48 protein-coding genes (1 of these 48 running past the window's edge) are annotated in these 57,671 nt (G+C 71.4%); 28 read left to right on the forward strand and 20 right to left on the reverse strand.

Annotated features, from left to right (window positions below):
- Window positions 1-191: 191 nt before the first annotated feature.
- Genes Q8791_RS12890 through Q8791_RS12900 form a run of 3 tightly spaced genes read right to left on the reverse strand, consistent with a single transcriptional unit; the run spans window position 192 to window position 2,930 of the window.
- Window positions 192-1,010 carry an amino acid ABC transporter ATP-binding protein gene (locus Q8791_RS12890; RefSeq protein WP_330091908.1) on the reverse strand — a complete coding sequence of 273 codons (819 nt, stop codon included), beginning with the start codon at window positions 1,008-1,010 and terminating at the stop codon, window positions 192-194.
- Window positions 1,010-1,972, reverse strand: coding sequence for an amino acid ABC transporter permease (locus Q8791_RS12895; RefSeq protein ID WP_330091909.1), 963 nt, complete (start codon window positions 1,970-1,972; stop codon window positions 1,010-1,012). Before Q8791_RS12895 ends, Q8791_RS12890 begins: the two co-directional genes overlap by 1 nt.
- A 43-nt stretch (window positions 1,973-2,015) precedes the next feature.
- Entirely contained in the window at window positions 2,016-2,930 is a 915-nt protein-coding gene (locus Q8791_RS12900; protein WP_330091910.1) for a transporter substrate-binding domain-containing protein, read from the reverse strand.
- A gap of 387 nt (window positions 2,931-3,317) precedes the next feature.
- Here Q8791_RS12900 and Q8791_RS12905 point away from each other — a divergent pair, with 387 nt between their 5' ends.
- Both Q8791_RS12905 and Q8791_RS12910 read left to right on the forward strand, forming a co-directional pair.
- A complete protein-coding gene (locus Q8791_RS12905) occupies window positions 3,318-4,511 on the forward strand; it encodes an NAD(P)-dependent malic enzyme (protein WP_330091911.1) in 1,194 nt (397 codons plus the stop codon).
- A gap of 309 nt (window positions 4,512-4,820) precedes the next feature.
- Window positions 4,821-6,374: a serine hydrolase domain-containing protein gene (locus tag Q8791_RS12910; RefSeq protein WP_330091912.1), complete on the forward strand. Its 1,554-nt coding sequence runs from the start codon at window positions 4,821-4,823 to the stop codon at window positions 6,372-6,374.
- A 125-nt stretch (window positions 6,375-6,499) separates the two neighbouring features.
- Here Q8791_RS12910 and Q8791_RS12915 read toward each other — a convergent pair whose 3' ends face one another.
- The 4 genes from Q8791_RS12915 to Q8791_RS12930 form a co-directional block, all read right to left on the reverse strand.
- On the reverse strand, window positions 6,500-7,630 hold the full coding sequence (locus tag Q8791_RS12915) for a helix-turn-helix transcriptional regulator (protein WP_330091913.1): 1,131 nt from the start codon (window positions 7,628-7,630) through the stop codon (window positions 6,500-6,502).
- Window positions 7,631-8,482, reverse strand: a complete 852-nt coding sequence (locus Q8791_RS12920; RefSeq protein ID WP_330091914.1) for a DUF4097 family beta strand repeat-containing protein — start codon at window positions 8,480-8,482, stop codon at window positions 7,631-7,633.
- A gap of 295 nt (window positions 8,483-8,777) precedes the next feature.
- A complete protein-coding gene (locus Q8791_RS12925; protein WP_330091915.1) occupies window positions 8,778-8,957 on the reverse strand; it encodes a DUF6104 family protein in 180 nt (59 codons plus the stop codon).
- Window positions 8,958-8,971: 14 nt separating this feature from the next.
- Window positions 8,972-12,598, reverse strand: coding sequence for a multifunctional oxoglutarate decarboxylase/oxoglutarate dehydrogenase thiamine pyrophosphate-binding subunit/dihydrolipoyllysine-residue succinyltransferase subunit (locus Q8791_RS12930; RefSeq protein ID WP_330091916.1), 3,627 nt, complete (start codon window positions 12,596-12,598; stop codon window positions 8,972-8,974).
- Window positions 12,599-13,280: 682 nt separating this feature from the next.
- Here Q8791_RS12930 and Q8791_RS12935 point away from each other — a divergent pair.
- Window positions 13,281-13,655: a BlaI/MecI/CopY family transcriptional regulator gene (locus tag Q8791_RS12935; protein ID WP_330091917.1), complete on the forward strand. Its 375-nt coding sequence runs from the start codon at window positions 13,281-13,283 to the stop codon at window positions 13,653-13,655.
- A gap of 39 nt (window positions 13,656-13,694) precedes the next feature.
- On the opposite strand, the gene Q8791_RS12940 is transcribed toward Q8791_RS12935, so the two are convergent.
- Window positions 13,695-14,780, reverse strand: coding sequence for a suppressor of fused domain protein (locus tag Q8791_RS12940; RefSeq protein WP_330091918.1), 1,086 nt, complete (start codon window positions 14,778-14,780; stop codon window positions 13,695-13,697).
- Between the two features lie 199 nt (window positions 14,781-14,979).
- Here Q8791_RS12940 and rlmN point away from each other — a divergent pair, with 199 nt between their 5' ends.
- The 4 genes from rlmN to Q8791_RS12960 all read left to right on the forward strand — a co-directional run bounded on the left by rlmN (window position 14,980) and on the right by Q8791_RS12960 (window position 17,967).
- Window positions 14,980-16,077, forward strand: coding sequence for a 23S rRNA (adenine(2503)-C(2))-methyltransferase RlmN (rlmN, locus tag Q8791_RS12945; RefSeq protein ID WP_330091919.1), 1,098 nt, complete (start codon window positions 14,980-14,982; stop codon window positions 16,075-16,077).
- Window positions 16,078-16,108: 31 nt separating this feature from the next.
- Window positions 16,109-16,579, forward strand: a complete 471-nt coding sequence (locus Q8791_RS12950) for a hypothetical protein (protein WP_330091920.1) — start codon at window positions 16,109-16,111, stop codon at window positions 16,577-16,579.
- An 89-nt stretch (window positions 16,580-16,668) separates the two neighbouring features.
- Entirely contained in the window at window positions 16,669-17,481 is an 813-nt protein-coding gene (locus Q8791_RS12955; protein ID WP_330091921.1) for a carbon-nitrogen hydrolase family protein, read from the forward strand.
- Between the two features lie 240 nt (window positions 17,482-17,721).
- Window positions 17,722-17,967 carry a hypothetical protein gene (locus Q8791_RS12960; RefSeq protein WP_330091922.1) on the forward strand — a complete coding sequence of 82 codons (246 nt, stop codon included), beginning with the start codon at window positions 17,722-17,724 and terminating at the stop codon, window positions 17,965-17,967.
- A 241-nt stretch (window positions 17,968-18,208) separates the two neighbouring features.
- On the opposite strand, the gene Q8791_RS12965 is transcribed toward Q8791_RS12960, so the two are convergent.
- Window positions 18,209-19,717 carry a CoA-acylating methylmalonate-semialdehyde dehydrogenase gene (locus Q8791_RS12965; protein ID WP_330091923.1) on the reverse strand — a complete coding sequence of 503 codons (1,509 nt, stop codon included), beginning with the start codon at window positions 19,715-19,717 and terminating at the stop codon, window positions 18,209-18,211.
- 137 nt (window positions 19,718-19,854) lie between these two features.
- Window positions 19,855-21,141 carry an aspartate aminotransferase family protein gene (locus Q8791_RS12970; protein WP_330091924.1) on the reverse strand — a complete coding sequence of 429 codons (1,287 nt, stop codon included), beginning with the start codon at window positions 21,139-21,141 and terminating at the stop codon, window positions 19,855-19,857.
- A 196-nt stretch (window positions 21,142-21,337) separates the two neighbouring features.
- Between Q8791_RS12970 and Q8791_RS12975 the strand changes: the two genes are divergently transcribed.
- Together Q8791_RS12975 and Q8791_RS12980 are read left to right on the forward strand one after the other, a co-directional pair.
- Window positions 21,338-22,945, forward strand: a complete 1,608-nt coding sequence (locus Q8791_RS12975) for a PucR family transcriptional regulator (protein ID WP_330091925.1) — start codon at window positions 21,338-21,340, stop codon at window positions 22,943-22,945.
- A 164-nt stretch (window positions 22,946-23,109) separates the two neighbouring features.
- Window positions 23,110-23,598: an Lrp/AsnC family transcriptional regulator gene (locus Q8791_RS12980; protein WP_330092053.1), complete on the forward strand. Its 489-nt coding sequence runs from the start codon at window positions 23,110-23,112 to the stop codon at window positions 23,596-23,598.
- 133 nt (window positions 23,599-23,731) lie between these two features.
- Here Q8791_RS12980 and gabT read toward each other — a convergent pair whose 3' ends face one another.
- Window positions 23,732-25,069, reverse strand: coding sequence for a 4-aminobutyrate--2-oxoglutarate transaminase (gene gabT / locus Q8791_RS12985; protein ID WP_330091926.1), 1,338 nt, complete (start codon window positions 25,067-25,069; stop codon window positions 23,732-23,734).
- A gap of 190 nt (window positions 25,070-25,259) precedes the next feature.
- Between gabT and Q8791_RS12990 the strand changes: the two genes are divergently transcribed.
- From Q8791_RS12990 to Q8791_RS13035, 10 genes are all read left to right on the forward strand, one after another.
- Window positions 25,260-26,714: a PucR family transcriptional regulator gene (locus tag Q8791_RS12990; protein ID WP_330091927.1), complete on the forward strand. Its 1,455-nt coding sequence runs from the start codon at window positions 25,260-25,262 to the stop codon at window positions 26,712-26,714.
- Window positions 26,715-26,880: 166 nt separating this feature from the next.
- A complete protein-coding gene (locus tag Q8791_RS12995) occupies window positions 26,881-30,003 on the forward strand; it encodes a DNA helicase (protein WP_330091928.1) in 3,123 nt (1,040 codons plus the stop codon).
- Between the two features lie 99 nt (window positions 30,004-30,102).
- Window positions 30,103-30,984, forward strand: a complete 882-nt coding sequence (locus Q8791_RS13000; protein WP_330091929.1) for an Fpg/Nei family DNA glycosylase — start codon at window positions 30,103-30,105, stop codon at window positions 30,982-30,984.
- Between the two features lie 119 nt (window positions 30,985-31,103).
- On the forward strand, window positions 31,104-32,123 hold the full coding sequence (locus Q8791_RS13005; protein ID WP_330091930.1) for a LacI family DNA-binding transcriptional regulator: 1,020 nt from the start codon (window positions 31,104-31,106) through the stop codon (window positions 32,121-32,123).
- A gap of 288 nt (window positions 32,124-32,411) precedes the next feature.
- The gene (locus Q8791_RS13010; protein ID WP_330091931.1) at window positions 32,412-34,118 is read left to right on the forward strand and encodes an ABC transporter substrate-binding protein; all 1,707 of its coding nucleotides are present in this window, start codon (window positions 32,412-32,414) and stop codon (window positions 34,116-34,118) included.
- A 187-nt stretch (window positions 34,119-34,305) separates the two neighbouring features.
- Window positions 34,306-35,301: an ABC transporter permease gene (locus Q8791_RS13015; RefSeq protein ID WP_330091932.1), complete on the forward strand. Its 996-nt coding sequence runs from the start codon at window positions 34,306-34,308 to the stop codon at window positions 35,299-35,301.
- The gene (locus tag Q8791_RS13020) at window positions 35,298-36,206 is read left to right on the forward strand and encodes an ABC transporter permease (protein WP_330091933.1); all 909 of its coding nucleotides are present in this window, start codon (window positions 35,298-35,300) and stop codon (window positions 36,204-36,206) included. Before Q8791_RS13015 ends, Q8791_RS13020 begins: the two co-directional genes overlap by 4 nt.
- Window positions 36,206-37,156 carry an ABC transporter ATP-binding protein gene (locus tag Q8791_RS13025; protein WP_330091934.1) on the forward strand — a complete coding sequence of 317 codons (951 nt, stop codon included), beginning with the start codon at window positions 36,206-36,208 and terminating at the stop codon, window positions 37,154-37,156. The genes Q8791_RS13020 and Q8791_RS13025 overlap by 1 nt, the downstream gene beginning before the upstream one ends.
- Window positions 37,157-37,164: 8 nt before the next feature.
- Complete coding sequence (locus Q8791_RS13030) at window positions 37,165-38,073, forward strand: ABC transporter ATP-binding protein (RefSeq protein WP_330091935.1); 909 nt, start codon at window positions 37,165-37,167, stop codon at window positions 38,071-38,073.
- 678 nt (window positions 38,074-38,751) lie between these two features.
- Window positions 38,752-38,955, forward strand: a complete 204-nt coding sequence (locus Q8791_RS13035) for a cold-shock protein (RefSeq protein WP_267948388.1) — start codon at window positions 38,752-38,754, stop codon at window positions 38,953-38,955.
- Between the two features lie 164 nt (window positions 38,956-39,119).
- Here Q8791_RS13035 and Q8791_RS13040 read toward each other — a convergent pair whose 3' ends face one another.
- On the reverse strand, window positions 39,120-40,688 hold the full coding sequence (locus tag Q8791_RS13040) for a glycerol-3-phosphate dehydrogenase/oxidase (RefSeq protein WP_330091936.1): 1,569 nt from the start codon (window positions 40,686-40,688) through the stop codon (window positions 39,120-39,122).
- 447 nt (window positions 40,689-41,135) lie between these two features.
- Here Q8791_RS13040 and Q8791_RS13045 point away from each other — a divergent pair, with 447 nt between their 5' ends.
- Both Q8791_RS13045 and Q8791_RS13050 read left to right on the forward strand, forming a co-directional pair.
- The gene (locus Q8791_RS13045) at window positions 41,136-41,978 is read left to right on the forward strand and encodes a helix-turn-helix domain-containing protein (RefSeq protein WP_330091937.1); all 843 of its coding nucleotides are present in this window, start codon (window positions 41,136-41,138) and stop codon (window positions 41,976-41,978) included.
- A complete protein-coding gene (locus Q8791_RS13050) occupies window positions 41,968-42,192 on the forward strand; it encodes a DUF397 domain-containing protein (RefSeq protein ID WP_330091938.1) in 225 nt (74 codons plus the stop codon). Before Q8791_RS13045 ends, Q8791_RS13050 begins: the two co-directional genes overlap by 11 nt.
- A gap of 65 nt (window positions 42,193-42,257) precedes the next feature.
- Here the strand turns inward: Q8791_RS13050 and Q8791_RS13055 are convergent, their stop codons facing one another.
- From Q8791_RS13055 to Q8791_RS13080, 6 genes are all read right to left on the reverse strand, one after another.
- A complete protein-coding gene (locus Q8791_RS13055; protein ID WP_330092054.1) occupies window positions 42,258-43,007 on the reverse strand; it encodes an MIP/aquaporin family protein in 750 nt (249 codons plus the stop codon).
- A gap of 220 nt (window positions 43,008-43,227) precedes the next feature.
- Entirely contained in the window at window positions 43,228-44,724 is a 1,497-nt protein-coding gene (glpK, locus tag Q8791_RS13060) for a glycerol kinase GlpK (RefSeq protein ID WP_330091939.1), read from the reverse strand.
- Between the two features lie 263 nt (window positions 44,725-44,987).
- Window positions 44,988-45,779 (reverse strand): IclR family transcriptional regulator, encoded by a 792-nt coding sequence (locus Q8791_RS13065; RefSeq protein ID WP_330091940.1) that lies wholly within the window; start codon window positions 45,777-45,779, stop codon window positions 44,988-44,990.
- A 150-nt stretch (window positions 45,780-45,929) separates the two neighbouring features.
- Entirely contained in the window at window positions 45,930-46,934 is a 1,005-nt protein-coding gene (locus tag Q8791_RS13070; protein ID WP_330091941.1) for a threonine aldolase family protein, read from the reverse strand.
- A 141-nt stretch (window positions 46,935-47,075) separates the two neighbouring features.
- Window positions 47,076-47,531, reverse strand: a complete 456-nt coding sequence (locus Q8791_RS13075) for a MarR family winged helix-turn-helix transcriptional regulator (RefSeq protein ID WP_330091942.1) — start codon at window positions 47,529-47,531, stop codon at window positions 47,076-47,078.
- A 2-nt stretch (window positions 47,532-47,533) separates the two neighbouring features.
- On the reverse strand, window positions 47,534-48,166 hold the full coding sequence (locus tag Q8791_RS13080; RefSeq protein ID WP_330091943.1) for a DJ-1/PfpI family protein: 633 nt from the start codon (window positions 48,164-48,166) through the stop codon (window positions 47,534-47,536).
- A 537-nt stretch (window positions 48,167-48,703) separates the two neighbouring features.
- Between Q8791_RS13080 and Q8791_RS13085 the strand changes: the two genes are divergently transcribed.
- A complete protein-coding gene (locus tag Q8791_RS13085) occupies window positions 48,704-50,080 on the forward strand; it encodes a GntP family permease (RefSeq protein WP_330091944.1) in 1,377 nt (458 codons plus the stop codon).
- Window positions 50,081-50,113: 33 nt separating this feature from the next.
- On the opposite strand, the gene Q8791_RS13090 is transcribed toward Q8791_RS13085, so the two are convergent.
- Window positions 50,114-50,830: a FadR/GntR family transcriptional regulator gene (locus tag Q8791_RS13090; protein WP_330091945.1), complete on the reverse strand. Its 717-nt coding sequence runs from the start codon at window positions 50,828-50,830 to the stop codon at window positions 50,114-50,116.
- 138 nt (window positions 50,831-50,968) lie between these two features.
- Here Q8791_RS13090 and Q8791_RS13095 point away from each other — a divergent pair, with 138 nt between their 5' ends.
- Both Q8791_RS13095 and Q8791_RS13100 read left to right on the forward strand, forming a co-directional pair.
- On the forward strand, window positions 50,969-51,484 hold the full coding sequence (locus tag Q8791_RS13095) for a gluconokinase (RefSeq protein WP_330091946.1): 516 nt from the start codon (window positions 50,969-50,971) through the stop codon (window positions 51,482-51,484).
- A 156-nt stretch (window positions 51,485-51,640) separates the two neighbouring features.
- Window positions 51,641-52,141 carry a hypothetical protein gene (locus tag Q8791_RS13100; protein ID WP_330091947.1) on the forward strand — a complete coding sequence of 167 codons (501 nt, stop codon included), beginning with the start codon at window positions 51,641-51,643 and terminating at the stop codon, window positions 52,139-52,141.
- 94 nt (window positions 52,142-52,235) lie between these two features.
- On the opposite strand, the gene Q8791_RS13105 is transcribed toward Q8791_RS13100, so the two are convergent.
- Window positions 52,236-52,637 (reverse strand): hypothetical protein, encoded by a 402-nt coding sequence (locus Q8791_RS13105; RefSeq protein WP_330091948.1) that lies wholly within the window; start codon window positions 52,635-52,637, stop codon window positions 52,236-52,238.
- Window positions 52,638-52,982: 345 nt separating this feature from the next.
- On the opposite strand from Q8791_RS13105, the gene Q8791_RS13110 reads away from it, so the two are divergent.
- The 4 genes from Q8791_RS13110 to Q8791_RS13125 all read left to right on the forward strand — a co-directional run.
- Entirely contained in the window at window positions 52,983-54,650 is a 1,668-nt protein-coding gene (locus tag Q8791_RS13110) for an ABC transporter substrate-binding protein (RefSeq protein WP_330091949.1), read from the forward strand.
- A 350-nt stretch (window positions 54,651-55,000) separates the two neighbouring features.
- A complete protein-coding gene (locus tag Q8791_RS13115; RefSeq protein ID WP_330091950.1) occupies window positions 55,001-56,005 on the forward strand; it encodes an ABC transporter permease in 1,005 nt (334 codons plus the stop codon).
- Entirely contained in the window at window positions 56,005-57,030 is a 1,026-nt protein-coding gene (locus tag Q8791_RS13120; protein WP_330091951.1) for an ABC transporter permease, read from the forward strand. Before Q8791_RS13115 ends, Q8791_RS13120 begins: the two co-directional genes overlap by 1 nt.
- Before the next feature lie 2 nt (window positions 57,031-57,032).
- A protein-coding gene (locus Q8791_RS13125) for an ABC transporter ATP-binding protein (protein ID WP_330091952.1) crosses the window boundary here: on the forward strand, window positions 57,033-57,671 show its 5' portion. It continues 495 nt past the right edge of the window; 639 of the gene's 1,134 nt are visible here — the first part of the coding sequence; the start codon lies at window positions 57,033-57,035; the stop codon falls past the right edge of the window.

Below are 57,671 nucleotides of genomic sequence, written 5' to 3' on the forward strand. Positions count from 1 at the left end.
CCCTTCGCTTGCTCTGTGGCTTCACGATATGTCGCGAGTGGGGAGAACTCAAGATATGTCGCGTAGTTTCGGGGGTGGTTCAGGGAGGACCGGGGTTCACCCCGAGTCGGCCCCCCCCCCCGGCCCGGGGGGGCGCGGGGGGGGGCCCCCGCGCGGGGGGGGGGGGGGCCCCCCGCCGAGGGCCGCAGGATCTAGAGCACCTTGGACAGGAAGGCCTGGGTGCGCTCGTGCCGGGGGTTGGAGAGCACCTCGGAGGGCACCCCCGCCTCCACCACGACACCGTCGTCCATGAACACCAGGGAATCGCCGACCTCCCGGGCGAAACCCATCTCGTGGGTGACGACCACCATGGTCATGCCGCCCTTGGCGAGGTCCCGCATGACGTCCAGCACCTCGCCGACCAGCTCCGGGTCGAGGGCGCTGGTCGGCTCGTCGAACAGCATGAGGGAGGGTTCCATGGCCAGCGCGCGGGCGATCGCCACGCGCTGCTGCTGGCCTCCGGAGAGCTGGTCCGGATAGGCGTCGGCCTTGTCCGGCAGGCCCACCCGCTCCAGGAGCTCCAGGGCCTTGGCCGTCGCCTCCGCCCGGGGCACCTTCTTGACCTGCACCGGGGCCTCGATGATGTTGCCGACGACGCTCAGGTGCGGGAACAGGTTGAAGCGCTGGAAGACCATGCCGATGTCGCTGCGCTGGGTGGCGATCTCGTTGTCGCGCAGCTCGTACAGGCGGCCGCGCTTCTGCCGGTAGCCCATCAGCTCGCCGTTGACCCACAGCCGTCCGGCGGAGAGCTTCTCCAGGTGGTTGATGCACCGGAGGAAGGTCGACTTGCCCGACCCGGACGGGCCGATGATGCACATGACCTCACCGCGCGTGACCTGGAGGTCGATGCCCTTGAGGACCTCCAGCCGCCCGAAGCTCTTGTGCACGTTGTCGGCCACCACGAGCGCGTCGGCGGGCAGTGCGGCGCCCTCGGCGGTCTCGATGACGTGATCGCTGCTCTGTTCGCTCATCAGTGAGCCCCTCCGACGACGCGGCCACGGATGCCGCCGTACTGCCCCGGGTTGAACCTGCGCTCGATGAAGTACTGGCCGATCATCAGCACACTGGTGATGGCCAGGTACCAGAGACAGGCGGCGATCAGCATCGGGAAGATCTGGTAGGTCCGGGAGCCGATGGCCTGGAGCTGGTAGAAGAGCTCGATGGTCACCGGTACGTACGCCAGGAGCGCCGTGTCCTTGAGCATGGCGATGGTCTCGTTGCCCGTGGGCGGGATGACGACCCGCATCGCCTGCGGCAGGGTGATCCGACGCATGATCTTGGCGCGGCCCATGCCGAGGGCCTGGGCGGCCTCGGTCTGGCCCTTGTCGACTGACTGGAGCCCGGCGCGGATGATCTCGGCCATGTAGGCGCCCTCGGACAGCGACAGGGCGAGGAGGCCCGCCATGTAGCCGCTCAGGAGGGTGCGGGTGTCGATCTCGAAGAAGCGGGCGTCGCCCTCGAAGCCGAGCCACGGCATCCAGTAGTTGTCGAACGGGAGGCCGATCGCGATCGTCGTGTACAGGATGGCCAGGTTGCCGAAGAGCACCGCCAGCACCAGGCGGGGCACACCGCGGAAGAACCAGGTGTACAGCCAGGAGACCGCCACCAGGACCGGGTTCCCGGAGAGCCGCATCACCGCGAGGACGATGCCGAGGACGATGCCGATGAGCATCGACAGCACGGTGGCGCTGATGGTCACCCACACGCCCCGGACCACCGGGTCCGAGAACATGTGCTCGACCATGAACGGCCAGTTGAACGCGTCGTTCGTGAACAGCATGTGCACGAACATGGCCGCGAGGACCAGGATGACCGCCGCGGCGACCCACCGCTCCGGGTAGCGGACGGGGACGGCTGTGATGGGCTCGGTCGAGCGGCCCGGGGTCGGATTCGGCGACCCCGGGCCGCTCACCGGTTCGGTCGGTGAGGACACAGGTCAGTCTTTCGCTCGGTGGATGTCTGTGGGGGTTGTGCCCCTACAGTTCGGGGTTCACCTCGGCGGACTCCAGGACACCGGCCTCGACGCCCCACTCGCCGAGGATCTCGGTGTAGGTGCCGTCCTCGATGATGGCGTCGAACGCCGCGGCGACGGCTTCGGCGAGCTCCTCGTTCTCCTTGTGGGCGAGGATGCCGTAGGGGGCCGCGTCGTACTGCTCGCCGATGAACTCCAGGACGCCCTCGCCGGTCTGCTCCAGCGCGTAGGCGGAGGTGGGCATGTCGGCGAGGGACGCGTCGTTGACCCCGGACACGACGGTCTCGGTCGCGAGCGGCTGGTTCTCGAACTTCTGGATGGTGATGGCGTCCTCACCGGCCTCGACGCAGGCCTCGCTGCGCGCCTCGATGTCGACGTCGTGGGTGGTGTCGGACTGGACCGCGATCCGCATGCCGCACGCGTTGTCGGGGTCGACGTCCTGGGGGTTGCCCGTCTGGGCGAACCACTGGGTGCCGGAGGAGAAGTAGCTCACCATGTTGACCTGCTCCATGCGCTCCTCAGTGATGGTGAAGGAGGAGGAGCCCAGGTCGTAGGTCCCGGTGTCGACGCCGATGATGATGGAGTCGAAGGCGGTCGGCTCCCACTCGGCCTCCAGGCCGAGCTTGCCGAGGGCCGCGTTCAGGAGGTCCACGTTGAAGCCGAGGACGGTCTCGCCGTCGGCGTCCAGGTACTCCCCGGGCGGGTAGGAGGCCTCGACGCCGATCCGGACGCTTCCCGCCTCGGCGACGTCCGCGGGCACCAGCGCGGCGAGTTCCTCGTCCACCTCGACGGCGGGGGCCTCGGGCGCCGCCTCCTCCGAGGAGCCGCCGCCCCCACCGCAGGCGGTCAGGGCCAGGACGCCGGCGACGGACAGGGCGCCGAGGGCGAAGGGCGCGGAGTGGGGCTTGAGCAGGGCCATCGTGAGGTCTCCTTCAGAGCACGGAGTGCCTGGTCGGAGGCGGGTTCGCGGCCCCACCGCCCGAGCCAAAACGACATTGAGAGCATGATGCGACAAAAGCTAATAAGTCGGTGCCGTCCTATCGTGCCGACCCGCGATTTTCCTGCGGTCACCGTTGTGAGAGGATTGCGTAACGGGTCATCCCCGTGAGAGGCGACCGCGCAGTGCTCGCATAAGAGTCCGGCGAAGAACGACTCCCCCCGGCGACACCACCGGTCATGGCCGACCGGCGTCGTGGGAGAGCTCCCCTGGCACCTTCACTTCTTCGCGCGCGGTTCGCACCATTGCCGAGGTCCGCCCCCGTCATGGCCGACGGCAGGGCGTACACGCATCCGAAGGGTTTGAGTAGTGACGACCGTTTCGCGTACCCAGGACCAGCATTCCCACCTCGACGAGGACCCCGCCTTCGCGCTGCACCGCGGCGGCAAGCTCCACATCTCCTCCTCCGTCGACGTGCACGACCACGAGGGGCTGTCCCTCGCCTACACCCCCGGCGTCGCCCGCGTCTGCGACGCCATCGCCGAGACCCCCGAGCTCGTCGAGACCTACACCTGGAGGAGCAACCTGGTCGCCGTCGTCACCGACGGCACCGCGGTGCTGGGCCTGGGCGACATCGGCCCCGAGGCCTCCCTCCCCGTCATGGAGGGCAAGTCGCTGCTGTTCAAGCAGTTCGGCGACGTCGACTCCGTGCCGATCGCGCTGGGCTGCACCGGCGTCGACGAGATCGTCGAGACCGTCGTCCGGATGGCCCCCTCCTTCGGCGGGATCAACCTGGAGGACATCTCGGCCCCCCGCTGCTTCGAGATCGAGGGCCGGCTCCGTGAGCTCCTCGACATCCCCGTCTTCCACGACGACCAGCACGGTACCGCGATCGTCACGGTCGCCGCGCTGCACAACGCCGCGCGCCTGACCGGACGCACCCTCGCCGACCTGCGGGTCGTGGTCTCCGGGGCGGGGGCCGCCGGGGTCGCCGTCACCAAGATGCTCATCGACGGCGGGGTCGGCGACATCGCCGTCGCCGACTCCAAGGGCATGATCCACGACGGCAGGGAGGGCCTGAACCCGGTCAAGCAGGAGCTGGCCCGGATCAGCAACAAGACGGGCCTGCGCGGCTCCATCGAGAGCGCGCTGGCCGGGGCCGACGTGTTCATCGGCCTGTCCGCCGGGGAGGTCCCGGAGCCGGTCGTGGCCACCATGGCCGACGACGCGATCATCTTCGCGATGGCCAACCCCAACCCCGAGGTGCACCCGGACGTCGCCCGCAGGCACGCGAGCGTCGTCGCCACCGGGCGCAGCGACTTCCCGAACCAGATCAACAACGTCCTGGCCTTCCCGGGGGTGTTCCGTGGGGCGCTCGACGCCCGCGCCACGGACATCACCGAGAACATGAAGCTGGCCGCCGCCGAGGCGCTCGCCGGACTCGTCGGCGACGACCTGTCCGCCGACTACGTCATCCCCAGCTCCTTCGACGCGCGGGTGGTCCCCGCGGTCTCCGCAGCGGTCGCCGCCCAGGCCCGTGAGGACGGGGTCGCCCGCGCCTAGGCGACTCCCCCGCCGCGCTCCGCCCCCGTGAAGCACCGCGAGAGCCGGCCCGGACGGGGGCCCACCGGCACGCGGGCCCCGTGGGGGCACGCCCCTGCGGGACGGCGATGACAGGACGGGGCCCCGGCGCACACGCGCCGGGCCCCTTTCCGTGGCGGACCCGGTCGGCCCCGCCGGCCCGAGGGGTAGGGCTGGACCCACCCCGTAGTCGGGGGAGGGGAGTAGCGCGGTGCCCGGTGCCGCGGCCGTAGGTTCTCCAGGTCGCCGCGCCTCCGAGGGCGCGGACCGGATCGAGGAGCCCCACCGCCGATGAACGCAGCCGCCCCCGCCCCCGCCCCCGCTCTGCGCCGCCGCCGTGCCGGACGGTGGGCACCGGCGATCGCGACGCTGCTCGCCGCGCTCTCCGCGGTGGGGGCGCTGACCGCGGCGCCGCGCCCCTACGAACTCGGACCCCGGACGAGCGGGGACGCGGAGCTGGCCGCACAGGTACGGGAGGGGATCGCGGACACCACCGGGTACCACGGGCTGTCGGTCGCCCTGGTCGAACCGGGACGGGACGGCGCACTCCGCGTGCGCACGGCCGGAATCGGCGGAACCGGGGCCGACGGCGGTCCGGTGGGGGAGCGGACCCTGTTCGGATCCGCCTCGGTCGCCAAGGTGCTCCCCGGGATGCTGCTCGCCGACATGGTGGACCGCGGAGAACTCGCGCCGGACGCCCGGGTCGGCGACCTCCTGGACGACCTCGACTTCGCCGACCCCGCACTCGCGGCTGTCACGGTGGAGGAGCTGGCCACGCACACCGCGGGCCTGACCAGGGAGGAGACGAGCCTTCCCCAGACGCTGTGGCAGTTCGCCGCCAAGCGCCACCCCGATCCGCCCGGCTCCGTCGGGGAGTTCCTGCGGAGCGTGGCGGGGCGGGCGCGGGTCGATCCCGGCCTGCGGGGCGCCAACCACTACTCCAACACCGGCGTCGACCTGCTGGGGCACGCCCTGGCCGAGCACGCCGGGGCCGGCTACGCGGACCTCGTCAGGGACAGGATCCTGGACCCCCTGGGCATGGACGACAGCGCGGTCTGGACCGATGCGGCGGGGCCCGTGTTCGAGGTCCACAACGCCGACCTCGGGCACCCCCTCGCCCCGGACCGGGCCGAGGCCAACAGCCCTTCCGGAGGGCTGGTCACGACCGCACGCGACCTCGGCCTCCTCCTGGCGGCGGTGATGGACGGTTCGGCGCCGGGAGCCGCGTCGGTGCTGCCCGTCGCGCCGGGCGACGTGGAGCGCCGGGAGCAGGGACTCGGCTGGTACGTGGAGACCCTGGGCGGTGTGGAGATCACCGGCCACGGCGGCAACGCCACGACCAACGGTCACACGGCGTGGATCGGGTACACCGGCGACCGGGGGGCCGTGGTCCTGTCCAACACGCACCGGTTCAGCGAGGACATCGGGATCGGTCTGCTCGGCGTCGACGAGGCCAGCCCCGACAACGCGACGGGCGAGAGGGTCTACGGGGCAGCCACCGCCGTGCTCGCGCTCGCCCCCGGCCTCCTCGCCCTGGGCTTCGCCGCCCGGCGCTCCCCGGGGCGCTGGTGGCGGCGTCCCACCGACAGGGCGGGTCTCGCCGCGTACGGTCTCGGAGGGGCGGCGCTGCTCGCCTACACCCGTCTCGCCGGGTTCTGGCACCTGGTGTCCCCGTGGGTGTGGGTCGCGGGAGCGGTCCTCCTGGCCGCGGCCCTCGTCGTGGGGGCGTGCCGGTGGCGGGACCTCCCGACCGCGCGCGGGACCCGGCGATGGGTGAGGTGGTCGCTGGTGGTCCCCGTCGCCGCCGCGGGCTCGGCCCTCCTGGTCCTCCTGGCCTCCCTCTGACGCCGACGGTGGCCGCTCGCCGTGCTCTCCGCGGCGGTGGCCGCTCGCCGCGCTCCGGTGGGGCGGGGACACGACGGGGCCCGGTCGGCGCGCCCCCGCGACGCCTCCGGGCCCCGTCCCTGCGACTACTTCGTGCGTTCCGTGCCCTCACCGCTGCCGTCGCCGCCGGACGCCGGACCGCTGCCGGGTTCCGCGGTACCGTCCGCGCCGCCGGATTCGCCGACCGCCTCGCCCCAGGGGTCCGCCCCCTGGTCGGAGGGCATCGGCCGGGCCTGCGGCCCGTCCCCGGACCGCTCACCGGGGGCGTCGGTCGGCACGTCCGGGCCGGGGGAGTCCGAGGTTTCGGCGGTGTCCCCGGCGGCCGGTGACTCCGCGTCGTCCGCGGTCCCCTCCGCGGTCCCCGGCCCCGTGGAACCGTCACGGGGCGGGCCCCAGTTCCTCGAGTCCCTGCGGATCACCTCGACCGTGTCGTCCAGGATGCGCCGCAGGTCGTGCGCGGCGGCCTCGCCGACGTGCCCCGCCTCGCGGACCACGTCGCGCACCCGGTCGCTGAAGTCGCGCAGCGCCTGGTCGAACTCCGGCCCTCCGGACGGGCGGCCGGACTCGCCGCGGCCCCACACGGCGCCGAACGCGCCGAAGCCCTGGGCGAAGCGCTCCCATTCGCGGGCCCAGCGAGAACCGTCCTCGCATCCCTGGTCGTCACTCCGGCCGCTCTCACCGCCCTGCTGCCCGGCCGAGTCGCCGGACCGCTCCCCGGAGGTCGTCGCCCCCCGGTCGGAGGCGGAGGCCCCCTCGTCGGCGGCGGGCGTCCCGGAGGGGCCGCCGCGGTCCCGTCCCGCGGAGTCGTCCGCGGCCGGGGGTTCGGGGCGGCGCGCGCCGCCCGCGGCGAACTTCAGCTCCTCGCGCAGCGAGCTGATGGTCGCGCGCACGTCCTGCTTGACGGCCCGCGCGACGTCGCGGACGGAGTCGGTGATCTCCTGCTCCAGGTCGTCCAGGTCGCCGCTGCGGTCGCGCAGTTCGGCGCGGCCCTTGTCGGTGAGGCTGTAGACCTTCCGGCCGCCCTCCTCGGTGTGGGTGACCAGGCCCTCCTCCTCCAGCCGCGCGAGGCGCGGGTAGATGGTGCCGGGGGAGGGCGAGTACACCCCGAGGAAGCGGTCGCGGAGCAGGCTGATGATCTCGTAGCCGTGCCGCGGGCTCTCGTCCAGCAGCTTGAGCAGGTAGAGCCGCAGCCTGCCGTGGCCGAAGATGGTGCTCATTCAGGCCCCCTCGGGGATCGCGGCCGGTGCCTCGGGCGCGCGCCGCAGCAGCGCGGTCCGACCCGACGCGGAGTTGACGGTGATGGAGGCGGGGTCGACGCCGCTGCCGATCTTTCCGCTGAGGACCGTCCTGCCCGGGGCGCTGCGCCGGTCCAGGCCGAAGTCGGAGTTCACGGGCGAGGTCGAGGTGCGCAGCTCGACGGTCGCCGAGGTGTCGGCGGGAACCCGCAGGGCGATCTCCCCGGACACCGAGTTGAGCCGCACCCGGCCGGCGGGGCTGATGTCGGTGTCGGCGAGCAGCTGGCCGGACACGGTCTTGGCGTTCAGGGCGGAGAGCCGGCCCCCCGCCACCGCGAGCTGGCCGCTGACGCTGTTGAACTTGAGGTTGCCGCTGGCGCCCCGTACGGCGGTGTTGCCGGAGACGGTGGCGATGTCGGTCTCTCCCGCGGCCTCGTCGAGCGTGATCTCGCCGGAGGCGGTCCGCAGCTGGCTGCGGGCGCTGATCCCGGCCGCCACGATGGGCGCGGTGGCCGTGGTGACCTCCACCGGGCAGTCCTGGGGAAGGCGCAGGTTGACGGTCGCCTTGCGGTGCTGCACGCGCTTGTACGTGGAGAGCTGCATCGGGCGGAGCTTGTCCAGGAAGCCGTGCCCGGTGAGGTCCTCGTACTGGATGGTGAGGATGCCAGCCTCCTGGGTGACCAGGAGGGGCTCGCCGACGATGTCGGTGATCTCGAAGGTGGCCGGGTCGTCGGTGGGCAGGATGTTGACGTGACCGCCGATGATCCGGACCCGCAACGCGACGATGCCGTCCAGGGTCTGGGTCATCGGCCTGTCGATGGTCCAACGCGCCATCGTGTGATCCCTTCGCTTGCTCTGTGGCTTCACGATATGTCGCGAGTGGGGAGAACTCAAGATATGTCGCGTAGTTTCGGGGGTGGTTCAGGGAGGGACCGGGGTTCACCCCGAGTCGGCCCCCGCCCCGGGCCGGGGGTGGCGCGGTCGGTGCCATATCCGGCCCCTCCCGCCTCCGCCTCCACGCTCCCGCCGCACGCGGCTCCCCGCGACCGCTCCCACGGGTACGCGAAAGGGGCCCGGGTCGTCATGACCCGGGCCCCTCAGGCCCCACCGCTCGCGCGGAGGGCCGTGCCTACTCCTCGTCCTCGTCGTCCAACCGGGCCAGCCAGGTGGCCAGCCGGTCGACCGGCGTCTCGAACTCGGGGTGGACGTCGGTGAACACCCGCAGCTGCTCGGCGAGCCAGGCGAAGCTGACCTCCTCCTCGCCGCGGCGGCTCTCCAACTCCTCGATCCCGCGATCGGTGTAGTACACGCTCAGTCCCGTCGTCAGTCGGCGGGCGGGAACACCGTGTCCACCAGGGCACGCTGCTCGGCCTCGTGGCGCTTGGCCGAACCGGCCGCGGGCGCGGAGGAGGCCGGACGCGAGATCCGGGTGAACGGACGGTCGAGCTGCTCGGAGAAGACCAGCGCGACGAAGGGCCACGGGCCCATGTTCGCCGGCTCCTCCTGCACCCACAGGACCTCGCCCGCGTTCGGGAAGGCCTTGAGCTGCTCGCGGATCTCCTCGATCGGCAGCGGGTAGAGCCGCTCCGCCCGGATGATCGCCGTGTGCTTGTCACCGCTCTTGCGGCGCGCGGCGTCCAGGTCGTAGTAGATCTTCCCGGAGCACAGCACCACGCGGCGCACCTTCTCGGGCGCGATCGAGTCGTCCGGGATCAGCGGCTGGAAGTGCCCCGACGTGAACTCGGACGTGGCCGAGGTGGCGGCCTTGAGGCGCAGCACCGACTTGGGCGTGAACACCACCAGCGGGCGCTGGAACGGCGACTTGGCCTGCCAGCGCAGCAGGTGGAAGTAGCTCGCCGGGGTCGACGGCATCGCGACGGTCATGTTCTCCTGCGCGCACTGCTGGAGGAACCGCTCGATGCGGGCGGACGAGTGGTCCGGCCCCTGGCCCTCGTAGCCGTGCGGCAGCAGCATGGTCACGCTGGAGCGCTGACCCCACTTCTGCTCGCCCGCGCTGATGTACTCGTCGATCACGGTCTGGGCGCCGTTGACGAAGTCGCCGAACTGCGCCTCCCACATGACCAGCGCCTCCGGACGGGTCAGCGAGTAGCCGTACTCGAAGCCCAGCGCCGCGTACTCGCTCAGCAGCGAGTCGTGCGCGTGGAAGCGGGTGGTCCCCTCGTCGAACTGCTTGAGCGGCGTGTAGGTCTCGCCGGTGTCGCGGTCCATGATGGCGGCGTGCCGCTGTCCGAAGGTGCCGCGGCGGCTGTCCTGGCCAATGAGGCGGACGGGGTGGCCGTCGATCAGCACCCCGCCGAAGGCCAGCAGCTCACCGGTCGCCCAGTCGATGGCGTCGGTCTCGACCATCGTCGCGCGACGGGCCAGCTGGGGCGCCAGCCGCGGGTGCGGCGTGAAGCCCTCGGGCAGCGACACCTGGGTGTCGATGATCCGCTTGACCGTCTCGCTGCTGATCGCCGTCTCCACCGCGGAGTGGTCCAGGCGGCCCTCGGTGAACACCTCGGGCTTGACCACGGCGCCCGGCTCGATCGGCTTCTTCTCGCCCTCGCGGGTCTCGGTGAAGGCCCGTTCGAGCTCGGTCTGGTAGTCGCGCAGGGCCGACTCGGCCTCCTCCACGGTGATGTCCCCGCGGCCGATGAGGGCCTCGGTGAACAGCTTCCGGGTGGAGCGCTTGGCGTCGATGACGTCGTACATCAGCGGCTGGGTGAACGCGGGGTTCTCGCCCTCGTTGTGACCGCGGCGGCGGTAGCAGATGAGGTCGATCACGACGTCCTTGTTGAACGCCTGGCGGTACGCGAAGGCCAGGTGCGCGACCCGGACCACGGCCTCGGGGTCGTCCCCGTTGACGTGGAAGATCGGCGCCTGCACCATGCGCGCCACGTCCGTGGCGTACACGCTGGAGCGGCTGTCGGCCGGGGAGGTGGTGAAGCCCACCTGGTTGTTCACGATGACGTGCACCGTGCCGCCGGTCCGGTAGCCGCGCAGCTGCGACAGGTTCAGCGTCTCGGCGACCACACCCTGTCCGGCGAACGCGGCGTCCCCGTGGATCAGGATCGGCAGCACCGTGAAGCCGTGCGGGCCCTTGTTGAGGACGTCCTGCTTGGCGCGGACGATACCCTCGGCGACCGGGTCGACCGTCTCCAGGTGGGACGGGTTGGCGGCCAGCGAGATCTGGATCCTGTCGCCCTCGCGGGTCTCGAAGACCCCCTCGGTGCCCAGGTGGTACTTGACGTCACCCGAGCCGTGCGCGCTGCGCGGGTCCAGGTTGCCCTCGAACTCGCCGAAGATCTGCCCGTACGACTTGCCGCAGATGTTGGCGAGCACGTTCAGCCGGCCGCGGTGGGCCATGCCGATGACGGCCTCGTCCAGCTCGGCCTTGGCCGCCCGCGAGATCACGCCGTCCAGCAGCGGGATCAGCGACTCCCCGCCCTCGAGCGAGAAGCGCTTCTGACCCACGTACTTGGTCTGGAGGAAGGTCTCGAACGCCTCGGCGCTGTTGAGCCTGTGCAGGATGTGCAGCTGCTCGTCGCGGTCGAGCTTCTCGTGCTCGCGCTCGACGTGCGACTGGATCCACTCCCGCTCCTCCGGGCTCTGGATGTGCATGTACTCGATACCCACCGTGCGGCAGTAGGTGTCGCGCAGCACGCCCAGCACGTCGCGGAGCTTCATGACCTGCTTGCCGCCGAAGCCCCCCGTGGGGAACTCGCGGTCCAGGTCCCACAGGGTGAGCCCGTGCTCCAGCACGTCCAGGTCGGGGTGCTTGCGCTGCTCGTGGTCCAGCGGGTTGGTGTCGGCCATGAGGTGGCCGCGCACGCGGTACGCGTGGATGAGCTCCTGGACGCGGGTGGTCTTGTCGAGCTGCGTCGCCTTGTTGACGTGGATGTCCTGCACCCAGCGCACCGGCTCGTACGGGATCCGCAGCGAGTTGAAGATCTCGTCGTAGAAGCCGTCCTCGCCCAGGAGCAGCTGGTGGATCCGGCGGAGGAACTCGCCGGACTGCGCGCCCTGGATGATGCGGTGGTCGTAGGTCGACGTGATCGTCATGACCTTGCTGATGCCCAGCTCGCTCAGGGTGTCCTGGGACGCCCCCTGGAACTCCGCCGGGTACTCCATCGCGCCGACGGCGAGGATGGTGCCCTGGCCGGGCATGAGGCGCGGAACCGAGTGCACGGTGCCGATGCCGCCCGGGTTGGTCAGGCTGATCGTGGTGCCCTGGAAGTCGGGCACCCCCAGCTTGTTGGCGCGGGCCTTGCGGACGATGTCCTCGTAGCCGCTCCAGAACTCGTTGAAGTCCATCTCGTCGGAGCCCTTGATGCTGGGCACCACGAGCTGACGGGAACCGTCGGGCTTCTGGAGGTCGATGGCCAGGCCGAAGTTCACGTTCTCGGGCTTGGCCACGCCCGGCTTGCCGTCGATCTCGACGTAGGAGTAGTTCATCTCCGGCATGGCCTTGGAGGCCTTGACCATCGCGTAGCCGATGAGGTGGGTGAAGGAGACCTTCCCACCGCGTCCGCGCCGGAGGTGGTTGTTGATGACGATGCGGTTGTCGAACAGGAGCTTGACCGGCACCGCGCGCACACTCGTCGCGGTGGGCATGGTCAGACTCGACTCCATGTTGGTAGCGGTCCGCGCGGGTGCACCGCGCAGACGCTCCTGGTTGACCTGGAGAGCCTTGTCCTTGCTCGCCTGCTCGGGTGCAGGGGTCGCGGCGGACTTCTTCGGCGCGGGGGCTGCGGGAGCCTTCTGGTTCTGCGGCTTCGCAGTGCCCCCACCCTTCGCACCAGCAGTCTCCGCGGACTTGTAGTCCGCGAAGAAGTTCCACCAGGCCTTGTCAACGGAGTTCGGGTCGTTCAAGTACTTCTGATAAAGCTCCTCGACCAACCACTCGTTGGGACCGAAGTCTGTCAGGGGTTGAGACGCCTCAGACGACACGGCGGAGATCGCCCACTTCCGCAGCTCGCTTGTGAATGTGTATGGAGACGGGTGGCTGCTGGCAAGGCGGGCTCGAAGGAACATGGGAGCATCCCCGCGCAGGCGGGAAGCATCTGACCTGGCCAGCACTCGTCGCACACCAGGCTACTTGTACCGGCCTCCCGGCGGGGAACGCGGGCGTTGTTGAAACTAGGAGATAGGTAACAAGCTTTCACATCCATGCTGTCCCTACGCGCGGGTAACTAAGCGCAGCGTCGCCATGCTGTCTGTTTTGTAGGCATATGGGTGGGTTCTGGGATGTGAAGCGGGTGTCCGGCTTCGGCCATACGGGGTGTGGCGCGTGCCACTGCGGGGTGTCCGGAGGGCAGGGAACCGGCGCCCGGGAAGCCGCGTCGGAGTGGGTGTGAGCGGCCGGGCAGGACGGCCGGGCTCCCACCGCCGGCGTTTCCCAGCGGAGGCGGGGGAGCCCGGGCCCGGCCGCGGACACCCTCCCCGCACACCGGGGGCCGGCCGCCCCGCCTCTTTCTCCGGTCCCCGCCGGGCGCCCGCTGGTGAAACGCCGGTCCGGGCCGTCGAGGATGTGCGGATCTGTGCGCTCTCCGGAGTTCTCCCACGCGAGCGGGCACGCCGTGTCTACGATCACGGTGACGAGCACACCGAGGTCACACCGCGGGGGAGGCCCATGAGGGGGCTGGGGGAACTGGAGGCGGCCATCATGGACGCGCTGTGGCGGTCGGACGAACCGCTCTCGGTGCGCCAGGTCCGCGAGAACATGGTCTACGACCGGGACATCGCCTACACGACCGTCATGACGGTCGCGAACATCCTCTTCCACAAGGCGCTGCTGGACCGGGAGAAGTCCGGACGCGCCTGGGTGTACTGGCCCAGGGAGACCCACGCCGAGTACACCGCGCGGGTGATGGACGAGGTCCTCAACGCCGGACCCGACCCGCGCGCCACGCTGCTCAGCTTCGTGGAGCGCTTCAGCGACGAGGACATGGTGCGCTTCCACCAGATGCTCGGCCAGGTGCGGGGCCGCCGCGGCATCGCCAGCTGACCCCGGCCGGGGGCGGCACGGCGCCGCCCCCGGCCGCGGCTACTCCAGGACCCAGCTGCGCCCCTCGGCGGCCAGCTTCTCGACGAGTGTGGCGCTGTCGTGCTCCTTGGCGAACAGGTGCTCGGGCCGCGTGATCGGCACGATCCACAGCCAACGCACCGGGTCCCCCTGGAAGGACAGCCCGGAGGTGTCCGGCGGCCGGTGGTCGGGGCGGGTCACCAGAAGCTCGGGGTCCTCCATCAGCAGGACGGCGCCCGCCCCTCCGCGCATCCCGCGGTCCTCGGGGTTGTCCAGCCACTTGACCGTGTGACCGGTCCCGAACCAGGTCACCGCCCGCCACGGGAACGCCCCGATCCAGCGGAAGATCCGGGCGGCCCTGTGGGCGGGCATGGTCGTGGCCAGGGCGAGCTCGACGCGCGCGTGCTGGGAGGTGTTGGCCATGTAGCGGTCCAGGGTGGGCATGCGCTGGCCGCACATCCCCACCGTGGACAGGACCGTGAACGGGCGCTCGGCCGTGGGCGGGCGCTCGGACACGCGCAGGAGGGGCGGGTGGCCGTCGGACACGTCCCAGTAGTGGCCGGGCTCGCCCACGCGGCGGTTCAGGTGGCTGAGGACGGTGCGCTGCACGCTCCTCCAGGCCCCGGAGGCGCGCCGCCAGTCCCAGTAGGCCTCGGCGTGCACGACGCGGGGCCACAGCTGGCCGCGCACCGAGTCCAGTTCCCAGGCGTAGGCGCTGCGGCCGATGGCCTCGCGCGCGTACCCCGGGAGCCCGCTGTCCGCCTCGGCCCAGCCGGGGATGACCGCGAGCAGGCCCTCCTCGTCGACCAGGGCCACGCCGTCGCCCTCCTCGAACCACACGGCGCGCAGGCACGAGGGGTCGAAGCGGGGACGGCCCTGCGGGTGCTTCGTGTACGCCTCAGGCATGAGGGGCGCCTGGCCCTCGTAGAGTCCGCCGGACTCGCTCGTGCGAGGCGCCATCTCGTGGTTGGCCAACCACACCGGGACCCGGATGCGACCCCGGGCGTCCAGCAGGTAGGCGGCCGTGGTGTGGGAGTCGCACTCGACCACGACACGGCGGCTCTGGTACGGGCTGATCTCGTCGAGCAGGACGTCGATCCCTGTCACCGGCCCTCCAACGCGCCGATCCCCTGATTGTCGTGGCTGCCGGACGAACAAGTCCGGGCCGTCCGCACAGTGCGTAGAATCGACGGTAGTGCCCTGACAGGCGGAGCTGCACCGCAGCCGCGTATAGGTCGTATAACGACCCGCGCCGCTGACACCCGCGCCGGGCCGAGACCATCGACTCCACCCTTACGGACTCCCTATGCCCGCCGAGCTCACCTTTGTCGCCCCGCGCCGTGCCAAACCCCCCCGGCACCTGGCCGATCTCAGCCCCGAGGAGAGGGCCGAGGTCGTCACCGAACTGGGGGAGAAGCCCTTCCGTGCCAAGCAGCTCGCCAAGCACTACTTCGGCGGTCTGGAGTCCGACACCGAGGCGATGACCGACCTGCCCGCGGAGTCCCGCGAGCGCCTCGGCGAAGCCCTGCTGCCCACCCTCCTCACCCCGGTCAGGCACGTCACCGCCGACAAGGGGATGACCCGCAAGACCCTGTGGAAGGCGTTCGACGGGGTGCTGTTCGAGTCGGTGCTCATGCGCTACCCGGACCGCACCACCCTGTGCATCTCCTCACAGGCCGGCTGCGGCATGAACTGCCCGTTCTGCGCCACCGGCCAGGCGGGCCTGACCCGCAACCTCTCCACGGGCGAGATCGTGGAGCAGGTCGTCTCCAGCGCCCGCGACCTGGCACGCGGCGAGGTCGCGGGAGGCCCGGGCCGTCTCAGCAACATCGTGTTCATGGGCATGGGCGAGCCCATGGCCAACTACAAGCGCGTCCTCCAGACGGTGCGCCGGATCACCGACCCGGTCCCCAACGGCCTGGGCATCTCCCAGCGCGGGGTGACCGTGTCGACGGTCGGCCTGGTGCCCGCGATCAACAAGCTCATCGACGAGAAGATGCAGGTCCGCCTCGCGATCTCCCTGCACGCCCCCGACGACGAGCTGCGGGACGAGCTGGTGCCCATCAACACCCGCTGGAAGGTCGACGAGGTCCTGGACGCCGCCTGGCGCTACGCCGGGACCACGGGCCGCCGGGTGTCCATCGAGTACGCGCTCATCAAGGACATCAACGACCAGGCGTGGCGGGCCGACATGCTCGGCAAGCTCCTCAAGGGCCACCTCGTGCACGTCAACCTCATCCCGCTCAACCCCACGCCCGGTTCCAAGTGGACGGCGTCGCGGCCGGAGGACGAGCGCGAGTTCGTCCGGCGGCTCCAGGCGCACGGGGTGTCGGTGACGGTCCGCGACACCCGCGGCCAGGAGATCGACGGGGCCTGCGGGCAGCTCGCGGCGGCCGAGAACTGACCGGGGGCCGGCCCGGAGCCGGGGGCGACACGTGATCGAGACAGCTCTGGCCTTCGTGGTCGCCCTCGTCTCCGGGGCCGTTCCGGTCATCAACATCGAGCTCTACCTGGTGGGCGCCGTCGTCGCGATGGACGACGGCGCCCTCGTCGCGATGGCCGTCGCCGCGGGGCTGGGGCAGACCCTCGGCAAGCTGCCCTACTACTACGTGGGCCGGGGCACGATCGCCGTGCCCTGGTTGCGGCGCAAGGCACAGACCCCCGGCAAGTGGGCCGCGCGCGCGGAGGGGTGGCGGCGCAAGGCCGAGGCCCGGCCGCTCTGGGGCGCGGGACTGGTGGCGCTGAGCTCCTTCGCCAGCGTTCCGCCGTTCATGGTGGTGTCCGTGCTCGCCGGGGTGGTGCGAATGCACGTCGTGCTGTTCTCCGTGGTCACCTTCGTGACCCGGACCGCGAGGTTCCTCATCGTCGTGTTCGCCCCCGCCTGGGCCCTGTCCCTCCTGCCCTGACCCCGGTGGGGGCGGGTGCGGTCGCGGGGCCGGCCGTACACTCGGGGCACGGCGCCCGCGGGCGCCCCCACGACGACGAGGAGAGGCTCATGGTGCAGGTCGCGGTCGCCCAGTTCGCCCCGGGCCAGGACAAGGCGGAGAACCAGCGCGCGGTGGCGCAGTTGACCGCGCACGCCGCGGCGGAGGGGGCCCGCGTGGTCCTGTTCCCCGAGTACACGATGTTCACCGCGTCGCGCATGGACCACCGCTACGTCAAGGCGGCCGAGCCGCTGGACGGCCCCTTCGTGTCCTCGGCCGCGGACACCGCCCGGAGGGAGGGCGTGCACGTCGTCCTGGGCGTCAACGAGGCGGGGGACGCGGACGCCGACCGCTTCACGAACACCCTGGTCGCCCTCTCCCCTGAGGGGGAGCGGGTCGCGCACTACCGCAAGATCCACCTGTACGACGCCTTCGGGGTCAGGGAGTCGGACGTGCTCAGGCCCGGCCCGATCGAGGAGCCGGAGACCTTCACCGCGGACGGCGTGGTGTTCGGCCTCCAGACCTGTTACGACCTGCGCTTCCCCGAGGTGACCCGGAGGATCGTCGACGCCGGGGCGCACGTGGTGCTGCTGGCCGCGCAGTGGGTCCCCGGGCCGCTCAAGGAGGAACACTGGCGCACGCTGGCCCGCGCCCGCGCCATCGAGAACACCGTGTACGTGGCGGCGTCCGGGCAGGCGGCGCCGACGGGGGCCGGCAACAGCATGGTGGTCGACCCGATGGGAACGGCGGTCGCCGCGTTGGGGGAGCAGTCCTTCGCGGTCGCCACGGCCCGGGTTTCGGCCGACAGGGTCGAAGAGGTGCGAGGCGTCAATCCGGCGTTGTCGCTGCGCCGTTTCTCGGTTGCCGTGCGCCCGACCGACTGAGCGTCGCGCCGCAGCCCCGCTGTAGATATCGGACAAAGAGCATGGACGTGCAGTTTCCGGTCGGGGTCTTCCCAGGCTTGGTCACTTAGGGTTATGATCACCCTGCACGGAGTGATTTAGATCGGTCCGGACCCTTCCAGGTGCCCAGAGCTTCTGATTCAATAAAGAGCCGGTAACTATCGGCCCGCCAGACTGTCCTAAACCACGGGGGGAGCAAGGACATTGCGCGGAACGAGCACGATGTGCGAACCAGACACGCGGCCTGACGACACACACGAGATCTACGTGTACGACCCGGGGTCGTTGAGCGGAGCGCAGTGCATGGGGGATGCCTGCGTCGTCTGCCACACCAAGTGGCCGCGGCCACGGCAGATTCTCGGTGAGCTTCCGGACGGAAGCCGCGTGTTCGGTTGTGACGAGTGTGCGGGGATCATCGGCGTCGAGTCGGTGATCCGCGCGGGCGAGCGGCTGTTCGCCGTTCGGTAGGAGCAGGAAGACGGTCGCGCTCCGGGTCCAGGGGGAGAGACGGACCCGGAGCGCTTCCGCTGACGCGCCCGCTTCCATCGGGGAGGAGGGGAAATGAGCGCGTCTATCCGGGTTGGTCTCCTGTGACGGTCGGCGCCGCCGAACACGCCCCGTGAGGGCGTGCGGTGACAACGATACTCCGTGTCGTCCACCGCCGACCGTCAGTGAGAGACATCCGTCCGGTATTTCCCCGAACTCGCGACTACCCGTTGGTGGGGAATCCCAGGTCGACGCCGCCTGCGGGCCGCTGCCCCGGGTCGGCCCACCGCGCCGTGACCGCCTTCGTGCGGGTGTAGAAGTGGACACCCTCCGTACCGTGCGCGTGGGAGTCGCCGAAGAGCGACTGCTTCCAGCCGCCGAACGAGTAGTAGGCCATCGGCACGGGGATCGGGACGTTGATCCCGACCATGCCGACCTGGACCTCGTTCTGGAACCGGCGCGCGGCACCGCCGTCGTTGGTGAAGATCGCGGTTCCGTTTCCGTACGGGTTGCCGTTGACCAGCTTCACCGCCTCGTCGTAGTCGCCCACGCGCACCACGCTCAGGACCGGGCCGAAGATCTCGTCCCGGTAGCAGGCCATCTCCGGTCCGACGTGGTCGAGGAGCGACGGCCCCAGCCAGAAGCCGTCCTGGGCGCCGCCCAGCACCGGGTGCACCCGGCCGTCGATCGCCAGGGTCGCGCCCTCGCGCACGCCCGACTCCAGGTACGAGGCGACCCTGTCGCGGTGCTCCCGGGTGACCAGCGGTCCCATGTCGCTGCGGTCGTCGTCGCCGGGGCCCACCCGCAGGCGGGACACCCGCTCGCGGATCCTCGCGACGAGCTCGTCCGCCACCGACTCCACCACGGCCACCGCCGAGATGGCCATGCAGCGCTCGCCCGCCGATCCGAACCCCGCCGAGACCGCCGCGTCCGCCGCCAGGTCCAGGTCGGCGTCGGGCAGCACCACCATGTGGTTCTTGGCCCCTCCCAGGGCCTGCACGCGCTTTCCGTGCTCGGCCGCGGTCCGGTAGATGTACCGGGCGATCGGCGTGGAGCCCACGAAGCTGACCGCGGCCACGTCCGGGTGCTCCAGGATCGCGTCCACCGCGGCCTTGTCGCCGTGCACCACGTTGAACACCCCGTCGGGCAGCCCGGCCCCGGCCCACAGCTCGGCGAGCAGCACGGCCGCGGAGGGGTCCTTCTCGCTGGGCTTGAGCACGAACGTGTTGCCGCAGGCGATCGCGACCGGGAACATCCACATCGGCACCATGGCCGGGAAGTTGAACGGGGTGATGCCGGCGACCACGCCGAGCGGCTGGAGGATCGAGTAGGAGTCCACGCCCGTGGACACGTTCTCGGAGTAGCCGCCCTTGAGCAGGTGCGGGATGCCGCAGGCGAAGTCCACGACCTCCAGCCCCCGGGCCACCTCGCCCCGGGCGTCGGAGAACACCTTGCCGTGCTCGGCGCTGATCAGTTCCGCGAGCCGGTCCTGGTTGCGGTCGAGCAGTTCGCGGAACCGGAACAGGACCTGCACGCGCCGGGACAGCGACGTGTCCCGCCAGCCGGGGAAGGCCTCCCGGGCCGCGGTGACCGCCGCGTCGACCTCCTCGGGCCCGGCGAGGTCGACCGTGCCGGAGACGAGGCCGGAGGCCGGGTTGTGGATGTCGCCCCGGCTTTGGGCGGGCCCCTCGTGTGTGCGCCCGCCGATCCAGTGGGTGACGTGCTTGCTCATGTGCTCCCTCTTCTTGTCCACAGGCGTTGTCCACAGGTGCGAAGGCGTGGGGTCGCGCGGAGGGGACGGGGGAATCCCCCCAGGTGGGGGGAGCGTGTTCACACCGGCCCCTCCGGTACACCAGGCCCTCAGGGGCCTCAGGCCCCGTCGTTGACGGCGTGCACCGCGTCCAGCAGCACGTCGCGGCCCTCCACGGCCTCGTCCTGCGAGAGCGTCAGGGGCGGAGCCATCCGCAGCACGTTGCCGTGCACGCCCCCCTTGCCCACCAGGAGGCCCCGCTCGCGGGTGGCCTCCAGGACCCGCGCGGCCAGCGTCGGCGACGGCGCCCCCGTCGCGGGGTCCGCCATCTCCACGGCGAACATCAGCCCCTTGCCGCGCACGTCCTTCACGCTCGGCAGCACCGCCAGCGCCTTCAGGCCCTCCATGATCAGCGAGCCCTGCCGCAGCGCGTTCCCCTGCAGGTCGTGCTCCAGCACGTAGTCGAGGGTCGCCCCGGCGGCGGCCATCGACACCGGGTTGCCGCCGAACGTGGCCACGCCCAGCGCACCCAGCCGGTCCATCAGGTCGCCGCGGGCCACGACACCGCCCACAGCGAAGCCGTTGCCCAGCCCCTTGGCGAAGGTCATGGCGTCCGGGGTCACCCCGTGGTTGCCGATGCCGAAGAAGCTCGTCCCGGTCCGGCCCCACCCCGTCTGCACCTCGTCGGAGACGAACAGGATGCCGTGCTCGTCCAGCACCTCCTTGTACGCGGCGTACAGGCCGTCCGGCGGCATCGCGAACCCGCCCACCCCCTGGATCGGCTCGGCGATCAGGCAGGCCACGTCGGGGGCGGTGGTGTCCAGGACGTCGCGCAGGTCGGCGACGCACGCGTCGACGTACTCCCGGTCCGTCATCCCCCGGAAGGCCGTGGAGGCGTGGTCGGTGCCGTGCAGGTAGTGCACGTTCAGCGGCGACAGGGAGGAGTTCTTCCACGCTCGGTTGCCGGTCACCGCCACCGTGCCGAAGGACCGCCCGTGGTAGCTGCCGCGCATGGCCAGCACCTCGTCGCTGCCCCGCGCGAACGTGGCCAGCAGCAGGGCGGTCTCGTTGGCCTCGGTGCCCGAGTTCGTGAAGAACACCTTCGCGTCGGGGATGCCGGACAGCCGGGCGATCTTCTCCGCCAGTTCGACCTGGTTGCGGATCAGGTAGAGCGTGGAGGTGTGCACGACCCCCTTGGCGATCTGGCGCTCGACGGCCTCCCGGACCTCGGCCACGTCGTAGCCGAGCATGTTCGTCACGATGCCGGTGAAGAAGTCCAGGTACGTGTTGCCGTCGGCGTCCGTGACACGGGCGCCCTTGCCGCTGGTGAGCTCCAGCGGGGAGTCGTAGTAGAGGGGCAGCCAGGAGGGCATGACCGCGCGGTGGCGCGAGAGAAGTTCCGACATGGGTCCAGTCTCACCCGGGCCCACCCGGTTGGCCAGAATCAGCATGTTGACAACATGGTGGTCGACGTTACGACCTGTAAAGGAGTCCGTGTGATGCTCCAACCCGAGGCCCCGGCTCCGGAGAGCCCTGCACGGTGTAAGGCGGAGCGGTCCTGACCTGACACTGCGTCCCGGGGCGGTCTCCTAGACTGGGCCGGTGCTCCCCACCCTTGCCGAGGTCCTCCAGCTCCCCGCCCTGCAACGCGCACGCCCCCGGGTGGTGGTCGGCGCCGAGAGACTGGACGACGTGGCCGTGCGCTGGGTCCACATCGCCGAGGTCACCGACCTCGCCCACCTGCTCCGGGGCGGTGAGCTGGTGCTCAGCACCGGCATCGCCATGCCCGACGACCCCGAGGCGCTCCGCCGCTACATCGACGACCTCGCCGCCGTCGGGGTGAGCGGCATCGCGGTCGAGCTCGGACGCAAGTACCACGCCGAGCTGCCCGCCGCCTTCCTCGACGCCGCGCGCGACGCCGGTGTCCCGGTCGTCCTGCTGGACCGCGAGGCCAGGTTCGTCGAGATCACCGAGGCCGTGCACATCCGCGTGGTGAACGAGCAGCTGGAGGAGCTGCGGGAGTCCGAGAAGCTGCACTCGGTGTTCACCCAGCTGTCGGTGGAGGGCGCCGACGCCGGCCGCATCCTGCACGAGGTCGCCCAGCTGTCCGGCTGCCCGGTGGTCCTGGAGAACCTCACCCACCAGGTGCTGGCCTGCGACCTCAACGGCGAGGACCCCGGCACCCTGCTCACCTCCTGGGAGAGCCGCTCGCGCGCGGTCCGCTCGGGGTCGCGCACCGTCCACGCCCCGGCCACCGGCTGGCTGGTCACCACGGTCGGGGCGCGCGGGCAGGACTGGGGGAGGCTGATCCTCGTCGCCGGGGCCAACCCCACCCCGCGCCAGAGCATGCTCATCGAACGCGCCGCCACCACCCTGGCCCTGGGCAGGCTGCTCGAACGCCACCAGGAGAGCCTGGAACGCCAGACGCACCGGACGATCATCGCGGGCATCATCGACCGCGCCTACTCCGACCCGGAGGAGGCGCTCGTCCGGGCCCGGGCCGTGGGCGTCCCGCTCAACGGCCGCGAGTTGGTGGGGGTGGTGCTGCGCCTGCGCGAGAGCGGGACCGGCCTCGCCGCCCAGGCGCGGCTGTCCGACACGGCGGAGGGCGCCGCGCGCGCCTGCCGGGAACTGCGCCTACCCGCCCTGGTCGGCTCGCTGGACGACCTGCGTGTGGGGATCCTGCTCGCGCTGCCGGGCCGGCAGAGGCTCGACCCGACCCTGTACATGCTCGCCGAGAGGATGCGTGCGGCGGTCGGCGACGCAGCCGTGCTGGCCGTGGGCTCCTCCACCGACGGCATCCGCGAGGTGCGGCGCTCCTTCCTGGAGGCCCGCCAGGTCGGTGACGTGGCCATCCGCCAGAGCGACAGGAGGGCCTTCTACCGGCTGCCCGACCTCCACCTGCGCGGTCTGCTGCACCTGTTCCGCGACGACGAGCGGTTGCAGACCTACGTCGAACGCGAGCTGGGCCCCCTGCTGGACCACGACGCCCGGCACGGGAGCGATCTCACCGACATGCTCCGCCACTACCTCGGCGCGGGTCGCAACAAGGCGCTGGCGGCGAGCCGCGCCCACCTGTCGCGTCCCGCGTTCTACGACCGGCTGCGGCGGATCTCCCACGTCCTCGACACGGACCTGGACGGGGTGGAGGCCTGTGTGTCCCTGCACGTGGCGCTCCTGTCCCTGGACTCGGTGCGCGACGAGCGCTGAGGCCGGGCAGAACCCCGTGCGACCCGGTCGCCACTCCCGGGTCTCACCACCGTCACAACAGTGCAGTACCTTGGAATCCGTTGTTCGGTGTCAGGGTGGCAATGAAATCCGCCTGTCAGTGCACCTTCAGGAATCGGATTCTTTTGATGAAAGCGGAGGTCCACGTGACCGAGCAGTCGGACTCCGGACCCGCGCGCAGGGTCAACGGCGTCGTCCTGGACGACACCGCCAAACGCATCATCGAGGTGCTCCAGGAGGACGGCCGCAGGTCCTACGCCGCCATCGGCAAGGCCGTCGGGCTCTCCGAGGCGGCCGTGCGCCAGCGCGTCCAGCGGTTGCTGGAGTCCGGAGTGGTCCAGGTCGTGGGCGTCACCGACCCCATGACACTGGGGTTCAACCGCCAGGCGATGATCGGCGTGCGCACCACCGGCGACCTCAACACCGCGGCCGACGCCGTCTCCGGGGTCGAGGGGGTGGAGTACGTGGTGATCACGGCGGGCTCCTTCGACCTCATGGTCGAGGTGGTCGCGGAGGACGACGACAAGCTCCTGGACATCCTGGCGAACATCCGCGGCATCGACACGGTGGCCTCCACCGAGACCTTCCTGTACCTCAAGCTGCGCAAGCAGACCTACGCCTGGGGAACGCGCTAGCGCCGGGTCCGGCCCGGCGCCAGTCCGCGACCGACCCCGGGCGCGGTGACCGACCCGTTCCGGCGACCGGCCGGGGGCGGCGGGGTCGCGCCCCCCGCCGACCGGTCACCGGCCGGGCAGGGGGCCCTCGCGGTCAGAGGCGGTCGAAGGCCTCGGCCAGGATGTCCAGGCCCTCGTGCAGCAGGTCGTCGCCGATGACCAGCGGCGGCAGCATCCGGATGACGTTGCCATAGGTGCCCGCGCTGAGCAGGATCAGCCCCTGGGAGTGGCAGTGCGCCAGGACCTTGGCGAGCGCCTCGGGGGCGGGGTCCTTGTCCTCGCCCGTGACCAGCTCGATCGCGACCATCGCCCCCCGCCCGCGCACGTCGCCGATCACGTCGTGTGCGGCGGCCAGCTCGCGCAGGCGTCCCAGCATCAGCTCGCCGATCTCCCCGGCGCGCCCGACCAGGTCGTCGGACTCGATCGCGTCGAGGGCCGCCAGGGCCGCCGCGCACGCGGCCGGGTTGCCGCCGTAGGTGCCGCCGAGCCCGCCGCTGTGCACGGCGTCCATCAGGTCGGCGCGGCCGGTCACCGCGGCCAGGGGGAGCCCGCCCGCGATGCCCTTGGCGGTCGTGATCAGGTCCGGGACGACGCCCTCGTGGTCGCAGGCGAACATGTCGCCGGTACGCGCGAAACCGGTCTGCACCTCGTCCGCCACGAACACGATCCCGTTGGTGCGGCAGAACTCGGCCAGCGCCGGCAGGAAACCCGGAGCGGGCTCGATGAACCCGCCCTCGCCCTGGATCGGCTCGATCACCACGGCGGCGACGTTCCGGGCGCCGATCTGCTTGGTGATCTGCTCGACCACCATGGCCGCGGCCTCGGGGCCGCAGTTCTCCGGGCCGGTCGGCCAGCGGTACGGGTAGGCCATGGGCATGCGGTGGATCTCGCCCGCGAACGGCCCGAAGCCCTGCTTGTAGGGCATGTTCTTCGCGGTCAGCCCCATGGTGAGGTTGGTGCGGCCGTGGTAGGCGTGGTCGAACACCACGACGGCCTGGCGGCCCGTCGCGCTGCGGGCGATCTTCACCGCGTTCTCGACGGCCTCGGCGCCGGAGTTGAGGAGGATGGACCGCTTCTCGTGGCCTCCCGGGGTGACCCGGTTGAGGGCCTCGCACACGTCCACGTACGCCTCGTACGGGTTCACCATGAAACACGTGTGGGTGAACCGCGCGAGCTGTTCGGCGGCCCGCTCCACCACGCGCGGGTCGGCGTTGCCGACGTTGGTGACGGCGATGCCGGACCCGAAGTCGATGAGGGCGTTGCCGTCGACGTCCTCGACGATGCCGCCGCCCGCGCGCTCGACGTAGACGGGCAGGACGCTGCCGACGCCCTGGGCGACGGCCGAGCTGCGGCGCTCCTGGATCGCGCGGGACTTGGGGCCGGGGATCTCGGTGACGATCCGGCGGGACTGGACGACCTCGGTCGCTGCCATGCGGCTGCCTCCTTCTGCGGTGGGCACGGGATGCGGAACGGACGTGGACAGGTCGGGGGTGGGCTCCCCGACTCGCCTGACACTAGGACGGCCGGAGCGGGACACGCATGGACACAGTGGATAATCAGCAGTGAGCCTTGCGCCACCGCGGTGCGGTTCGGACGGCGCACACGTGTGGAGGGAGACCTGAATGCCCCCGACCCTGGGAGCCCTGTTGCGGACGCCGCACCTGCGGCTGAGCCTGCTGGCAGGGCAGGAGAACCAGGACCGGCGCGTGGGGTGGGTCGCCGTCAGCGAGCTGGAGGACCCCACCCCCTATCTGGAGGGCGGCGAACTCCTCCTCACCACGGGAGTGCGCTGGGCGGGGGGAGTCCCCGACCTGCGCGACTACACGCGACGCCTGGCCGAGAGGCGGATCACCGCCCTGGGTTTCGCCGTGGGCGTGGTCCTGGAGGAGACCCCCGAACCCCTCCGCAGGGCCGCGGACGAGTACGGGCTCGCCCTGGTCGAGGTCGGCCGGGAGACCCCCTTCATCGCGGTCGGCAAGGAGGTGTCGCGGCTCCTGGCCAAGGAGGAGTACGAGGGCCTCAGCCGGGCCTTCGCCGCGCAGCGGGGGCTCACCCGCGCCGCGCTCACGGGGGCGCCGGCGATCGTGGACCTGCTGGCCCGCGACCTCGGCGCCTGGGTGCTGCTGCTGTCCGCGGACGGCTCCGTCCGCCACGCGGCGCCCCCGTCGGCGGCGGGGCGCGCGGCGGGGCTGGGGTCCGAGCTCGACCGCCTGCGGGACGCCGGCGTGCGCGCCAGCGTGTCCCTGACCTCCGTCGGGGAACAGGTCTCCGCGCAGCCCCTGGCGACGGGCCGCCAGGTCCGCGGGTTCCTGGTCGTCGGCGCCGGTGGAGTGCTCGGCCCGGACGAGCGCACCCTGGTCAACGCGGCGGTGTCGCTGCTCTCCCTGGAGCTGGAGCGCACCGCGCACAGCCGCACCGCGCGGGTGCACGAGGGGGTGCTCTCCGCCCTGCTCACCGGGGCCCTCGACCCGCTTCACCCGGGGGCCGGCCGACTGCGGGAGACGCTGCCGGCGGAGCCGGTCGTGGTGGCCGCGGCCACCGGGTTCGGTCCCGCGCATCCCCCCGAGGGGGTCCTGGTCACCGAGGGGGAGGGGCGGGCCCTGCTGCTGGCGCCCGCGGACACCGGCGACGGGGTGATCCGCGAGGTGTTGGAGGGGCCGGTGGGGGTGAGCGACCCGGCCGCCTACGGGGATCTGGCCCCGGCGCTCTCCCAGGCGGAGCGCGCGCTGGAGGCCGCGGACGCCACGGGTGCGGAGGACCGGATCGTCCGTGCCGGCGACCTCCCCGGCGGGCTGCTCGGCCTGGCGGACAGCCCCGACGGGGCGCGCATGGCGGCCGACCTTCTCGCACCGCTCCTCCGGGAGCGCGCCGCCCCGGAACTGCTCGCCTCGTTGCGCGCCTACCTCGCGGCCTCGGGCCGCTGGGACGCGGCGGCCGACATGCTCGGCGTCCACCGGCACACGCTCCGCTACCGCATGAACCGCATCCGGGACCTGCTTCCCGGCGACCTCGACGACCCCGACCACCGGGCCGAACTCTGGATCGCCCTCCGCGTCCACGGCGTCCGGGGGCGGTAGGGCCGGCGCCCCTCCGGCAGGGGCGCCGGATCCCCGGCGCCGCACACGCCGAAAATCAGGGGTGGTTTCCGGCGTTCCGGGGATCCGGGGGCGGTTCATCCCTCACAATGGACCCCGATAGCAGGGGGTAACCGCTTGGTCACGCAAGCGGGGTGCGGGGGGCGAAGTGAGGTCACTACGGGACGACGCGGAGGAGATCGGCGAGGGGATCGGCCCGGGGAGGGTGACCGGGATCCCCGGAGTGGTCTGCGCCCCGGGCCAACCGGGCCGGTCCGGGGTCGGCGCCGCGTCGCTCCGCTGGAAGCCGCCCATCGACCGCTCCGAGGTGCGCTCCCTCCTCTCCTACCTGCGCGCCTGTGTCCGCCGCGAGGCCGTGCACACCCACGTCGTCAGAGCCGAGCGCCTCGGCTCCGACACCTGCGCCTGCCTGCCCGACGGTCCCGAGGTCCTGTTCAGCGGGGCGGGGGAGACCCTCCGGCCGCACCCGGAGTCGGCCCGGGTCCTGCGCCTGGCCCGGCGCAGAGGACAGGCACTGCGCTACGGGTATCCGCTCGTCGTCGTCGGCGAGGGGCCGGACCGGGTCACACTGCCCCTGCTGACCGTCGACGTCCGGGTCGTGGACGACCTCGACGAGACCCGGCGCGAGCCCGACGGGCTCCTGGTCAGGGCCGTCGGTCCGCCCGACGTCAACACCGCCCTCCTGAGCCGCCTCGGCATCACCGACCCCGAGGACCTGTTCGAGCTCCGCGCACGGCTGCGGTCCGGCGCCCCCGACTCCGTGCGCAGGCCCGCCGCGGTCCACGACCTCGCCGTCAAGATCCGCGCCCTCCTCTCGCGGTTGGAGATCGAGCGGGTCGACGACATCGACCCGCTCGGCACGAGAGGCACCCCTCGCACCGTCACCGGCGGTGCGCACAACGTCGCCGTGCTCTTCCTGGCCGGACCCAGCGGGCAGGCCGAGACCGACGACGCCGAACCCGGGACCGTCGAGGGCGTCCTCGCCGACCTCGACCCGTCCGACCGCGACGGCCTCAACCCCGACGACGTCACAGGGACCGCCCTGGAGACCCTGCTCGGGCAGGCCGCCGCCCGGAGGGTCGAGGCCGACCCCGCAGGGCCCCCGGGGCGGCTGTTCAGGGGCGGCCGGGCCGCCGCACGCCGCGCCGCGCGCGACACCGCCCAGGACGCCGACGCCGCCGCCGACGCCGCCGTCCCGGTCTCGACGACCCCCCTCGACCAGGCCCAGTACGCGGTCCTGCGCGCCGCCATGAGCGAACAGCTCACCGTGGCCGCCGCCCCGCCGGGGAGCGGCGCGCACGACCTGGTGGACGCCATCGTCCGCACCGCCGTCAGCAACGGCCAGCGCGTCCTCGTCTGCGGCCGCACCGAGACCGACATCGACGAGACCACCGCCAGGGCCGACACCTCGCCCGCGCACCCCGTGGTGCGCGTCGGCGGACCGGGGCACCGCTCCGGCGAGGTGCGCATGCTCACCAGACTCCTGGCCGAGCAGGCCGGAACCCTGCCCGCCACCGCCTCCGGCCCCGCGGGCGAGGACCCCACCGCCCACTGGTCCGCCCTCGCCGAGGACTGGGCCAGGGTCCGCGAGGTGTGGAGGGACATGGACACCATGGCCTCCGGCGGACACGCCCTCGCCCACCTGGCGGAGGAGCGCGGACGGCGCATCGCCCGCGGCTGGGACCCCGACGCCCTCTTCACCCCCGAACGCGGCGGCCCCGAGTACTGGCTGCACCGGGCCGAGCGCGCCGGGGCGGGGGGCTTCGTCGGCCTCCAGCACCGCGGCGCCATCCGCCGCGAACTGGGCGTCAACACCGACCCGGACAACCTCGCCCACCTGGGCGCCATCGCCCGGATGGAGAGCGAGTGGCGCTCCGCCGTGGACCGGCGCACCCGGTGCGCGCCCCTGGGGGAGCTCACCGCCGCCCTGGCCGACGCGCTCACACGGCACCGCAGGTCCAGCGCCGCCTGCCTCCGGGCCGTCTCCGAACCCCGGCTCCGGCGCGGTCGGGCGGCGATCGAGAACCGCCTGGAGACCCTCAACTGGCACCACGGCAACGGGTGGCCCGGGGTCTGCAACCTGCTCGACACGCTGCCGGCGTGGATCTGCCGCACCGACCAGGTGAGAGCCCTGCCGCCGCAGGCGGGCCTGTTCGACCTGGTCGTCGTCCTCGGCGCGGAGCGCACCCGGGTCGCCGAACTGCTGCCCGCGCTCTACCGGGCCGGCCGGGCGGTGGTGTTCGGAGACCCCGCGCACCCCGGACCGGCCAGCGCCCTGGAACCCGACGAGGAGCGCCGGGCCCTGGCCGCCGCCGGGTTGGTCCCCGACCAGCTGGACGCCCGGGGACTCCGCCACGGGTCGGGATCGGCGTTGCGGGCCCTCTACAGGGCGGTGTCCACCATGCTGTGGCTGGACGAGCACGACGGGGCGTCGCCCCGGCTCGCCGAGACCGCGTCGCGGCACTGCTACGACGGCAGGATCGTGGTGCGTACCAGCCCCGACCCGCGCGGCGGCCCGTCGTTCGAGTGGCGCGACGTCACCGGTACCTGCGAGGCGGCGCCGGGCGCCTCCTACCTCAACCGGGACGAGGCCTACCGGGTGGCGGTGGTGGTCGCGGAGATCGACGACCGCCTGCCCCGGGGGCGGGTGGTCGCCGTCGTGGCGCCGACCCAGCCCCAGGTCGCCCTGATCCGCCGCCTGCTGCGTCGGCGCGTCCTGCTGCACGAGGTGCGGATCGGCGGCCCGGACCTCCTGGACAGGGACCGCTCCGCCGTGGACGTCACCGTGCTCTCGCCGATGCTCGCCGCCGGCGCGCCCGCGATCGCCGAGCGCAGGGTCCGGGGCATGAGCCACCTGTGGTCCTCGGTGCTCACCCGGACCCGGCAGCGGCTCGTCGTGGTGGGCGACCGGGGGTACTGGTCGGGGGACGACGGCCCTCTGGGAGACCTGGACGCCATGGTCACGGGAACCTGTGTGGCGGGCTCCGACCCGGCCGCCGCCGTGCTGGTGGAGGAGCTGAGGGCCGTCGGGACGGAGGTGGCGCTCCAGCAGACCGTCGAGGGGTGGACCGCCGACATGGTGGTCCGGTTCGGCTCCCGCCGCCTGCTGCTCCTGCTCGACCGCGAACCCGACGGGCGCGCCCTGCGCCACCTGCTCTCCAGGGGGGAGGCGCTGAACAGGGCGACCGGGGACCCCGTGGTGGTGGTCCCCGCCTGGCGCTGCCTGGCGGACCCCCGGACCCTCGTCGAGGAGATCCTCGCCGCCCACTGACCGGAGCGGGGCGGAGCGCGTACGCCACTACCCTGGGACCGCATGCCCGGAACGCGGAGGTCCGCGCACCGGCCGGGCGGTCGGGAGAGGGGAACACGGGTGCCTGAGGGTCACACGCTGCACCGTTTGGCGGCGCACTTCGAGAAGGCCTTCGGCGGTGGGACCGTCCGCGCCACCAGCCCGCAGGGCCGCTTCGCGGAGGGCGCCGCCCGGATCGACGGCCGCGTCCTCACGGAGACCGAGGCCCACGGCAAGCACCTCTTCCTCGGATTCGACTCGGGCGAGTGGCTACGGGTCCACCTGGGCCTCTACGGGGCGTGGACTTTCGGGGACGCCGACGGAGAGCGCCACCTCGGAGCCCCCCGCGCCCGGGCCGCGGACCGGCTCGCGCTGGTCCGGGACGAGGACGGCCTGGTCGTGCCTCCCGCGCCCGTCGGTGCGGTGCGGGCCAGGCTCGTCAACGCCTCCGGGTGGGCCGACCTGCGCGGCCCCTCCGCCTGCGAGGTCGTCACGGAGGAGGAGAAGCAGGCCGTCCAGGACCGGCTGGGCCCCGACCCCCTGCGCGACGACGCCGATCCCGGGCGGGCCTGGCGGACGGTCAGCCGGTCCAGGACCAGCATCGCGGCGCTGCTCATGCGGCAGGACGTGATCGCGGGGATCGGCAACATCTACCGCGCCGAGTCGCTCTTCAGGGCGGGGATCGACCCGGCGACCCCGGGGCGCGACCTGACCGCCGACCGGTGGGCTGCGCTGTGGGACGACCTCGCTCGACTGCTCCGCGACGGCGTGCGCGACGGCTACATCATCACCACGCGCCCCGAGGACCGCCCCGACCCGGACGCCCTCCCCGTGCCCAGGCCGGACTCGCTGTACGTGTGCTACCGGACCGGTGACCCGTGCCGTGTCTGCTCCTCGCCGATCGCCGCGGCGGACCTGGCCGGGCGCACCCTCTACTGGTGCCCGGGGTGCCAGCGGAGCTGACCCCCGGCCGCCCCTCGCCCAGAAAACCGCGGGACCCCGGCAGAGCCATGCAGTACAATCCCTAGCCGTCTGCTTAACCGGTTCAGTTTCTGTGATCAGGGGGGCGAATGGGAGGGTTGATGCGGCGTCCGACGATCATGGATATCGCCAAGGCCGCGGGGGTGTCCAAGGGGGCGGTCTCGTACGCGCTCAACGGGCGTCCCGGGGTCTCGGAGCAGACCCGCCGGCGCATCCTGGAGATCGCCAGCGACCTGGGCTGGGCGCCCAGCAGCCCCGCGCGGGCGCTCTCGCCGGGCGGCCGGACGGGGGCGATCGGCCTGGTGGTCGACCGCCCGGCGCACTCGCTGGGGCTCGAACCCTTCTTCATGCAGCTCGTCTCGGGCATCGAGACGGAGCTGGCCCGGTCCAACAACGACCTGTTGTTGCAGGTCACCGAGGACATGAGCGCCGAGGTCGCGGCCTACCGGCGCTGGTCCGCGGAGCGGCGCGTCGACGGCGTGATCATGGTCGACCTGCGCGTGGACGATCCCCGGATCCGCGTCGTGGAGGAACTGTCGCTGCCCTCGGTCGTCCTGGGCGGCCCCGGGGGGACGGGTTCCCTTCCGTGCCTGTACACCGACGACTCCGTCGCCATGCGCGAGGTCGTCCACTACCTGGCCGCACTGGGGCACCGGCGCATCGTGCGGGTGGCGGGTCCGGAGGAGTTCGTGCACACCCGGGCGAGGACCGGGGCCTTCCTGGACGCGGCGGAGCAGGCGGGCCTGGACGAGGCGTACTCGGTGCACGCCGACTACACGGGCGAGGCCGGGACGCGGACGACGCGCAGGCTGCTGGCGCGGACGGACCGCCCCACCGCGCTGGTCTACGACAACGACCTGATGGCCGTGGCCGGGCTCGGCGTGGCCCAGGAGATGGGCGTCAGCGTGCCTGCCCAGCTGTCGATCGTGGCGTGGGACGACTCCGTGCTGTGCCGCCTCGTGCGGCCGTCGCTGACCGCGATCGCCCGCGACATCGTGTCCTACGGCCGCCTGGCCGCCACGATGCTCGGCGACGCGATCGAGGGCCGGCCGGTGAGCAACCAGGAGACGTCCAGGGGCGAGCTGTACCCCCGGGCGAGCACGGGGCCCACGGGAGGGTGAGCCCCGGTGTCCGCGCCGTCGGCGCCTTCCGCCCGCCGGTCGGGTGACCGCCAGTGCGGAACCGGTTCAGCGAGGGCGAATTTATTGGCGTACCCGCATCTGCGCTGTTACAAGCGCATAACACCGAAGTGTCGGGGATTGACGGCCATCCCGTGGGCGTGTTGTTGTTAATGTCACTTACCCGGTTCAGCAACGGCACTGTGCGCTCTCTACTGGGAGCGCTCCCAACCCTCCGGTTCCCGGAGGGGCGTCCCCCCACAGGCCGACCGGGTGAAAGGAGGAGTCCGGATGAGAAGTCTGCGGCTTCCGGCGGCACTCGCGGCACTGGCCATCACGGTCACTGCGTGTTCGGGTGGCGCCGGGAACGATGGAGGTTCCGGGGAGTACCCCCGGAACGAGACGCTGTACACCACGGGTACGGCATGGGGTCCGCCGGTCAGCTGGAACCCGCTCATGAAGGGTCAGTACGCGCCCGGCACGATCGGTCTGGCCTACGAAACGCTCTTCCTGTACGACCCCAATGAGGGCGAGTACGTCCCCTGGCTCGCGGAGAGCGACGAGTGGACCGCGGAGAACGTCCACGAGATCACCCTCCGTGAGGGGATCACCTGGAGTGACGGTGAGCCGCTGGTCGCCGAGGACGTCGTCGCCACCCTGGAGCTGGGCCAGTTCGGCTCCGTCTCCTACAGCAACATCTGGAACTTCGTGGAGAGCGCCGAGGCCACCGACGAGCGCACGGTGACCGTCACCTTCTCCGAGAACCGCCCCCAGGAGTGGATGAACTGGGTCTACCTGAACCCGGTCCTACCCGCCCACATCTGGGGCGACATGGAGGAGACGGCGCTCACGGACAGCGCCAACGAGGACATCGTCGCCACCGGCCCCTACGTCTACGAGTCGCACACCGACGACCGGATGGTCTGGGAGCGCAACGACGAGTGGTGGGGCACCGAGGCCCTCGACCTGGAGATGCAGCCCCGCTACATCGTGGACATCGTCAACGCCTCCAACGAGGTGACGATGAACATGATCAACCAGGGGGACATCGACCTCTCCAACAACTTCCTCCCCGGGATCGACCAGGTCCTCAACAGCAACCCCAGCGTCACCAGCTTCTACGACGGTCCGCCGTACATGAAGAGCGCGAACACCGCGTGGCTGGTCCCCAACGTCACGCGCGCGCCGCTCGACGACACGGCCTTCCGCCAAGCGCTGGCCCACGCCATCGACATGGAGCAGATCATCTCCGGCCCCTACACGGACCTGGTCCAGGCGGCCAGCCCGACTGGTCTGCTGCCGGAGTGGGACGCCTACATCGACCAGGAGCTGGTCGAGGAGGAGGGCTTCACCTTCGACGCCGATGAGGCCGTCGCGATCCTCGAGGACGCCGGCTACATGGACGAGGACGGCGACGGCTACGTCGAGACGCCCGACGGCGAGCCCATCGCCCTCACCCTGCAGGTCCCCTCCGGCTGGACCGACTGGATGGAGGCGGCCCGCCTGATCGCGCAGCAGGCCCAGGCGGTCGGCATCAACATCGAGGCCCAGTTCCCCGAAGAGGACCTGCTGGTCGAGAACCGCAACTCCGGCGAGTTCGACCTGGTGATCAACAACGAGCGCCAGATGAGCAACACGCCGTGGACCTACTACGACTACCTCTTCCAGCTGCCCGTCAACGAGCAGCAGACCACCGTCAACTTCGGCCGGTACGAGAACGAGGAGGTGTGGGGGCTCGTCGAGCAGCTGGCCGCCGTCCCCGCCGACGACGTGGAGGGCGCGGCCGAGATCACCTCGCAGATCCAGGAGATCCAGCTGGCCGAGCTCCCGGCCATCCCGCTCTGGTACAACGGCCTCTGGTCGCAGGCCACCAACGAGACCTGGACCAACTGGCCCAGCGAGCAGGAGGGTGCTCCGCAGAGCGCGGCGACCCTCTGGAACGGTTGGCTCGAGCTGGGCGCCATCCACACCCTCGCGGAGATCGAACCGGTCGGTTAGCGGACGGCGGCGGCACGCCCCGCCGCCGGTCCCCGACCGTTCCCAGCCCGGCCGCGGCACGGCACACGAGCCCCGGCCGGGCCCGTCCCGGAGGCGGGGCGCGGGGCGGACCCCTTCCCCTTCACCGGCCCGCCCCGCGCCCCCTCCGGGCCCCTCGACTGTCCGCCGCCATCACCTGGAGGAACGTGTGTGGCGCTACATCGGCCGTAAGCTCTTCGTCTACCTGCTTACGTTCGTCATCGCGGTCACCATCAACTGGATGATCCCGCGCTTCATGCCGGGCGACCCCGTCCGCAGCATGCTCGCGCGCGCCTCGGTCGGCAACCCCGAGGCCCTCGAGCGCATGACCACCTACTACAACGAGGTCTTCGGCCTCGACACGCCGCTGTACCAGCAGTACTTCAGCTTCTGGGGCGGGCTGCTCCAGGGCGACCTGGGCGTCAGCGTGATGCTCTACCCCGAACCCGTCGCCGACGTGATCATGCGCTCGGTGCCCTACACCCTGGCCGTGCTGCTCCCCGCGATCCTGCTCAGCTGGGTCGTCGGCAACCACTTCGGGGCCTTCGCCGCCCGGAGCAAGATCCTCGACAACACGATCCTGCCGCTCGGGTACATCCTGACCGCCACGCCCTACATGTGGCTGGCCCTGCTGCTCGCCTGGAGCCTGGGCGTCGTCGCCGGGGTCTTCCCGGTCTCGGGCGGATACAGCTTCTCCCTGCGCCCCGAATTCAGCTGGCTGTTCATCTCCAACCTGATCAGCCACTGGTTCCTGCCGTTCCTGTCCATGTTCGTCGTGGCGCTGGGCGGCTGGGCGATCGGCATGCGGAACATGATCATCTACGAGCTGGAGGCGGACTACTCGAACTACCTCCAGGCCCTCGGCGCGCCGCGCAGGCTGGTCCGCAAGTACGCCTTCCGCAACGCGATGCTGCCGCAGATCACCGGACTCGCGGTGCAGCTGGGCACGATCATCGCCGGATCGCTGCTCACCGAGATCGTGTTCAACTACCCCGGCCTCGGCACCCTCATCATCCAGTCGCTGAACAGCCGGGACTTCTTCCTGCTCCAGGGGATCTTCCTGTTCGTGGTCGTCGGGGTGCTGATCGCCAACTTCATCATCGACATCGTGTACGTCCTGGTTGACCCGCGCACCCGGGTCCAGATGACGGGAGGCTCGTCATGACCAACGTCGCCGGGGCACCGGGAGCCCAGGAACCCGCCGCCGCGGAGCCGGCGGCGCCGCGCAAGGGCTCCGAGTCACTCCACTACGCCCGCCGCAACCCCAAGCTGCTCATCGGCCTGGGCATCGTCCTCGCGTTCCTCCTGCTCGGCCTCATCGGCCCCCTCTTCGTCGACCACGGGCCCAACGAGTACGTCGGCCCCCAGAGCCAACCCCCCAACGGCGAGTTCTGGCTGGGCACCACCTCCTTCGGCCAGGACATCTGGGCGCAGTTCGTGTTCGGGGTGCGCACCACGTTCCTCATCGGCGTGTTCGGCGGCGGTGTCGCGTTCGTCATCGGCACGGCGGTCGGCTTCGTCGCCGGCTACAAGGGCGGGATCGTCGACGAGATCCTCAACATGATCACGAACGTGGTCCTGGTCCTGCCCGCGATGGTCGTGCTGATCGTCGCGATCGCCTACCTGGACGCGCGCGGCGTGTTCGTGCAGGGCCTCTTCATCGGCCTCACCTCGTGGCCGTGGGCCGCGCGCGCGGTCCGCTCGCAGGCGCTGTCGCTGGCCACCCGCGACTACGTGGACCTGGCCCGCCTCAGCGGCCGGCGCACGGGGAAGATCATCACCACCGAGATCGCCCCGAACATGAGCTCCTACCTGGTGATGTCCTTCATCCTGCTGTTCGGCGGCGCCATCCTCATCGCCGCGGGCCTCGACTTCATCGGGCTCGGCCCCTCGGACGGGGTGTCCCTCGGCCTGATGCTGGAGAGCGCCGTCGCGTGGAGCGCCCTGCAATTCGGTATGTGGTGGTGGTTCGTCCCACCGGGCCTCGGCATCACGGTGATCGTGAGCTCGCTGTACATCCTCAACGTCGGGTTGGACGAGGTCTTCAACCCCAAGCTGCGGGAGCTGTAATGACCCTGCGCGTCAACGACCTGAAGGTCTACTACCAGACCCTGCGCGGGGACGTCCACGCCCTCGACGGGGTCACGTTCGACCTCGCCGACGGCGAGATCATGGGCCTGGCGGGGGAGTCCGGCTGCGGCAAGACCACCCTGGGCAAGAGCCTGATCCGGCTGGACTCGCGGATGCGTCACGTCGGCGGCAGCATCGAGCTGGACGGCAAGGACGTGCCGATCGCGGACGACAACGCGATGGTCCCCCTCCGGTACAACGAGATCTCGCTCATCCCGCAGTACGCGATGAGCGCGCTCAACCCCACCCGCAAGATCGGGCGGATGATCAACGAGCTGCTCCGTTCGCGCGGAGTCAGCCCGGCCGACATCTCCAAGGAGCTCACGCGGCGCCTGGAGCTGGTCGGACTCGACGCGGACGTGCTGAACCGGTTCCCGATCGAGCTGTCCGGCGGCATGAAGCAGCGCGTCGTCATGGTGATGGCCACGCTGCTCAACCCGTCGCTGCTCATCGCCGACGAGGTCACCTCCGCGCTCGACGTGTCCACGCAGCGGCAGGTCGCCGAGTCGCTGGTGGAGTTCCGCGACCGCGAGTACGTCAAGAGCATGGTCTTCGTGACCCACGACATCTCGCTCGTGTACCAGATGGCCGACACGATCATGGTGATGTACGCGGGCCGGATCGCGGAGAAGGCCCCGGCGAAGACCATCATCAACGAGCCCCGGCACCCGTACACCCAGATGCTCATCTCGGCGCTCCCCGAGGTCGGCTCGACCCAGGAGCAGGGCCGCCTGGAGGGCATCCCCGGGACCCCGCCGGGACTGCTCAACCCGCCGACCGGCTGCCGGTTCAGGGACCGATGCCCGATGGCCTTCTCCAAGTGCTCCGAACAGCCGCCGCTGCTGGAGATCGAACCCGGCCACTGGGCCGCCTGCTGGAAGACGGGGTGAGGTAGACCGTGCTGGAACTCAGTCACGTTCACAAGGTGTACCGGGTGGGCGCGTTCGGCGGCGGTCGCCTGCGCGCGGTGCGCGACGTCAGCCTGAAGGTGGAGCCGGGCGAGGTCGTCTCGCTCATCGGTGAGAGCGGCAGCGGCAAGAGCACCCTCGGCAAGATGGTGCTCGGCCTGAGCAAGCCGACCGGCGGCACCATCACGTTCGAAGGCACCGACATCACCACCATCCGGGGCCACGCCGCGCGCAAGGAGTACTACCGCCGGGTGCAGGGGGTCTTCCAGGACCCGTTCAGCTGCTTCAACCCGATCTTCAAGGCGGACCGGGTCTTCGAGATGATCCGGACCTCCTACTTCCCCGGGGTGTCGGAGGCGGACTGGCGGGACCGGGTCCTGGCCGCTCTGGCCACGGTCCGGCTGGACCCGGGCAACGTCCTGGGCAAGTACCCCCACCAGCTCAGCGGCGGCCAGCTGCAGCGAGTGCTGATCGCGCGGGCGCTGCTCCTGGACATCAAGCTGCTGGTGGCCGACGAGATCATCAGCATGCTCGACGCGTCCACGCGCATCGACGTCCTCAACCTGCTGAGCGACCTCAAGGAGCGGGGGCTGGGCATCCTGTTCGTCACCCACGACCTCTCGCTCGGCAACTACGTGAGCGACAGGTCGGTGATCCTGCGCAAGGGGGCCATCGCCGAGATGGGCCCCACGCTCCGGGTCTTCGAGAACCCCCTGCACCCGTACAGCCGCCACCTCCTCTCGTGCGTGCCGCAGCTGCACCGCACCTGGGCGGAGGTCGACGCCGAGCTGGCCGCCAACCCGCCGGAGGACGTCGTCCTGCCGGTGGCGCCGGACGACGACTCGGCGCCGCTGATCGAGGCGGAGAAGGACCACTTCGTCGGGATCGACCAGGGGTAGTCCGTGCGCGCCGCGGCGCGGGGTTCGCACGGGGGTGCGTGTGGTGGGGGCGGTCGGACACGGGCGCCGCTCCCACCGGTGCCGTGCGCTTCTCCGGGCCCCGCGGCGGTGTGCGCCGGCCGGAAACGGAATTCGCCGCCGAAACCAGTGCGGATCGTTCCGATGTGCGCGCGATGGCGAAGTCCCCGGCGCGGTGCGGGTTCCGGACCGTGCCTCTCGGAGGCGTTCACCGGGCGTGTCCGGGGGCGGTTCGAGCGCTCCGGCGGGGCGGCGCCGAGGGGATTTCCGAGGGGTTCCGCCACGGCCGCGGGCGACGGGCGGGGTTGCGGGCGCCCGCATCCGCCTCCACACCGGCATCGGCGCTGACGTGCGCGAACGACACGCCGGCGACAGCTCCGCGAACAGAGCGCGACACGCCGGTGGCCATCGCCCGGGCCACGCGCGGTTCCCTCCCAGCCCGGCGGTATTCCTGCCGGAGCCGTGCGGGTTGCCACACCGAAAACCTTCGCGAGTTGGCCGGGCTGTGGTAAGTTCGGTGAAGATTGTTAGTCGTTGAATTTCGCAGTTGGTGTCTTGCCCGCGGAGTTTGTGACCGGCGGGCGGTTTCTCTTGGAGTCGGCTCGCGGCAATTATCGGACGTGAGTATGCGTTCGTGTACACCGAGCTGAAGGAGAGAACATGGCTCAGGGAACTGTGAAGTGGTTCAACGGCGAGAAGGGCTTCGGCTTCATCTCCCCCGACGACGGTGGCCCCGACGCCTTCGTTCACTACAGCGCCATCCAGGGTAGCGGCTTCCGCAACCTGGAGGAGAACCAGCGCGTGGAGTTCGAGATCGTCGCCGGCACCCGCGGCCCGCAGGCCGAGAACGTCGTCGCGCTCTAAGACGTAGAACGTCGTAGGACGCCCCGGAAGGCATCGCCTTCCGGGGCGTTCGCGTGTCCGGGGCCTGTGAGCGGGAGGCGCCCCGCACGGCCCGGCGGCTCCCGGCCGTCCGGAGCGGGTTCCCGGGCGGGACCGCGGGACCGCCGGCGGTCCCGCGGTGGTCCTCAGCCCTTGAGCAGCTCCTCCGTGCGCGTGCGCACCTCCGGGGTGTCCAGTCCGCGCACGGTCACCGTGGTGCGGCGGCGCAGCACGTCGTCGACGGTCACCGCCCACTCGCGGTCCCGCGCGAAGACCACCTGGGCCCAGATGTCGGGCCCGTCGGGGTGGATGCGCGCGCCCAGGTCCGGGGTGTCCCGCACCAGGGCGGCGATGTCCATCGCCAGGCTTCCGTAGTGCGACGCCAGGTGGCGCGCGACCAGCGGGTCGAGCCGGGCGCCGGGGTCGCGGTCGATGATGAGCCGCTGGGTCACGGCGTCCGGGCTGGCGAGGCCGGGCAGGGGCACCGTGCGCAGCGGGTCGACCATGTCCTCGCCCACCGGCACCGCCGTGACCTTGCGCAGCTCCTCCAGGACGGTGCGGCCGATGTGCCGGTACGTCGTCCACTTGCCGCCCGCCACCGACAGCATTCCGCCGCGCCCCTCGCTCACCACGGTCTCCCGCTTGGCCGCGCTGGTTCCGCCGGGGCCGCCGGGCAGCACCCGCAGGCCCGCGAAGGAGTACGTCACCTGGGAGGCGTCCAGGTAGGGCGCGTCGATGCCCACCGCGGCCTCGCCCAGGATCTGTTCGACGTCGGAGGGCACCACTCCCACGTCGGCCGGGTCGCCGGTGTACTCCTCGTCCGTGGTGCCGAGCAGCAGCCTCCCCTCCCAGGGGATGGCGAAGGACACCCGGTACCGGTCCACGGGGATGGTCAGCGCCGCTCGCCACGGCTCCGGGGTGCGCAGGACCAGGTGGGCGCCCTTGGACAGGCGCACGCTGGGTCCGGCGGCGGGGTCCTCCATCCGGCGCAGGCGGTCCACCCACGGCCCCGTGGCGTTGAGGACCAGCCGGGCGTCGATCCCGAACTCGTGACCGCCGACGCGGTCGCGCAGGTCGGCGCCGGAGACCCTGCCCCGCGTGGTGCGCAGGCCCACGACCTCGGCGTGGTTGAGCACCACCGCGCCCGCGTCGGCGGCGGCGCGCACGGTCATGACGGCCATTCGGCTGTCGTTCATCTGGTGGTCGCTGTAGGCGGCCACCGACCGCAGGCCGTCGGTGCGCAGTCCTGGGGCGAGGCGCTTGGCCTGGGTGGGGGAGAGCAGGCGCCCCATCCCGTCGCCGAACGCGGACAGGGCCGAGTACAGGAACACCCCGGCGCCCATCTTCGCCGCGCCGTGCGGGCCGCCCGAGTAGACCGGCACCAGGAACGGCATGTGGTTGACCAGGTGCGGGGCCACGTCGGAGGCGAGGGAGCGGCGCTCCCGGTGGTTCTCCGCGACCAGGCGCACGTTGCCGGTCTGGAGGTAGCGCAGTCCGCCGTGCACCAGCTTGGAGGAGGCACTGGAGGTGGCCCCGGCGAAGTCGCCGGAGTCGACCATGGCCACCCGGAGTCCCGCCTGGGTCGCGGTCCAGGCGGCGGAGGTGCCGAGGATGCCGCCGCCGACGACGAGGAGGTCGAAGGTTCCCCGGGCGAGCTCGTTCCGGGTGCGGGAGCGGGCGGAGGAGGTGTCGTTCTGGCGGGCGCTGGTGGTCATGGCTGGTGCTCCGTCCGTTCGGAGGGATGGCGGGGACTCCGCGAGCGCCTGAACGGGCTCGACCCTTCAGGCGCGTGTTGACTGCATAATACGACAATGCCGAACGCGGCTGCTCTCTGAGGTTGGGGAGTGTGGATGTCGTTGCTCGACGGCCGGGTCTGGCAGCATCGATGCGCTACTGGTGTGACTGGTGGGAGTGGTGTGAACTCAGAGAGTGCTTGATGTGCGGCATTGTCGAATTGTGGGCGGATGGGTTGATGCGGGACCGACGTTCGGGGGCTCCCACGCGCCTGTCGTGAGGGCGGCAGGATTCCACCCAGGAAAAACCTGGAATCCAGTACATACGGGGCCGACGTCCCGGTTTCCCGGCCTCTGCGCGGTTTCGGGGCCCGGGTTCCTCGGATTGCCCCACTGGAGGGACACCCCGAGTTCTACGATTGGGGCATCATGGCGACCAGGTACTCACCCACGATCCGGCGCCGCCGCCTCTCCGCCGAACTCCGGCGGCTGCGGCTGGCCGCGAGGAAGACCAGCGAAGAGGCCGCCGCCGCCTCGGGACTGTCCAAGTCCACCTACTCCAACATCGAGTCGGGAGTGAAGAAGCGCCCCAGACTCAGCGAGGTCCGCGCCATCCTGGACGCCTTCGGCGCCGGACCCGGCCAGGAGTACGACGAGATCCTCAACCTGTGCAGGCAGGCCCTCGAGCGCGGCTGGTGGACCCGCTACCGCGACGTCCTCGCGGCGCGCTACGTCGGCTTCGAGACCGAGGCGTGCTCCATCACCACCTGGCAGCCGCTCGTCCTGCCGGGGCTGCTCCAGGTGCCCGAGTACATGCGGGTGACGGCCCTGGCCGGCCTGGCCAACCCCCAGGACATCCGCAGGGTGACGGACGCCAGGATGACCCGTCAGCGCATCCTGGACGACGACGACCCGCCGGAGCTGTACGCGATCTTCGACGAGGGGGCGCTGCTGCGGCTGCGGGACTTCCCGGACGCCCGACGGATCCAGGTCGCGCACATCGTGGAGATGGCCGAGCGTCCCCACGTCACCGTCCAGATGACCCTGGCCACCAAGCTCAACCCCGGTTCCGGCGGCCCCTTCGTGATCATGGAGTTCCCCGAGTCCGTCGACCCGATGGTCGTCTACCTGGAGACCGACACCGACGGCATCTACCTGGAGGAGCCCGACGAGGTGGTGCGCTACCAGAACATCGTCAACCACCTCCGGCTGGTCGCCCTCCGCCCGGGGGAGACGCTCGACTACCTCAGAGAGGTCCACCTTGGGGCGTAGCGCGGACGGCCGCGCGGAGGCCCCGTTCAGGAAGTCCTCGCACAGCCAGCCCAACCAGGGCGAGTGCCTGGAGGTGGCCGACCTCCCCGGGGTCCACGCCGTGCGCGACACCCGCAACCGCCGGGCGGGGGCGCTGCTCTTCGTGTCGGCCGAGTGGCACGCCCTGCTCGCCGCGCTGCGGGCCCCGGGGTCCGCCGGTCCCGACCACGGGTGACGACCGCCCGGAGACGGCGGCGGGGCGCCCCGCGTTCGCGCGGGGCGCCCCGTTCGGCGGAGGGGTCAGGCCCCGAAACCGGTCAGCTTCCAGATCCACGCGCCGATCACGCCGCCCACGAGGGGGCCGACGACGGGGATCCAGGAGTACCCCCAGTCCGAGCCGCCCTTGCCCGGGATCGGCAGCAGCGCGTGTGCCAGGCGCGGGCCCAGGTCGCGGGCCGGGTTGATCGCGTAGCCCGTCGGCCCGCCCAGCGACAGGCCGATCGCGAGCACCAGCAGACCGATCATCAGCGGCGCGATGCCGTTGGTGAACAGGCCGCTCAGATCCGCGTCGCCCGGTGAGACGAAGCCGGAGTTCGCGCCGATCCCGAGCACACCGAGGAGCAGCATCGCGGTACCGATGATCTCGGTGGCGAGGTTGGCGACCGGGTTGCGCACACCGGGGGCGGTGCTGAACACGCCGAGCTTCGCGTCCGGGTCGTCGGTCACCTTCCAGTGCGCGAAGTAGGCCAGGTACACCAGGACCGCACCGGTGAACGCACCGGCCAGCTGCGACAGCATGTAACCGGGCACCTGGGCCCAGTCGAACTCCCCGATGCTCGCAAGACCGAGCGTGACCGCGGGGTTGATGTGCGCGCCGCTCGTGGAGCCGACGACGTAGACGGCCATCGCGACCGCCATACCCCAGCCGAACGTGACCACGATCCAGCCCCCGTTGAGGGCCTTCGAGCGGGCGAGGGAGACACCGGCGACGACACCGCCGCCGAGCAGGATCAGGATCGCCGTTCCGACGAACTCTGCCAGGTACACCATGAGGACCTCCGCCCCGGTGAGGGGCAGCCGGGTCACGGGAGGTCAGGTGTGCTCGCGGGGCGCGACCGCACGCCGGACGCGGGCATAATCAGACACACCCGTCACAGGATTGGGATGGGTCGGGGGCGCGGTTCCGTGCCCCCTGTACCGCCTCCCAGGGGTTCAGGTGGCAGCCGTGGCACCCCTGGGCGGCGGTCGTTCGGGCGAGGTCCGTCCCGCCCTACGCTTCCTCGTGCTCCACCCAGTCCAGGGTGCGTCGCACGGCCTTGTTCCAGTTGTGGTACTCGCGTTCGCGGACGGCGGGCTCCATCTGCGGGCTCCACTCGGCCGCCTTGTGCCAGTTGGCGCGCAGCGTCTCCACGTCGGGCCAGTAGCCCACGGCCAGCCCGGCGGCGTAGGCGGCGCCGAGGCACGTGGTCTCGGCGACCATCGGCCGTACGACCTCGGCGTCGAGGACGTCGGACAGGATCTGCATGAGCAGGTTGTCGGCGGTCATGCCGCCGTCCACCTTGAGTGTCGTCAGATCGATCCGGGCGTCGGCGTTCATGGCGTCGACCACCTCACGTGTCTGCCATGCGGTGGCCTCCAGGACGGCGCGTGCGATGTGTCCCTTGGTGACGTACCCGGTCAGGCCCGCCATGACGCCCCGGGCGTCGCTGCGCCAGTGGGGGGCGAACAGGCCGGAGAACGCGGGAACGATGTAGCAGCCCCCGTTGTCGTCCACGGTGCGGGCCAGGGTCTCGATCTCCGGCGCGGTCGAGATCAGACCGAGGTTGTCCCGCAGCCACTGCACCAGCGACCCGGTGACCGCGATGGAGCCCTCCAGGGCGTACACGGCCGGCTGGTCCCCGAGCTTGTAGCCGAGCGTGGTGAGAAGGCCGTTCTGGGAGGTCACCGGCTCGGTGCCGGTGTTCATCACCAGGAACGTGCCGGTGCCGTAGGTGCCCTTGACGTCGCCCGGGTCGAAACAGGTCTGACCGAACAGGGCGGCGTGCTGGTCGCCGAGCGCGGACGCGACGGGGGTGCCGGCCAAGTAGCCGCGGGCCTCGCCGTAGACCTCGGACGAGGAGCGGATCTCCGGCAGGATCCCCGCCGGGATGCCGAGGGCGGCGAGGGTCTCGGGGTCCCACTGCAGGGTGGCCAGGTTCATCAGCATGGTGCGGCTGGCGTTGGTCACGTCGGTGACGTGGCGGCCGGTCAGCTTCCAGATGATCCACGTGTCCATGGTGCCGAACAGGACCTCGCCGCGCTCGGCCCGTTCGCGGAGTCCGTCGACGTTGTCGAGCAGCCAGCGCAGCTTGGGGCCGGAGAAGTAGGTGGCCAGCGGCAGGCCGGACCTCGCGCGGAACCGGTCCTGGCCGCCGTCGGCGGAGAGTTCGCGGACCAGTTCGTCGGTGCGGGTGTCCTGCCAGACGATGGCGTTGTGGACGGGCTTGCCGGTCTCCCGGTCCCAGACCACGGTGGTCTCGCGCTGGTTGGTGATGCCGACGGCGGCGACCTGGTCCGGCGTGATGTCGCTCTTCTCCAGGGCCTCCTGGACCACCACCTCGACGTTGGTCCAGATCTCCTCGGCGTCGTGTTCGACCCACCCGGGCCTGGGGAAGATCTGCCTGTGCTCGCGTTGGTCGACGGAGACGATGCGTCCGTCCCGGTCGAAGAGGATGCAGCGGCTCGACGTGGTGCCCTGGTCGATCGCGGCGACGTACTGCTGACTCATCGTTTGCTCGCCTTCAAGGTGGAGGGCTCGGGATGGGGCCGGACACACACGCACACGGGTTATCCCCGCACGTTGTACGACATTGACGCATGGGTAGGCGTTAGTTTCCTCAGTTCTTCCTCCCCATGTCAAGACCGTGTGACGCAATCGTGTCGCGTGGGTCACGTAGCCCGCCGACCAACGGTGCCAGGGAAGGGTCCGCACACGGAAGTCACCGCGCGGGAGCGGGCGCGGGACGGTGGGGAGGAACGGGGCGGAACGGCTCAGTACGGGGTGACGCCCAGGTCCCGGGAGACGGCCCTCGCCGCGTCGCGCACGTAGGAGACCTGCTCCATGTCCGGGAGGCCCCCGTCGCCGCGCAGCCGCTCGACGGCGCCGCGCACGCCGATGGCGCCGACGGTCGTGCCGCGCCGGTCGCGGATGGGCGCGGCGATCGACACCTCGCCCTCGACGAGTTCCTCGACCTCCCAGGCCCAGCCGTTCTCGCGGACCTCGTCGAGCAGCCGTTCCAGTGCGGCGGGGGAGGTGACGGTGTGCCGGGTGAACGACGGGAGGGTTACCCGTCCGCCCTCCTCGACGGCGTCCGCGTCCTCCTCGGGCACGGCCAGGGGGTCGAAGGCCATGAGGACACGGCCGATGGCGGTGGCGTGCAGGGGGAGCAGTGTGCCCACGTCGAGCGTCTGGTGGGACGAGTCCGGGCGGAAGACGTGGTGCACCACCAGCGCCTGGTGCTTGTGCAGGGTTCCGATGCGCACGCTCTCACCGCTGCGGGAGGCGAGGCTGTCGGCCCAGTTCAGGGCGCGGGTGCGCAGTTCGTTGCCGTCCAGGTAGCGGGTGCCCAGGCTCAGCATGCCCCCGCCCAGGCGGTAGCGGCCCGACTCGGGGTCCTGCTCGACGAACCCCACGTGCTGGAGGGTGCGCAGGATGCCGAGCGCGGTGCCCTTGGGGAGTTCCAGTGACCGGGAGATCTCCGCCAGGCTCAGACCCCGCGAGCCGGTGGCCAGGATCCGGAGGATGGCCGCCGCGCGTTCGATCGACTGGATTCGTCCCGGCATTGAGGTGCTACCACTCTCTAGTACGACAATGTCATACGCGAAATGCTACTACGCGATGTGAGGTCCGTCAGGGAAACGGTTGGTCCGGCGGCGTGCGGGATCGGCACAGTGTAGCCGCCTCCCCCGCACTGACCTGGGCGGCGGGGGAGGTCACAGCTCCGAGACGGCCTTGGCGATCCCCCGGGCCGCGTCCTCGACGTCGCGGTCGGTGATCTCCAGGTGCACGACGAGGCGGATCGACGCGCCGCCGCCCAGGCCCGCGACCCCGTGCCGGGCGAAGGCCTCGGCGTACCGGCCCGCCTCGCCCGCGGGGGTCTCGACCAGCACCATGTTGGTCTGCGCCCGGGCGGTCAGCCCGGACAGCTCGGTGATCCGCGCGGCCAGGGCGGAGGCCCGCTCGTGGTCCTCGGCCATCCGCTCCCGGTGGTGGCGCAGCGCGTACAGGGCCCCGGCGGCGATGACGCCCGCCTGGCGCATCCCCGCCCCGAGCATCTTGCGCCCGCGCCGGGCGCGCAGCACGGTGTCGGCGTCCCCGGCCAGTGCCGACCCCACCGGGGCGCCCAACCCCTTGGAGAAGCACACGGAGACCGTGTCGAACCCGTCGGCGACCGCGGCCGGCGGCGTGCCGAGGAAGGTGGCCGCGTTCCACAGGCGGGCCCCGTCCAGATGGGCGCGCAGCCCGTGTCGGTGCGCGAACCCCGTCACCCGCGCCTGCTCGGCGAGGGGGACCACCCGCCCGGTGAACGTGTTCTCCAGCCACACCAGTGCGGGCTCGGCCCGGTGGATGTCGCCGCGGTTCCCGATCCACGACTCCAGCAGTGCGTCGGTGGGCGAGGTCCCGTCCGCGAACAGGCGGGGCTGGACGCGGGCGAGCACCGCCGTGGCGCCCTGCTCGTCCCCGATGAGGTGGTGGTGCTCGTGCGCCCACACCTCCTCGCCGCTGCGGGTGGACACGTAGAGGCCCAGCTGGTTGGCCATGTGCCCAGAGGGCACGTACAGGGCGGCCTCCTTGCCCAGCAGGCCCGCGGTCTCCTCCTCCAGAGCGCGGACGGTCGGGTCCTCGCCCCACACGTCGTCGCCGACCTCGGCCTCGGCGATGGCCCGGCGCATGGCCGGGGTGGGACGGGTGACGGTGTCGGAGCGCAGGTCGATCATGGCGGCTTCCTTCGGCTGGGTGAGGTGCCCGGGCGGCGGTGCCGGGGTGTGCCCCGGGTCCGGGGCCCGGGCACGGAGGGCGGCGCGGGTCCGGCGGAGCGCGCCGGACGGGTCCGTGCAAGGGACGATACTGCGCCGCCCTCAACCCTCCCCGAGCCGGTCCAGCGCTCGGGAGAGCCGGTGCAGTGACTCCAGCGCGTGCTCCGCGCCGTCCTCTCCCAGTTCGGCGACCAGCGCGTCGGCCACCCTGCCGTGGTCCGGGTCGATCCGCCTCAGGGCCTCCAGGCCCTCCTCCGTGGGCGCGAGCAGTTTGGCCCGGCTGTGCGCCGGGTTGGGGCGGTACTCGGCCAGCTTCCGCTCCACCAGCAGGTCGGCGATCCGCTGGACGCTCTGCCGTGTGGTGCCGAACCGGCGGGCGACCGCCGACACCGGCAGGGGCTCGTCGATCACGGCGCCGAGCACCTGCCAGCGGGCGGCGGTGAGCCCGGCCGAGCGGGCCAGCTCCTCGGCCACGGACAGGAGCTGCCCGTTGAGGCGGAAGACGGTCAGCGCGGTCCCGGTGAACAGCTCGGAGTGTCTGTCGGGGGGCGCCGTCATCGTCAGGCCCCCTCCATCAGGACGTGGTAGGCGTCGGGGTCGTGCTGGGCGTGCAGCCGGTACCAGGCGTCCAGGACGCGGGGCGTGTAGAGGTCCAGGGCGGCGAAGACCGCTCGGGCGAACTCGATGGGCGCGGTGGGTCCGGCGGTGATGAGGCCCCCGTCGGAGACGGCGAGCCCGGTGCGGTAGCGGCCGGTGCCCGCGTAGCCGGTGCCGAGGAGGTACTCGGGCGCGGCACTGGTGTGGTCGCGGTAGTCGAGAAGGCCCTCACGGGCGAGCCCGGCGGTGGCGCCGCAGATCGCGGCCACCGACACCCCGGCGTCGAGGAAGATCCCGGCGGCGGAGGCGAAGGGGGCGAGGTGCTCGGGGTCGACGTCCCAGCCCGAGGAGCCGGGGAGGATCAGCATGGAGCTGGCGGAGGGCACCAGGTGGGGCAGCGCGAGGTCCGGGAGGATCGTGATCCCTCCCATGGTGGTGACGGGCGCGCCGGTGAGGCCGACGGTGACCACGTCGAAGCGGCCCGGGTCGCGCTGCCACTCGCCGCCCCGGATGGTGGCGACGGCGTGGCCGACCTCCCAGTCGGCGAGGTCGTCGTAGACGGCGAGGTGGACGGTCTGCCTGTTCTCTGCACTCATGACAGCATGTTGTCATTTTGACAGAATGCTGTCAATGAATCGGAGTTCGCCCGCCTCTGCGGAGGTCGCGCCGCGTGCGGGGCGCGGTCGGGGTCCTGTCGGTCCTCCGGGGTGTCGGCCCGTGGGGCGGAGCGGCACGGCGGTGCGGTCCCGGGTCTGTGATCGCGGTTTTCGGGCGGGCCGTAATCCGGTCGTGCCGCCGGTTCCCCCGAGGTTTTTCGTCCCAGTAGGGGAGTGGGCGGGCGGTTCGTCCGGGCGGATCGCGGCCGTCCCGGCCAGGAACTCCTACCCGGTGCGGGGGAGTTTGGCAAGGGCCCGCCGGGCGGGGCGACGGGTGCGGGGGTGTCGCTTCCGGCGCCGGGGGTGTGCCGTGCCCCCGACGCGGGGTGACGTGGGTCTCGTGGGAGTAACAGAACCGCACGGATGGTTCACAGAAGCTCACAAATGGTATTACCATTGCCGTCACCTGTTCCAAGCGCAGGTCATGGCCGTGTCATGTGGCGGTCACACCCCATCAGTCCACTGGAAGGCTCCGTCGTGGAGAACTTCGAGCCCGTCTACGGGACGGGTCCGCTCCTCGGGATCGCGGCGGGCGCCATCGCGCTCCTGCTGTTCCTCATCATCCGCTTCAGGATGCACGCGTTCATCGCGCTCGTCCTGGTCAGCGTTTTCACCGCCCTCGCCGCCGGCATCCCGGTGGCCGGGGTCATGCCGACCCTCCTGGAGGGCTTCGGCGGCACACTCGCCAGCGTCGCCCTCCTCGTCGGCCTCGGCGTCATGATCGGCCGCCTGCTGGAGATCACGGGTGGAGCCGCGGTCCTGGCCGGCGCGCTCATCAAGCTCTTCGGGGAGAAGCGCGCGCCCCTCGCCCTCGGCGTGGCGTCGCTGCTCTTCGGCTTCCCGCTGTTCTTCGACGTCGGCCTCATCGTCATGCTGCCGATCGTCTTCAGCGTGGCCAGACGCGTCGGCGGGTCGGTCCTGACCTACACCCTGCCCACCGCGGGCGCCTTCGCGGTCATGCACGCCTTCGTGCCCCCGCACCCCGGGCCGGTGACCGCCGCCGTGGAGATCGGCGCGGACATGGGGCTCACCCTGCTGGTCGGCCTGCTCCTGGCGATCCCGACCTGGTACCTCTCCAGCTACCTGTACGGCCTCTGGGCGGGCAAGCGCTTCGACATCCCGGTCCCCGACGACATCATGTCCGACGGCACCGTCACCCACGACGACCCGCCGCGCCTGGCCACGGTCCTGAGCATCCTCCTGCTGCCGATGCTGCTGATCTTCGGCAACACCGGTGTGTCCGCCTTCGCCGCCACCGGGACCGTGCCCGCGGACGCGCTGTGGGTGCAGGTCTTCCAGTTGGTCGGTCAGACACCGATCGCCCTGCTCGTCACCGTGCTCTTCGCCATGACGGTGCTCAGCCGGGGCCGCTTCACCCGCCAGCGGGTCGAGGAGATCGTCGGCGGGGCGCTCGGCCCGGTCTGCGCGATCATCCTCATCACCGGCGCCGGCGGCATGTTCGGCATGGTGCTGCGCACCAGCGGCATCGGTGACGCGCTGGCCGAATCGCTGGAGGCCACCGGCCTGCCGGTGATCGTCGCCGCCTTCATCATCGCCCTCGCCCTGCGCGTCGCGCAGGGTTCGGCGACGGTCGCCATCACCACGGCCGCCGGGCTCATCGCCCCGGCCGTCCAGGCGACCGCCGGACTCAGCTCGATCGACCTGGCGCTGGTCGTCATCGCGATCGCCTCGGGCGCCACGGCCCTGTCGCACGTCAACGACTCCGGGTTCTGGCTGGTCGGGCGCTTCCTGGGCATGGACGTCAAGACCACGCTCAAGACCTGGACCGTCATGGAGACCCTGATCGGCTTCATCGGGTTCGGGTTCGCGTTCGGGCTCAGCCTGGTGCTGTGACGCGTGGGCGGGCGGGCTCCGGCCCCCCGCCCCTCAGGAGGCGGGATACGCGGTCGGATCGTGCTCCAGGGCGTCCACCACCTCGGTGACGATGGACCGCATCGCCGCCTCGGCGACGTCGGGGAGGCCGTCCCGGATGGCCTGGGCGACGGTCTTGTGCAGCCGCAGCGCCTCCGGGCGGGGGTTGCGCGGCATCAGGTCGTAGGACGTGCGTCCGACGAGGACCTCGGCCACGACCTGGGCCAACCCGACGAGCATCTCGTTCTCGGAGAGTTCCAGGATGCGGCGGTGGAAGGTGATGTCGAGTTCGAGGAAGGTCCTGAGGTCTCCGGCCCGGCCGGTCAGGACCATCTGGTCGGCGACCACGACCAGCTGGGCCCGCTCCTCCTCGCCGCCCCGCGCGGCGGCGAGGGCGGCGGCGCCGGGTTCGACGGCGGCGCGCAGCTCGTTGAGCGAGCGCAGCTGCTCCATGCGGCCCGGCCCGGCCAGGCGCCAGCGGATCAGCTGGGGGTCGAAGACGCTCCAGTCGCGCCTGGGCCGCACCCGGATGCCCGTCCGCGGACGGCTGACCACGAGCCGCATCGACTCCAGGACGCGCACGGCCTCGCGTGCGACGGTCCGGGACACCCCGAAGTCCTGTTCGAGCCCCTGGAGCGTGAACGTGTGGCCGGTCGTGTACTCGTCCGCGGCGATCGCGGGCCCGAGGACCGCCAGCACCCGGTTGTGCAGCGTGCGGTGGTCGGTGCCCATGGTGCTCCCTGTGCTCCGCGCTCGTCCGACCCGGCCACATCCGGCCGAGGGTCAGCCTGAAGCCTAGCCGGATTGATTGATATCACTATTAGTGGTGGCGCTTGCGGTCCCGCAGGAGCACCAGGACACGGAGAGACCATGCACTTTGTCTTCATGGGCGTCGCGGGCAGCGGGAAGACCACCGTGGCAGAGTTGGTGGCGGAGCGCCTCGGCCTGCCGTTCGCCGAGGCCGACGCCTTCCACTCCGAGGCCAACATCGCGAAGATGGCGGCCGGCGTCCCCCTGACCGACGACGACCGGTGGCCGTGGCTGCGCGAACTGGCCGCGTGGATCTCGTCGCACGACGCGCTGGGGGAGTCGACGGTCATGGCGTGTTCCGCGCTCAAGCGCGAGTACCGCGACGTCCTGCGCGAGGGTGCTCCCGGGGTGTGCTTTCTGCACATGCAGGGCCCCTCCGAGGTGATCCTGTCCCGGTTGGCCGCCAGGGCGGGCCACTTCATGCCGCCGGCCCTGCTGGAGTCGCAGCTGGCCACTCTCCAGAGGCTCGGTCCGGACGAGCCCGGCCGCGAGTTCGACCTGCGGAGCGACGTCGAGGACCTCACGGCCCAGGCGCTGGAGTACGTCGGTGCGCGCGTGCGGGCGGCCGACGCCTGACCCGGGGCGGCCCCCCGCCGCGTCCCCGGCGGACCTCCCGGCCCGGGCAGGGAGGTCCGCCGGAGGGTGCGACGCCGTGCCGCGGCCGGGGCGTCCGGAGCACGCGTCACCGCGGTGATCTTGCGCAGCGGGGTCCGGCGCGCAACCCTGTTCGTCATGCAAGATTCCGTTTCGTCCCCCGCACCCCCCGCCGTCCCCGCTGTGCGCCCCCTGGACGCCGCCCTCGCCTCCGCGGCGGGGCTTGTCGCGGTGCGCCGCCCCGGAGTGCGGCCCCCGCAGGACGTGCGGCAGACCTGTGCGCTGATGTTCGCGGTGGCTCCTGTGTACGCCCTGTCGGCCTACCTGGCCTGGGACCGGCTCGGCTCCGGTGTGCCGGACCGGTTCGTCGTCGGCCTGTGGGTCCTGCTGGCCGTCACCGTCCTGGTGGGCGTGTTCCTGTCCGCCGCGGCCGTCCCCGTGCGCCGCGGTGCGCGGGGCCTGTGGCGCTCCGCCCAGGTCGCCTCCGTGGTCGGCCTCGGCCTCGCCCTGTCGGCCCTGTACTGCGCCGCCCGGCTGGCCAGCACGCCCCTGCTCGTGGCGGGACTGCTCACGGCCCTGGCCACCGTCGTCGTGTGCGTCGCCCTGTGGAGCAGCGAGGTGCGCCGCTGGTGCTCCTGACACCGTGGTCCCGGCGCGTCGAGTCCGCGCGCGGGCGATGCGGCCGGTGGGGCCGGCGGCGCCCGTGCGCCGCCGGCCCCGTCACGGGGCCGTCCTACTCGTCGTCATCGGCGTCGGCCAGGGAGTGCAGGCGCGCCAGGTGCTCGCTGTCGTCCTCCCCGTGGCGGGTCACGTAGATCTCGCGCGCCTCGTCGGCGATGTCGGAGGTCTCGTCGTCGAAGCCGTAGTCGGCGAGGTCGTCCAGCAGGTCCAGCACCCTGTGCAGGGGGTCGTCGTCGGAGTCCTCGGGGACCTCGTCCGGATGGTGGTCCGCGACCGCGGAGAGGACGGCCGCCCGGGCGTCGTCCACGGCGGTCTCGGAGCCGGCGGCCCCGGTCAGCCGGATCCTGGTGATGGGGTCCTCGTCGGCGATCAGCATGAGCTGCTCGGCGAGCCAGGCGGTCTCCTGGCCTTCGAGGAACGCGGTCAGGGCCGCGTCGTCTAGGGGTGTGGTCATCCGCAGATCATAGGCCTGCCGAGGGGGCGCGCGAGTATCGTGGACCAACGTCCCGAGACGGACTTTGTGTCGTGAAAGTTAATTCATCCCATGATCGGATAGTGCCCGCCGTAATTCGGCGGGACGCCATGCGTAACATGGGGCGGGCGTTTCCCGTGAGGCTCCCGTGGTAGTGGGCTTCTGTTGGACGGTGCGCGCGCCAAAACGCACCTATGGATCACGGCACAGATCTGAAACGGTTGTATTAATACCCAGCCGTCTATCTTCCCAGCTGGTCTCCCGCCGGTCTAGGGTCCACTCAATCGTTCTCGGGCCTCATACCCCCGCCCCACATTGAGGTGGACCATGTTCACGAAGTCTTCCCGAAAGCCGCTGGCCCTCCTGGCCACCGCGGCTGCCCTCACGCTGGTGGCGACAGCGTGTGCGGAGAGCACGCGAGATGACGGCGGCGCCGACGAATCCGCCCCGTTCGTCTTCGCCTCCGCCGGCGACATCAAATCCCTCGACCCCTTCCTCGCCAGTGACGGAGAAACCTTCCGTTACAGCCGCCAGGTCTTCGAAACCCTTCTCGACCACGAATCAGGCGGGAGCGAGATCGTCGGCGGACTCGCCGAGACCTGGGAACAGTCGGAAGACGGAACCGTCTGGACCTTCAACCTCCGCGACAACGTGCAGTTCCACGACGGCGACGAATTGAGCGCCGAAGCGGTCTGCGCCAACTTCGACCGCTGGCACAACCTGAACGGCGCCTGGCAGAGTTCCAACAACTCGTACTACTGGCAGGCGATCTTCGGCGGTTTCGCGGAGAACGAGGACGAGGGCACGCCCGACTCCCGCTACGTCTCCTGTGAGGCCGAGGACGACCTGACCGCGGTCATCACGATCTCGGAGTACTCCTCGATCTTCCCCGGCGGTTTCAGCCTCGCCGCGTTCGGCATCATGAGCCCCACCACCCTGGAGGCCATCGCCGACGAGGAGATCACGGGTGAGGAGGGCAACTTCTCGCTGCCCGACTACACCCAGAACGTGGGCACCGTCGCCGGCACCGGCCCCTTCACCGTCGAGGAGTGGAACCGCGACCAGGCGGAGGTCACCCTCGGCCGCTTCGGTGACTACTGGGGCACCGAGTCCGGCTTCGGGACCATGATCCTGCGCGCCATCCCGGACGAGACCGCCCGGCGCCAGGCCCTGGAGGCCGGGGACATCCACGGCTACGACCTCGTCGCCCCCGCCGACGTGGAGCCGCTGGAGGAGGCGGGCTTCCAGGTGCCCACCCGCGACGTGTTCAACGTCCTCTACCTGGCCTACCAGCAGGAGACCAGCGAGGCCCTCGGCGACCTCGAGGTCCGCCAGGCGCTCTCCCACGCGGTCAACCGACAGCGCATCGTCGACACCATCCTCCCCGCGGGCGGCGAGGTGGCGACCCAGTTCCACCCCGACACCCTCGACGGCTGGTCCCCGGACGTCCAGACCTACGACTACGACCCGGACCTGGCCAGGGAGATGCTGGCCGACGCCGGGCAGGAGGACCTGGAGATCGACTTCTGCTACCCCACGGAGGTCACCCGCCCCTACATGCCCGCGCCGCGTGACATCTTCGACGTCATCGTCTCGGACCTGGAGGAGGTCGGCGTCACGGTCGAGGCCAAGTCCTTCGAGTGGACCGAGTACGTCCCGCAGACCGACAGCGGCAACTGCTCGATGTACCTGCTCGGCTGGACCGGCGACTACAACGACGCCTACAACTTCATCGGCACCTGGTTCGCGACCCAGAACGACGCCTGGGGCATGGACGAGCCCGAGCTGTTCGACGCCATGGCCGAGGCCAGCGGCAACCCGGACAACGAGGAGCGCGTCGCCGCCTACCAGGAGCTGAACGAGCAGATCATGGACGTCCTGCCCGGTCTGCCCCTGTCCAGCTCGCCGCCGTCCATCGCGTTCGCCGAGAACGTCAACCCGCCCCAGGTCAGCCCGCTGACCCAGGAGAAGTTCCACGAGGGCTCCTGGAAGTAACCCGCCCCGCCCCCTGACAGGGGGAGGGGAACCGGGCCCGACCGGCCGTCCACGGCCGGTCGGGCCCGTGCCCCGTCCGGGGCGGCAGCCCCGGACCGTGCCGGCCGGCACCGTTCCGGCCGTCCACGGGAGCAGCGCCCCACGGGAGCCCGTGGGGTCGCGTGGCCGTCGGAGCCTCTGTCGACGTCCGCCCCGCGCACGGGCACGAGCCACACCGGCCGCCGCGCCCCCGGCCGCGCAGACCGCGCGGATCCGCGCCGACCGTGCCACCCGTACAACCCGAACTCCCGCCACACCCCGGCGGGGACGCTTCGCGTCCATCGTTCCCACACTGGCGAAAGGCGGCGAAGGTGCTGCGATTCATCGTCAGGCGTCTCCTTCAGCTGATCCCGACACTGGGCGGCCTGTCGATCCTGCTGTTCGTCTGGCTGCAACGGCTGCCGGGCGGACCCGAGTACGCCCTCCTCCCCGACGACGCGACCTCCGAACAACGAGCCCAGCTGCGGCGCTCCCTGGGCCTGGAAGAACCGATCACGGTCCAGTACCTGGCCTTCCTGCGCCGCATCCTCCAGGGAGACCTGGGCACCTCCCTCCAGACCGGCAGACCGGTCCTCGAGGAGTTCCTCACCCGCTTCCCGGCCACGTTCGAACTGGCCGTCACCGCGATGATCATCGCGACCGCGGTCGGCATCCCGCTCGGCTACCTGGCCGCGCGCAGGCGCGGTACCGTGCTGGACTTCGCCGCCGTCGGCGGCTCCCTCCTCGGTATCTGCACCCCGGTGTTCTTCCTCGCCTTCCTCCTGAAGGTCGTCTTCGCCGAGCGCCTGGGCTGGTTCCCGTCCGCGTTCCGGCTCTCCCCGGGCATCAACCGCACCGACCTCACCGGGTTCGCCGTCCTGGACGGGCTGCGGACCGGGGAGTTCGACGTGGTGGGGGACGCCCTCGCGCACCTGGTCCTCCCCGGGCTCGCCCTGGCCTCGATCCCGCTCGCGGTGATCGTCCGCATGACCCGCGCCAGCGTCCTGGAGGTGCTGGAGGAGGACTACGTCCGCACCGCCAACGCCAAGGGCCTGCACCGCAACACCGTGCGGACCCGCCACGTCATGCGCAACGCGATGCTCCCCGTGGTCACCTCCATCGGCCTGCTCACCGGAAGCCTGTTCGCCGGAGCGGTGCTCACGGAGAGCGTCTTCGCCTTCCCCGGGATCGGATCGTTCGTGTACGCGGCCACGCAGACCCGTGACTACCCGGTCCTCACCGGGTTCATCCTGCTCATCGCGACCATGTACGTGTTCATCAACCTCCTGGTGGACATCTCCTACAGCCTCCTCGACCCGAGAGTGCGGGCCCAGTGATGCCAACGACACCGAGCTCCCAGAACCCGGCCCGGGACGCGGACGCGTCGGACGCCAGGGGTCCGCTCCTCGGACGGAAGGCCGCCCGGATCGACCGCCTCGCCGAGCTCATGGGCGAACGCGACGAGAGCGGCCACGGCGCGGGGATCTGGCGCACCGCCTTCGCGCGCATGCGCCGCAGCCCCATGGCGATCACCGGGGCCGTCATCGTCGCGGTGTTCGTCGTGGTCGCCCTGCTCTCGCCGCTCATCGCCCCCTACTCGCCCACCTCGCAGGCCTGGGGCGACGAGGTGTTCCCGAACCAGAACATCTTCGTCGGGCCGCGCGGGGAGAACTGGCTGGGCCTGGACAACCTCGGCCGCGACCAGTTCTCCCGCATGGTCGTCGGCGCCCGCCAGACACTCATGGTCGGCGTGGTCGCCACCCTGGTCGGATTCGGCGTCGGCGCCGTACTGGGGGGCGCGGCCGGAGCCGCGTCCGTCCTCGGCGGGCGCTGGGGGCGCCAGCTCGACAACGCGGTGATGCGCGTCATCGACATGATGCTGGCGCTGCCCACGCTGCTCCTCGCGGTCACCGTCGCCGCCCTGGTCGGTCCGAGCCTCACCACGGTCATGATCGCCGTCGGCGTCGCCCAGATCCCGATCTTCGCCCGCCTCCTGCGCGGCGCGATGATCTCCCAGGGCAACCGCGACTACGTCCTGGCCGCGCGTGCGCTCGGCGTGCGCAAGCACAGGATCGCGCTCACGCACATCCTGCCGAACTCGCTGGGCCCGGTGATCGTGCAGTCCACCCTGACCCTGGCCACCGCCATCATCGACGCGGCGGCCCTGTCCTACCTGGGTCTGGGCAACCCCGACCCCGCCTTCCCCGAGTGGGGGACGATGCTCGCCGACGCCCAGCGATTCCTGTCCAGCGCCCCGCAGCTGGCCGTGTACCCGGCTCTGGGCATCATCGTCACCGCCCTGGGCTTCACCCTGCTGGGTGAGGCGATGCGGGAAGCGCTCGACCCGAAGCTGAGGAAGTGACCATGAGTTCCAGCACGCCGCTGTTGGCGGTGGACGAGCTGTCCGTGGTGTTCCGCGGGCGCGGTTCCGACTCCGACGAGGTGCGGGCCGTGGACGGGGTGTCCTTCACCCTGGAGGAGGGCCGGGTCACCGGCCTGGTCGGCGAGTCCGGCTGCGGCAAGAGCGTCACCTCCCTGGCCCTGATGGGCCTGCTCCCCGACCGGGGGGTGCGCGTCGGCGGCAGCGCCGTGATGCGGCTGCCCGACGGGGAGGCCGACCTCCTGAAGCTCCCGCAGAGGCGCATGCGCGACCTGCGCGGGTCCCAGCTGGCGATGATCTTCCAGGACCCGCTCAGCTCCCTCAACCCCGTGGTGCCGATCGGCCGCCAGGTCACCGAGATCCTCAGACGCCACCGGGGGCTGCGCGGATCGAAGGCCTCGAAGGAGGCCGCCGACCTGCTGTACCGGGTGGGCATCCCCGACCCCACGCGCAGGCTCCGCGAGTACCCCCACCAGCTGTCCGGCGGCATGCGCCAGCGGGCGCTGATCGCCATGGCGGTGGCCTGCCGTCCCCGGCTGATGATCGCGGACGAGCCCACCACCGCCCTGGACGTCACCATCCAGGCGCAGATCCTGGAGCTGCTCAAGGACCTGGTCACCGAG

Origin of the sequence: Nocardiopsis codii (assembly GCF_036327455.1) — a bacterium.
In the GTDB taxonomy this organism is placed as follows: Bacteria; Actinomycetota; Actinomycetes; order Streptosporangiales; family Streptosporangiaceae; genus Nocardiopsis; species Nocardiopsis codii.

Excerpts from the sequence above, each read along its gene's own strand:
- Q8791_RS13090 (WP_330091945.1), bottom strand. The coding sequence starts at position 50,830 with ATGGGCACCGACCACCGCACGCTGCACAACCGGGTGCTGGCGGTCCTC.
- Q8791_RS12960 (WP_330091922.1), top strand. The coding sequence starts at position 17,722 with ATGTGCGAACCAGACACGCGGCCTGACGACACACACGAGATCTACGTG.
- Q8791_RS12990 (WP_330091927.1), top strand. The coding sequence starts at position 25,260 with ATGCCCCCGACCCTGGGAGCCCTGTTGCGGACGCCGCACCTGCGGCTG.
- Q8791_RS12935 (WP_330091917.1), top strand. The coding sequence starts at position 13,281 with ATGAGGGGGCTGGGGGAACTGGAGGCGGCCATCATGGACGCGCTGTGG.
- Q8791_RS13010 (WP_330091931.1), top strand. The coding sequence starts at position 32,412 with ATGAGAAGTCTGCGGCTTCCGGCGGCACTCGCGGCACTGGCCATCACG.
- Q8791_RS12965 (WP_330091923.1), bottom strand. The coding sequence starts at position 19,717 with ATGAGCAAGCACGTCACCCACTGGATCGGCGGGCGCACACACGAGGGG.
- Q8791_RS13105 (WP_330091948.1), bottom strand. The coding sequence starts at position 52,637 with ATGACCACACCCCTAGACGACGCGGCCCTGACCGCGTTCCTCGAAGGC.
- Q8791_RS12920 (WP_330091914.1), bottom strand. The coding sequence starts at position 8,482 with ATGGCGCGTTGGACCATCGACAGGCCGATGACCCAGACCCTGGACGGC.
- rlmN (WP_330091919.1), top strand. The coding sequence starts at position 14,980 with ATGCCCGCCGAGCTCACCTTTGTCGCCCCGCGCCGTGCCAAACCCCCC.
- Q8791_RS13065 (WP_330091940.1), bottom strand. The coding sequence starts at position 45,779 with ATGCCGGGACGAATCCAGTCGATCGAACGCGCGGCGGCCATCCTCCGG.
- Q8791_RS12890 (WP_330091908.1), bottom strand. The coding sequence starts at position 1,010 with ATGAGCGAACAGAGCAGCGATCACGTCATCGAGACCGCCGAGGGCGCC.
- Q8791_RS12955 (WP_330091921.1), top strand. The coding sequence starts at position 16,669 with ATGGTGCAGGTCGCGGTCGCCCAGTTCGCCCCGGGCCAGGACAAGGCG.
- Q8791_RS13100 (WP_330091947.1), top strand. The coding sequence starts at position 51,641 with ATGCAAGATTCCGTTTCGTCCCCCGCACCCCCCGCCGTCCCCGCTGTG.
- Q8791_RS13035 (WP_267948388.1), top strand. The coding sequence starts at position 38,752 with ATGGCTCAGGGAACTGTGAAGTGGTTCAACGGCGAGAAGGGCTTCGGC.
- gabT (WP_330091926.1), bottom strand. The coding sequence starts at position 25,069 with ATGGCAGCGACCGAGGTCGTCCAGTCCCGCCGGATCGTCACCGAGATC.
- Q8791_RS13075 (WP_330091942.1), bottom strand. The coding sequence starts at position 47,531 with ATGACGGCGCCCCCCGACAGACACTCCGAGCTGTTCACCGGGACCGCG.
- Q8791_RS13040 (WP_330091936.1), bottom strand. The coding sequence starts at position 40,688 with ATGACCACCAGCGCCCGCCAGAACGACACCTCCTCCGCCCGCTCCCGC.
- Q8791_RS12970 (WP_330091924.1), bottom strand. The coding sequence starts at position 21,141 with ATGTCGGAACTTCTCTCGCGCCACCGCGCGGTCATGCCCTCCTGGCTG.
- Q8791_RS13070 (WP_330091941.1), bottom strand. The coding sequence starts at position 46,934 with ATGATCGACCTGCGCTCCGACACCGTCACCCGTCCCACCCCGGCCATG.
- Q8791_RS13020 (WP_330091933.1), top strand. The coding sequence starts at position 35,298 with ATGACCAACGTCGCCGGGGCACCGGGAGCCCAGGAACCCGCCGCCGCG.
- Q8791_RS13045 (WP_330091937.1), top strand. The coding sequence starts at position 41,136 with ATGGCGACCAGGTACTCACCCACGATCCGGCGCCGCCGCCTCTCCGCC.
- Q8791_RS13080 (WP_330091943.1), bottom strand. The coding sequence starts at position 48,166 with ATGAGTGCAGAGAACAGGCAGACCGTCCACCTCGCCGTCTACGACGAC.
- Q8791_RS13025 (WP_330091934.1), top strand. The coding sequence starts at position 36,206 with ATGACCCTGCGCGTCAACGACCTGAAGGTCTACTACCAGACCCTGCGC.
- Q8791_RS13005 (WP_330091930.1), top strand. The coding sequence starts at position 31,104 with ATGCGGCGTCCGACGATCATGGATATCGCCAAGGCCGCGGGGGTGTCC.
- Q8791_RS12900 (WP_330091910.1), bottom strand. The coding sequence starts at position 2,930 with ATGGCCCTGCTCAAGCCCCACTCCGCGCCCTTCGCCCTCGGCGCCCTG.
- Q8791_RS13055 (WP_330092054.1), bottom strand. The coding sequence starts at position 43,007 with ATGGTGTACCTGGCAGAGTTCGTCGGAACGGCGATCCTGATCCTGCTC.
- Q8791_RS13095 (WP_330091946.1), top strand. The coding sequence starts at position 50,969 with ATGCACTTTGTCTTCATGGGCGTCGCGGGCAGCGGGAAGACCACCGTG.
- Q8791_RS13110 (WP_330091949.1), top strand. The coding sequence starts at position 52,983 with ATGTTCACGAAGTCTTCCCGAAAGCCGCTGGCCCTCCTGGCCACCGCG.
- Q8791_RS12915 (WP_330091913.1), bottom strand. The coding sequence starts at position 7,630 with ATGAGCACCATCTTCGGCCACGGCAGGCTGCGGCTCTACCTGCTCAAG.
- Q8791_RS13120 (WP_330091951.1), top strand. The coding sequence starts at position 56,005 with ATGCCAACGACACCGAGCTCCCAGAACCCGGCCCGGGACGCGGACGCG.
- Q8791_RS12910 (WP_330091912.1), top strand. The coding sequence starts at position 4,821 with ATGAACGCAGCCGCCCCCGCCCCCGCCCCCGCTCTGCGCCGCCGCCGT.
- glpK (WP_330091939.1), bottom strand. The coding sequence starts at position 44,724 with ATGAGTCAGCAGTACGTCGCCGCGATCGACCAGGGCACCACGTCGAGC.